Genomic DNA, 57671 nt, shown 5'->3' on the forward strand with positions numbered 1-57671 from the left:
CGGGGGGGCCCCCCCCCAAACCCCCCCCCCCCCCCCCCCCCCCCCCCCCCCCCCCCCCCTCCCCCCCCTCTCCCCCCCCCCCCCCCCCCCCCCCCCCCCCCCCCCCCCCCCCCCCCCCCCCCCCCCCCCCCCCCCCCCCCCCCCGCGTCCGTGAGCACCGCCCCCACGGCCAACCCGCCCGCGGACAGCGCCTCGTGGGCGAGCGCCAGGCAGCGGCGCACCGCCTCCGGCGTCCGCTCCCGCACCTGGGTGAATTCCTGTTCCCCCTCCGTCATCGCCGCATTATCGTGACCGCCATGGAGATCCGCCGGGCCCGCACCGCCGCCGAGCTCGCCGCGGCCGAGCACCTCTTCGACGGGCCCGCCCGCGCGGACTGGTCCGAGCGCTTCCTGGCCGCTCCGGGGCACGTGCTGCTCATCGCCCACGTGGACGGCGTACCCGCCGGGATGGTCTCCGGCGTGGAGATGACCCACCCCGACAAGGGCACCGAGATGTGCCTGTACGAACTTTCCGTGGACGAGGGCCACCGCCGCCGCGGCATCGGCCGCGCACTGACCCTCGCCCTCGCCGAGGAGGCCAGGGCCCGCGGCTGCTACGGCATGTGGGTGGGGGTGGACACGGACAACGAGGCGGCCCTCGCCACCTACGCCGCCGCCGGAGCCCGCGACGAGGGCGTCTTCACGATGCGCGGCTGGCCCTTCACCCCGTAGGAGCCCCAGTCCCCGCCGCCGCGCCCGAGCCCGACACCGCGGGCCCACGCCGGCCCCGCGCCGGCCACCGCCGCCCGTCACCGCCGACCCCCCGCCCGTCACCGCAGGCCGTCGCCGACGCCCCTCGCCCGCGCGGCGGCGTGTCGTGCGGCCAGTCGGCGCACCCTCCGCGCGCCTCCGCCGGCCGTCGCCGAGCATCGGCCACATGACCGCTTTCGCCGCCCTCCTGCCCGCCGCCACCCTCCTCGCGACAGCCACCGCGGCCACCGCCCTGCCACCGCGCTCCGACGCCGCGCCGGCCGGAACCGCCCCCTACGTCGTCGTCCTGAAGGGCGCCCCGCAGGACACCGCCCCCCGCCTGCCCGCCCGCGCCCTGGCCCTGGCCGCCGAAGCGGCCGCCGCCGGCGACGACGTGGGGACCGTCTACGACACCGTGCTGGACGGGTTCGCCGTCCGCACCACCGCCGGCCGCGCGGCCGCCCTCGCCGCCGACCCGCGGGTCGCCTCGGTGGAACCGGACGCGGAGTTCCACACCACCGACACCCAGCCGCGCGCCCCCTGGCCGCTGGACCGGATCGACCAGCGCGAGCTGCCGCTCGACGGCTCGTACACCTACCCGGCCTCGGGCGAGGGCGTCAACGTCTACGTGATCGACACCGGGATCAACACCCGCCACCAGGAGTTCGGCGGCCGTGCGCGGGCCGGTTTCAACGGGCTGCTCCTCCAGCGCTCCGGCGACTGCAACGGCCACGGCACGCACGTCGCGGGCATCGTCGGCGGCAAGACGTACGGGGTCGCGAAGGGGGTCTCCCTCATCTCGGTGAAGGTGGCCGACTGCCGTGGTTCCGCGCGGCTTTCGGCCATGGTCGGCGGCATCGAGTGGATGGTGAAGCACGCCGCCCGGTCCCCCGCCACCCCGGCGGTCGCGAACATGAGCCTGGGCGGAACCCGCAGCCGCGCCCTGGAGAAGGCGGTCGCCCGGGCCGTCGCCTCCGGGGTGACCTTCGTCGTGGCCGCCGGGAACGACGGCCGGGACGCCTGCGCCGGATCCCCGGCCTCCGTACGGCAGGCCGTCACGGTCGCCGCGACCGACGCCGGGGACCGGCGCGCGCGGTTCTCCAACCACGGCCGCTGCGTGGACCTCTCGGCGCCCGGCGTGTCCGTCGTCTCCGCGTGGAAGGGCTCCCCCACCGCCACGGCGCGCTCCTCCGGGACCTCCATGGCCGCGCCGCACGTGGCCGGAGCGGCGGCGCTGATCCGCGCCGCCGACACGGCGAAGACACCTGCGCAGGTGGCCGCGGCGCTGACGGGCGGCGCCGTGCCGGGCCGGATCACCGGGCTCCCGGCAGGCACCCCCGACCTCCTGCTCCACACCCCCATCGCGAACTGACGGGCTCACCGGCCAGTCGGTATCCGCCGGGCCATCAGACCTGCCCTGATGGCACATCGATGTGTGTGTGCTTCGGGGGAAAACAAGTCATTGACTTCTCATCACGGCGACGCGTCAATGTCGGCCACCGCACCGGCTCGGCCTCCCCCACACAGCGGGTGGGGGGAGGGTTCGTCATGACGAAGGAGTCGCGACCCAGTGAGTACGAGAACGCTTCGACGAAGAGTACTGGCCGGGGCCGGAGCCCTCTCCCTGGCCCTGACGGGCGGTGTGGTCGGCCTGACCGGCTCCGCGCAGGCCGCGACCAGGACCACCCCGGTGTACGTGAAGTGCGATGCCCCGGCTCCGCAGCCCGACGCCGAGGGCCTCCAGGACTACACCGTCACACTGCCGGACGGCGCCAAGGCAGGCGACACCGTGCCGATCTCGATCGACCCCGGCCTGACCCCGGTCGTGCCGATGTTCACCATCGAGACCGTCAACACCACCAAGGCCAGACTGCTCGTCGACGGCGTCGCCCAGACCGTCACGAGCCCGCCCGTGCCGAGCAAGCAGACGGCGGGCCAGAAGGCGGACCCGCCCGCGTTCGAGGGCACCGTCACGATCCCGGACGGCACCGAGGGCCGGACCATCGACATCACCATCGACCAGGTGATCACGGACGCCGACCTCGGCGGCACCGTGTACACCACGACCTGCACCCCCGACCCGCGCCCCAGCGGCTCCGTCGGCTCGGTCGCCGTCGCGGCCCTGCCCAAGGACCCGGTCACCACCCGGCTGATCCCCAACAGCGGCAAGGCGGGCACCAAGGTCGCCGTCACCGGCGCCAACTTCGCCCCCGGCGCGGTCACCTGCTCCGCGCTCCTCGCGGGCGCTCCGACCGGGGACACCGGCACGGGCTCGGCGGCCGCGGGCGGCGCCGCCACCTGTGAGGTCACGGTCACCAAGAAGGCCGACCAGATCAGGATCGACGGCTCGGCCGCCCCGTACAAGGACTTCGTCTTCCTCGAGGACCAGCCCGGGGTGAGGAACCCGGTCGACGTCGAGGTGCTGCCCGGTCCGCTGGCCATCGGCCCGCAGGGCGGCAACCCGGCCGTCAGCTTCGGCAAGGTCACCATCAACGGCAAGCCCCAGTCGGTCGCCGGCCAGTTCACGGCGATGACCGTCCAGGACTTCCGCGGCGGCAGCCTCGGCTGGGACGTCACGGCGACCCGTACTCCGTTCCTGAACGAGACGACCGGCCACTCGATGCCGAAGGCGCAGATCGGCATTCAGCCCACCTGCGCCGTCACCAACGCCGACAGCCCGAGCACCTGCACCGCCGGTGCGCCCGGGGCGATCTCCGGGACCCCGATGAAGGTGGCCTCGCAGGCCGCCGGCGGGGAGGAGCTGACGGGGGGCGAGTTCGCCGTCGGCGGCGCGGGGATGATCCAGCTCCCGTCGTTCATGTTCGCCGACACCTACCAGTCGGTGGTCACCTTCTCCATCGCCTGACCCGGCCCGACCGGTCGGGCCGTCGGTCCGGCCGGTCGACCGGCCCTGGGTGGTGCGGTGCTCCGCGCAGGAGGCCGTGCCACCTCCCCCTTCCGCGCCGACTGGAGACGCCGCCATGCGCACCCCTGCCTGCTCCTCCCCGTACGGTCTGCTCGCCGGCCTGCTGCTGCTGGGCGCGGCCCTGCTCCCGGCCGTCCCCGCGACGGCGGCGGACAACGGCACCTGGGGGGTCTTCCCCACGCCGGCGGCGGGTGCGGCCATGACGGACCGCCCGTACTTCTTCCACCAGGGCGCGGCCGGCGCCACCGTGCGGGACAGCGCGACGATCCTGAACTCCTCGGAGCGGGACCTGACGTTCCGGGTCTTCGCCACCGACGCCGTGAACACCCCGGTGGACGGCGCCTTCGCGCTGCTGCCGGTGGAGAGCGAGCCCGCGGACGTCGGCGCGTGGGTCGCGCTGCCGCCGGAGACGGCGACGACGGTGACGGTGCCGGCCAGGGGCCGCAAGGACATCCCGTTCACGGTGACGGTCCCGGCGGACGCGACGCCCGGGGACCACGTCGGCGGGATCGTGGCGCTGAACACGGCCGTGGAGGGGGTGCGCGAGGACGGCAGGGTGCAGGTCGGGGTGAAGCGCTCGGTGGGGGCCCGGCTGTACTTCCGCGTGCCGGGACCGCTGACACCGGGCCTGAGCGTGGAGGACGTGCGGGTCAGCCGCTCGGCGCCGCTGCTGCCCTGGGTCGGTGACGCCCGTGCCACGGTGTCGTACGCCCTGGTCAACCGGGGCAACACGGTCGTCGAGCCGGAGGTGGCGCTGTCCGCCGAGGGCTTGTTCGGGCGCGAGGTGTTCAGCCGCCCGTCCCGGGCGCTGAAGCTCGCGCTCCTGCCCGGTCAGCGCGTCGAGTTGACGCAGCCGTGGCCGGACGCCCCCCAGCTGGACCGGGTGACGGTCACGGTCACGGCCGGCGCCGCCGCCCACCCGGACCTCGCAGCGCGCGCGTCGACGGATTTCGTCGCCGTCCCGTGGCCCGCCGCGGGCGCGGCCCTGGTGCCGGCGGGCTCGGCCCTCGCCGGCTGGGTCCTGCGCCGGCGCCGGGCCGCCGCCGGCGGCCGTCCGCGGCCTGCTCCCGACCTGGCCCGCGCCGGCTGACGCCCGCCGGCACGGCGGAGCCCCCGGCCGGTGAGGGTGGGCCGGGGGCTGCCGCGTTCCGGGGGTGCGGTCAGGCGTCAGTGGTTGCGGGGGAAGCCCAGGTCCACGCCCGCCGGGGCGTCGGCGGGGTCCGGCCAGCGGGTCGTGACGACCTTGCCGCGGGTGTAGAAGTGGATGCCGTCGGTGCCGTAGATGTGGTGGTCGCCGAAGAGCGAGTCCTTCCAGCCGCCGAAGGAGTGGTAGCCCACCGGCACCGGGATCGGGACGTTGACGCCGACCATGCCCGCCTGGATCTCCAACTGGAAGCGGCGGGCCGCCCCGCCGTCGCGGGTGAAGATCGCCGTGCCGTTGCCGAACGGCGAGGCGTTGATGAGCGCCACGCCCTCCTCGTAGGTCTCCGCGCGCAGCACGCAGAGCACCGGTCCGAAGATCTCGTCGCGGTAGGCGTCGGAGTCCGTCTTGACGTTGTCGAGCAGGGACAGGCCGATCCAGTGGCCGTTCTCCTTGCCCTCGACGGTGTAACCGGTACCGTCCAGGACCACGTCCGCGCCCTGGGCGGCCGCGCCCTCGACGTAGGAGGCGACCTTGTCGCGGTGGGCGGCCGTGATCAGCGGTCCCATCTCGGAGTCCGGGTCGTTGCCGGGGCCGATCTTGATCTTCTCGGCGCGCTCGCGGATCTTCTCCACCAGGGTGTCCGCGATGGAGCCGACCGCCACGACGGCGGAGATCGCCATGCAGCGCTCACCGGCCGAACCGTAGGCGGCGGAGACCGCCGCGTCGGCGGCCGCGTCCAGGTCTGCGTCGGGGAGCACCAGCATGTGGTTCTTGGCGCCGCCCAGCGCCTGCACGCGCTTGCCGTGGGCGGAGGCGGTGGTGTGGATGTGGCGGGCGATCGGGGTCGAGCCCACGAAGGAGACGGCCGCGATGTCGGGGTGGGCCAGCAGGGCGTCCACCGCGACCTTGTCGCCGTGCACCACGTTGAGCACGCCCGCCGGCAGGCCGGCCTCGCCCATCAGCTCGGCCAGCTTGTTGGCCGCGGAGGGGTCCTTCTCGCTCGGCTTGAGGATGAAGGTGTTGCCGCAGGCCACGGCCAGCGGGAACATCCACATCGGCACCATCGCCGGGAAGTTGAAGGGGGTGATGCCCGCGACCACGCCCAGCGGCTGGCGGATCGAGGAGACGTCCACCCGGTTCGACACGGACGTGGACAGCTCGCCCTTGAGCTGGGTGGTGATCCCGCAGGCCAGCTCGACGATCTCCAGGCCGCGGGCGACCTCGCCCAGCGCGTCGGAGTGCACCTTGCCGTGCTCGGCGGTGATCAGCTCGGCGATGGCGTCGCGGTGGGCGTCCAGCAGGGCTCGGTAGGCGAACAGGACCTTCGTACGGGCGGCCAGCGAGGACTGGCCCCAGGTCTGGAACGCCTCCTTCGCGACCTGCACCGCCGCGTCGACCTCCTCGGCGGAGGCGAGCGCGACCCGCGTGGTGACCTCACCGGTGGCCGGGTCGGTGACCGGGCCGTAGCTGCCCGACGCGCCCTCGACGGTCTTGCCACCGATCCAGTGGTTGACGGTCTTCATGTGCCTTGCTCCTTCACAGATGGCGACGTCGCTGCGCGGCTTGCCGGTCGTACTCTTCACGGGCCCGGACCGCCGCCTCGCGGGTCGCGGTCTCGGCCACAGGAACATCCCACCACGCCTGTGCGGGGGGTGGGCCCGACACAGTGTCGGGCGTTCGGGTCTGTGTGTAGACACATGTGGGACGGGTCGCGCGGCGGGCCTCGGCGAGGGCTTCGCGCAGGTCACGGACGGTGCGGGCGCGGATCACGGCCATTCCGAGGGAGGCCGCGTTGGCCGCGAGGTCCACCGGGAGGGGCTCCCCGGTGTATGCGCCGTCGGGCCCCCGGAAGCGGTAGCCGGTGGCGAAGCCCTCGCCGCCCACCGCCCCCGACAGGCCGCCGATGGAGGCGTAGCCGTGGTTGTCGAGGATCACGAGCCGGAACGGAACGCCCTCCTGGACGGCCGTGGCGATCTCGGTCGGGTTCATCAGGTACGTGCCGTCCCCGACCAGCGCCCAGACCGGCCGGCCGGGTGCGGCGAGGGCGACGCCGATCGCGGCCGGGATCTCGTAGCCCATGCAGGAGTAGCCGTACTCGACGTGGTACTGGTCGGCCGAGCGGGCCCGCCACAGCTTGTGCAGGTCGCCGGGGAGCGAGCCGGCCGCGTTGATCAGGATGTCGGTGCCGTCCACGAGGGCGTCGAGCAGTCCGAGGACCTGGGCCTGGGTGGGCGGGAGGTCTTCGTCGGTGGTGGCGAAGGCGAGGTCGACGCGGGACTCCCAGTCCGCCTTCCGCTGCCGGTACGCCGTCTCGTAGGCCGGGTCCACCCGGTGGCCGGCGAGGGCCGCCCCGAGGTCGTCGAGCCCTTCGCGGGCGTCGGCGACCAGCGGCCGGGCGGCCAGTTTGTGGGCGTCGTACGGGTCGAGGTTGAGGCCGATGAACCGGACGGTCGGGTTCCGGAAAAGGGTCGCGGAGGCGGTGGTGAAGTCGGTCAGCCGGGTGCCGGCGGCGAGGACCAGGTCGGCCTCCCGGGCCAGCTCGTCGGCGGTCGCCGTCCCGGTGTGCCCGATCCCTCCGACGTCCGCGGGGTGGTCGTACGGAAGCACCCCCTTGCCCGCCTGGGTCGAGGCCACCGGGATCCCGGTGGCCTCGGCGAACCGCGCCAGCGCCTCGGAGGCTTCGCTGTGCCGGATGCCGCCCCCGGCGACGATCAGGGGGCGGGAGGCCGAGCGTACGGCCCGGGCCGCCGCGGCCAGCTCGGCGCGGTCCGGCCGGGGCCGGCGCACGCCCCACACGCGCTCGGCGAAGAACTCCTCGGGCCAGTCGAACGCCTCCGCCTGCACGTCCTGCGGCAGCGCGAGGGTGACGGCCCCCGTCTGGACGGGGTCGGTGAGGACGCGCACGGCCTGGAGGGCGGCGGGGACGAGGGCCTCGGGGCGGGTGATCCGGTCGAAGTGGCGTGAGACGGGCCGCAGCGCGTCGTTGACGGAGAGGTCGCCCGCGTACGGGACCTCCAGCTGCTGCAGGACGGGGTCGGCGGGGCGGGTGGCGAAGGTGTCGCCGGGCAGCAGGAGCACCGGGATCCGGTTGATCGTGGCGAGGGCCGCACCGGTGACGAGGTTGGTGGCGCCGGGGCCGATGGAGGTGGTCACGGCGTGCGCGGAGAGCCGCCCGCTCTGGCGGGCGTAGCCGACGGCGGCGTGCACCATGGCCTGCTCGTTGCGGCCCTGCAGGAAGGGCATGGAGCCGGGACCGGTCTCCAGCAGGGCCTGGCCGATGCCCGCCACGTTGCCGTGGCCGAAGATCCCCCAGGTGGCCGCGATGAGCCGGTGGCGCCGGCCGTCGCGTTCGGTGTACTGGCGGGAGAGGAAGGCGACGAGGGCCTGGGCGACGGTGAGTCTCATCGGGGCGCCTCCGTCTGCGGGTCCTGCGGGACGTGTGGGGGCTTCACAGCCTGCGCGGCCTGCGCGGCCTGTGCCTGCGGGTAGGGCAGCCGGGGGTCGATCGCCTGCCCCGGCCAGGTGTCGCGGATCCAGCCGTGGTCGGGGTGGTCCCGGATCAGCCACGCGCGGGTGGGGTCCGGGCCGGCCATCACGTTCAGGTAGTACATGTCGTGCCCCGGCGCGGCGATGGAGGGGCCGTGCCAGCCGTCCGGGATCAGGACGGCGTCGCCGGTCCGCACCTCGGCGAGGACGTCGGTCCTGCCGGCCGGGGAGGGCGAGACCCGCTGGTAGCCGAGGCCGGGGGTGTCCCCGTGCGGGGCGATCTCGAAGTAGTAGATCTCCTCGAGCCGGGACTCCTCGCCGGGGTGGTGCTCGTCGTGCTTGTGGGGCGGGTAGGAGGACCAGTTCCCGCCGGGGGTGAGCACCTCGACGGCGATGAGCCGGTCGCACGCGAAGCCGGCCGGGCCGGCGGCGGCGAAGTTGTTGACCTGGCGGGAGCACTGCCCGGCGCCGCGGAGCTCGACGGGGACCTCCGCGGCCGGGCCGTACCGGGCCGGCAGGACGGTCTCGCACCGGGCCCCCGCCAGGGCGAAGCGGCCGCCGGCGGCCGAGGTGACCTCGGCCCGGCCGTCGCGCGGCACGTAGGCGAAATCGGTGGCGGAGTCGAACACCCCGCTCCTCCCCCGCAGTTCGAAGACCAGCGGTCCGCCGCCCCCGTCCGGGGCGGAGCCGTCGAGGCGGACCGTACCGGCGCCCGCGAGCGGCAGGACGATCCACTCCGCATCACCGCAGGCGTGCGCGTACACCTCGCCCGGCTCCAGGTCGAGCACGGTCAGCCGCGTCCACTCCATTCCCCACTCAGACACCACCGGCACGCCCGGCCACCTCCTCGACCTCGTCGGCGAACGGCATGGCGGACGCGCACGCGAGGCGCGAGGCCACGATCGCCCCGGCGGCGTTCGCGTACCGCATGACCGCCGCCAGGTCCCACCCGGCGAGCAGCCCGTGGCACAGGGCGCCGCCGAACGCGTCCCCGGCCCCTAGTCCGTTGACCACCCGGACGGGGACCGGCGGGACCTCGGCCACCGTCCCGTCGCGGTGGACCGCCAGCACGCCCTGCGGACCGCGCTTGACCACCGCGAGTTCCACCCCGGCGGCGAGCAGCGCCCGGGCCGCCGCGTAGGGCTCGGACTCGCCGGTGGCGATCTCGCACTCCTCGGCGTTGCCGATGGCCACCGTCGCCAGGGCCAGCGCCCGCTCGTAGGACGGGCCGGGTTCCTCCCGCCACAGCACCGGCCGCCAGTCCAGGTCGAAGACGGTGGTCCCGGCCTTCGCGCGCGCCCGCAGGGCGGCCAGCGTGGCCGTGCGGCTCGGCTCCTCGCTCAGGCCGGTGCCCGTCATCCAGAACACCCGCGCCCGCCGGATCGCGTCCAGGTCCAGCTCGTCCTCGGCGATCTCCAGGTCGGGGGCCTTGGGCAGCCGGTAGAAGTACAGGGGGAAGCGGTCGGGCGGGAACATCTCGCAGAAGGTGACCGGGGTGGGGCGGCCGGCGACCTCGGCCACCCAGCGCTCGTCCACCCCGAACCCCCGCAGCTCCGTGCGGAGATAGCTGCCGAACGGATCCGCGCCGGTGCGGCTGATCAGCGCCGTGCGCCGGCCGAGGCGGGCGGCCGCCACGGCCACGTTCGCGGCGGAGCCGCCCAGGAACCTGCCGAAGGTGTCCGCCTCCGCCAGTGGTACCCCCGTGCGCAGCGGGTAGAGATCCACCCCGAGCCGCCCCATCGTGATCACGTCGAACGCCGGCCCGTCCCCGCTCACCCTCGGTCCTCCCGCTGGTCCCACCGTCTTCACCGTCCCTACGAGCCTCGCACCCTAAGGTGGCCGCCATGACCTCCTCCCCGCCCGCGTTGACCCGTATCCGCGTCGGTTCGGCTCCGGACTCCTGGGGTGTCTGGTTTCCCGACGACCCCGCACAGACCCCCTGGGAGCGGTTCCTCGACGAGGTCGCCGACGCCGGGTACGCCTGGATCGAGCTCGGCCCCTACGGCTACCTGCCCACGGATCCCGCCCGACTCACCGAGGAAACGGCCCGGCGCGGGCTGCGGGTGTCGGCGGGCACCGTCTTCACCGGACTCCATCACGGTCCCGCCGTGTGGGAGGACACCTGGGAGCACGTGTCGCGGATCGCGGCGCTCACCCAGGCGATGGGGGCCGCGCATCTCGTCGTCATCCCGTCCTTCTGGCGGGACGACAAGACCGGCAAGGTCCTGGAGGACCGCACCCTGACGCCCGGGCAATGGCGTGAACTGGCCGCCCAGACCGAGCGGCTGGGCCGGGAGGTGCGCGACCGGTACGGGCTGCGCATCGTGGTCCACCCGCACGCCGACACCCACATCGACACCCCGGAGAACGTGGCGCGGTTCCTGGACGCCACCGACCCCGCCCTCGTCTCGCTCTGCCTGGACACCGGCCACTACGCCTACTGCGGCGGCGACAGCGTGCAGGCGATCGAGACCTTCGCCGAGCGGATCGGCTACCTGCACCTGAAGCAGGTGGACCCGCGGATCCTCGCCGAAGTGGTCGCGGAGCGGCTGCCGTTCGGGCCGGCCGTGGCGCGCGGGGTGATGTGCGAACCGCCGGCGGGGGTGCCGGCCCTGGAGCCGGTGCTGGCGGCGGCCCAGCGCCTGGACGTGGACCTGTTCGCCATCGTGGAACAGGACATGTACCCCTGCGACCCCGACCGTCCGCTCCCGGTCGCCCGGCGCACCCGCGCCTACCTGCGCTCCTGTGGCGCCCGCTGAACTCCTGGAAGGAATCACGACATGAGCCGCACGCTCGGCATCGCGGTCATCGGTACGGGGAAGATGGGCGCCGACCACGTCCGCCGGATCGGACGGACGGTCGGCGGGGCCCGGGTGGTGGCGGTGGCCGACCCGGACGGGGACCGGGTCAAGGAGGTCGCGGGCGGCCTGGAGGGCGCCGTCGCGCACACCGATCCGGCGGCCGCGATAGCCGTGCCCGGGGTGGAGGCCGTGCTCGTCGCCTCCCCCGGGCCGGCCCACGAGGAGGCGATCGGGAAGGCGCTGGAGCGGGGGCTGCCGGTGCTGTGCGAGAAGCCGCTGACCCCTGATCCGGCGGGCGCCCTGCGGATCATGGAGGCCGAGCGGCGGCTGGGCCGGCGCCTGGTGCAGGTGGGTTTCATGCGCCGGTTCGACGCCGAGTACGAACGGCTGAAGGAGCTGCTCGACGCGGGCGGGATCGGCCGGCCGCTCTTCCTGCACTGCCGGCACCGCAACGTCTCCTCGCCGTCCTTCTTCACCAGCGACATGCTGATCAGCGACTCCGTGGTGCACGAGGTGGACGCGGCCCGCTGGCTGCTGGGACAGGAGGTCACGGCGGTGACCGTGCTCTCCCCCACCCCCACCTCGGCGGCTCCAAAGGGGCTGCGTGATCCCCGGCTGGTGCTGCTGGAGACCTCGGGCGGGGCCGTCGTGGACGTGGAGGTCTTCGTCAACTGCGGCTTCGGCTACCAGGTGACGTGCGAGGCGGTCGGGGAGTCCGGCAGCGCCCGGATCGGTGACGGCCAGGCGATGGTGGTGCAGTCGGCGGGCCGGTGGGGCGGTGAGATCGACCAGGACTTCACGGTGCGCTTCGCCGACGCCTACGACCGGCAGCTGCGCCGCTGGGTGGCGGCGGCCGCGCGGGGCGGGGTGGCCGGGCCGGACGCCTGGGACGGCTATGCGGCGGCCGCCGTGTCCGAGGCGGCCCTCACGGCGGCCCGCACCGGCGTGCGCACCCCGGTGACCCTGGCGCCCCGGCCCGCCCTCTACCGCTGACGGACGGCTGGACCGGCCGGACCGGCTGGACCCACCGGACCCGTATGCCCCGACTGTCACAGGGGTCTCCCTGGTGTCACACATGTCCGCGTTACGCGGGTTTTCCGTCACAGGCATTCGACAGCCCCTCCCCCGGCCTCACCCCGCGTCGTTCCCCGGGCACCAACCGAGTGATCGTCGTGTCCACGCGCCGGTTCCCCCGACGGCCTTCCGGCCGGCCCTGCGACGTGGACAAGGAGGTGCGTCATGAGCGACCGGCAGCTGTGGTCCTACAAAGAGATCGCCGCCCACATCCGGGTCCAGCCCGACACGGTGCGCTCCTACCGGAAGCACGGGCTGCTTCCCCCACCGGACCACGTGGAGGGCGGCAAGCCCTACTGGTACGCCGATACGATCCGCGCCTGGGTGGCCCGGCGTCCCGGCAACCGGGGGCGCCGCGAGGACTGACCCGTCGCAGGGCGCCGAACGGGGCAGCCCTCACCCGAGGTCGCCGGGTGCTCCCTATGGGCTGTTTCCGTACGCTTCATCCTGACCGGACATCCCGAACGGACGGGCGCGGACACTCGCTTCCATACCCCCTAGGGGTATAGTCTTCCCGTATCGGGAAGACGGTTCAGTCATGCGCCGCCTTGCCGGTGACCGCACACGCCCCTGAAGAGGAGAACGACATGAGCGCCGAGACGGACACCGCGACCACCACCGTCTACCGGGTGACGGGCATGACCTGCGGGCACTGCGAGGGCGCGGTGACCGCCGAGCTCTCCGCGCTGCCGGGCGTCAGCTCGGTCAAGGCCGTCGCCGCGACCGGCGAGGTCACCGTGGCCTCCGCCGCTCCGCTGGCCGACGAGGACGTACGCGCCGCCGTGGACGAGGCGGGCTACGGGTTCGCCGGCCGGGCCTGAACCCGCCCCTCCCTTCGGCAGCACCCGAGCCGGGGTGTGCCGGCCAGCTCATACTGGTTCCCGTACACCCCGGCCACCCCCCTGGAGCCGGAACATGACCAGCACAGTGCACGACGGACCCGTCACGGCGGTCGAACTCTCGATCGGCGGAATGACCTGCGCCTCCTGCGCGGCCCGCATCGAGAAGAAGCTGAACCGGATGGACGGGGTCAGCGCCACGGTGAACTACGCCACCGAGAAGGCGAAGATCTCCTACGCGGCGGACGTCCGGGTCGCCGATCTCATCGCGACCGTGGTGAAGACCGGCTACACCGCCGAGGAACCCCCGCCGCCGGAGCCGGAACCCCGGCCCGGTGCGGAGCGCGGCGCGGCGGACGACCCGCAGGCGCCGGCGGGAGACCCGGTCCTGGCCGCGCTGCGCCGGCGCCTGCTCGTGTCCGCCGCCCTGGCCCTGCCCGTCGTCCTGCTCTCCATGGTCCCGGCCCTGCAGTTCGACAACTGGCAGTGGCTCTCGCTGACCCTCGCCGCGCCGGTCGCGGTCTGGGGCGCCCTGCCCTTCCACCGGGCCGCCTGGACCAACGCCCGGCACGGCGCCGCCACCATGGACACCCTGGTCTCGGTCGGCACCCTCGCCGCGTTCACCTGGTCCCTGTGGGCCCTGTTCTTCGGCCACGCGGGCATGCCCGGCATGCGGCACGGCTTCGACCTGACCATCTCCCGCACGGACGGCTCCTCCGCCCTCTACCTGGAGGTCGCGGCCGGCGTCGTCACCTTCATCCTGCTCGGCCGCTATCTGGAGGCCCGCTCCAGGCGGAAGGCCGGTGCGGCCCTGAAGGCCCTGCTCGAACTGGGCGCCAAGGACGTGGCCGTGCTGCGCGGGGGCCGGGAGGTCCGCGTGCCGGTGGGCACGCTGGTGGTCGGCGACCGGTTCGTCGTCCGCCCGGGCGAGAAGATCGCCACCGACGGCACGGTCGTCGAGGGCAGCTCCGCGGTCGACGCCTCCCTGCTCACCGGCGAGTCCGCACCCGTCGAGGTCTCCGTCGGCGACAGCGTCACCGGCGCCACCGTCAACGCCGCCGGGCGGCTCGTCGTCGCCGCCACCCGCATCGGCTCCGACACCCAGCTCGCCCGGATGGCCCGCCTGGTCGAGGACGCGCAGAACGGCAAGGCCGAGGTCCAGCGCCTCGCCGACCGGATCTCCGCGGTCTTCGTGCCCGTGGTCCTGCTGCTCGCGCTCGGCACCTGGCTCACCTGGCTGCTGCTCACCGACGACCCCACCGCCGCCTTCACCGCCGCCGTGGCCGTGCTGATCATCGCCTGCCCGTGCGCCCTGGGCCTGGCCACCCCGACCGCCCTGATGGTGGGCACCGGCCGCGGCGCCCAGCTCGGCATCCTGATCAAGGGGCCGGAGGTGCTGGAGTCCACCCGCCGCGTCGACACCGTCGTCCTGGACAAGACCGGGACGGTCACCACCGGGCGGATGACGCTGATCGGCGTGCACGCGGCCGACGGGGTCGACGAAAGGGAACTGCTGCGCCTCGCGGGCTCCCTCGAGCACGCCTCGGAGCACCCGATCGCCCGCGCCATCGCCGCCGGGGCGGCCGCGCGGACGGGTGAGCCGCCCGTTCCCGAGGGGTTCGAGAACCTCGCCGGGCTCGGCGTCCAGGGCGTGGTCGACGGGCACGCCGTCCTGGTCGGCCGCGCGCGGCTGCTGGCCGACCGGTCGATCCCCCTGCCCGAACCGCTGGAGCGGGCCAAGGCCGAGGCCGAGACCGCGGGCAGCACGGCCGTCCTCGTGGCCTGGGACGGCGCCGCCCGCGGGGTGCTGACGGTGGCCGACGCGGTCAAGGAGACCAGCGCCGAGGCGGTCGCCCGGCTGCGGGCGCTCGGTCTCACCCCGGTCCTGCTGACGGGCGACAACAGGGCCGTCGCCGAGACGGTGGCCCGGGAGGTCGGGATCGAGGAGGTCATCGCCGAGGTGCTTCCGCAGGACAAGGTGGACGTCGTACGCCGCCTCCAGGCGCAGGGCCGTACGGTCGCGATGGTGGGCGACGGGGTCAACGACGCGGCCGCGCTCGCCCAGGCCGACCTGGGCCTGGCCATGGGCACGGGGACGGACGCCGCCATCGAAGCGGGCGACCTGACGCTCGTGCGGGGGGACCTGCGGGTCGCGGCGGACGCGATCCGGCTCTCCCGCCGGACCCTGGCCACCATCAAGGGCAACCTGTTCTGGGCGTTCGGCTACAACGTGGCGGCCCTGCCGCTGGCGGCCGCCGGGCTGCTCAACCCGATGATCGCGGGCGCCGCGATGGCCTTCTCTTCGGTCTTCGTGGTGACCAACAGCCTCCGGTTGCGGTCCTTCCGCTAGCGGATCGCCTTCGCATCACTCACACACCTCCTTCACGGGAGACGCAGATCACAGTGATGCCGACGTAACCATCCGGGGTCTGCACGGGTCTAATGGGGCGGTGCCGGGAATGTCTTGGGGGACGTTCCGACGGATGTCTTGGGGGACGTCCATGGGCACCGGCCGGCCGGGACGCGTTCCCGCGGGAGGCTTTGAGCGGCCCTCCCGACCCGAACGGGTCCCGGCAGACACCGACGCCCCGGCTCGGGTCCCGTGGGGGGAATCCGTCCCGGGGAAAGGAAAGCGCCCCGACCGTCGACCCGTGGGGGGATCGACGGCGGGGCGCTTTTCGTACCTGCGGCCACCGCGGGCCCAAGCCGGTGCTGCTGCCGGCCCGGGCCCGCGGGGGTGGCGCGAGGGCCTCGGGTCAGCGGGCCTCGACGGGCACGAAGTCGCGCAGGACCTCGCCCGTGTAGATCTGGCGCGGGCGGCCGATGCGGGAACCCGGCTCCTTGATCATCTCGTGCCACTGGGCGATCCAGCCGGGGAGCCGGCCGAGCGCGAAGAGCACGGTGAACATCTCGGTCGGGAAGCCCATCGCGCGGTAGATGAGACCCGTGTAGAAGTCCACGTTCGGGTAGAGGTTGCGCGAGACGAAGTACTCGTCGGCCAGCGCGTGCTCTTCCAGCTTGAGCGCGATGTCGAGCAGCTCGTCGCTCTTGCCGAGCGCCGAGAGGACGTCGTGCGCCGCCGCCTTGATGATCTTCGCCCGGGGGTCGAAGCTCTTGTAGACGCGGTGTCCGAAGCCCATGAGCCGGACGCCGTCCTCCTTGTTCTTCACCTTGCGGATGAAGGCGTCGACGTCGCCGCCGTCGTTCTTGATGCCCTCGAGCATCTCCAGCACCGACTGGTTGGCGCCGCCGTGCAGCGGACCCCACAGGGCCGAGATGCCGGCGGAGATCGAGGCGAACATGTTCGCCTGCGAGGAGCCGACCAGGCGCACGGTGGAGGTCGAGCAGTTCTGCTCGTGGTCCGCGTGCAGGATCAGCAGCTTGTCGAGCGCCGAGACCACGACCGGGTCCAGGTCGTACTCCTGGGCCGGCACGGAGAAGGTCATGCGCAGGAAGTTCTCGACGTAGCCGAGGTCGTTGCGCGGGTAGACCACCGGGTGGCCGACCGACTTCTTGTACGCGTAGGCCGCGATCGTCGGCAGCTTGGCCAGCAACCGGATCGTGGAGAGGTTGCGCTGCGTCTCGTCGAACGGGTTGTGGCTGTCCTGGTAGAACGTCGACAGCGCGCTGACCACGGAGGACAGCATCGCCATCGGGTGCGCGTCACGCGGGAAGCCGTCGTAGAAGCGCTTCACGTCCTCGTGGAGCAGCGTGTGCTGGGTGATCTCGTTGCGGAACGACGCGAGCTGGTCGACGGTCGGCAGCTCACCGTTGATCAGCAGGTAGGCGACCTCGATGAAGGTCGAGCGCTCCGCCAGCTGCTCGATCGGGTAACCGCGGTAGCGCAGGATGCCCTGCTCGCCGTCGAGGTAGGTAATCGCGGACTTGTAGGCCGCCGTGTTGCCGTAGCCGCTGTCCAGCGTGACGAGCCCGGTCTGGGCCCTCAGCTTCGAGATGTCGAAGCCCTGGTCACCGACGGTGCTCTCGACCACCGGGTAGGTGTATTCACCGTCCGCGTACCGGAGTACTACAGAGTTGTCGCTCACGTCATCCCTCACCGACGTAGTGCCTCTTCTTCGAGGTGCCCTGACTGCCTCTACCTTCCCCCATTTGGCGCAGGAGAGTGCACTCGGGGTCGGCCTTTGGTGCTTTGAACGGCACTGAGTGCCGTCAAGCTGCTCATCCTGCCCCCTTCGCACCGGTCGGGGAACCCCAAATGATCGATCATTTAGGTGATGTTTCCCACCGGTATCCGGCCGGACAGTCGCGCCGCGACCGCTGTGTACCTCCTGCCTGCGGAAACGGTACGCACCGCCTGCCCGAGGGCCTTGCGGGACCCGACGAGGACGACCAGTTTCTTCGCCCGGGTCACCGCCGTGTAGAGCAGATTGCGCTGGAGCATCATCCAAGCACCGGTGGTGACCGGGATCACGACCGCGGGGTATTCGCTCCCCTGGGAGCGGTGGATGGTGACGGCGTAGGCGTGGGCCAGCTCGTCGAGCTCGGAGAACTCGTAGTCGATGTCCTCGTCCTCGTCCGTCCGGACCGTCAGGCGCTGCTCGTCCGGGTCGAGGCCGGTGACCACGCCCACCGTGCCGTTGAAGACGCCGTTGGCCCCCTTGTCGTAGTTGTTGCGGATCTGGGTGACCTTGTCGCCCACCCGGAAGACCCGGCCGCCGAACCTCTTCTCCGGCAGGTCCGGCCGGGCCGGGGTCATGGCCTGCTGGAGCAGGCCGTTGAGGTTCCCGGCGCCGGCCGGGCCGCGGTGCATGGGCGCGAGCACCTGGACGTCGCGCCGCGGGTCGAGCCCGAATCTGGCCGGGATCCGCCGGGCCGCCACGTCCACGGCGAGCACGCCCGCCGCCTCCGTGTCCTCCTCGGGGAACAGGAAGAAGTCCGGCAGCCCGTCGGTGATCGGGGGCACGCCGGTGTTGATCCGGTGGGCGTTGGTGACCACGCCCGACTGCTGGGCCTGCCGGAAGATCCGGGTCAGCCGGACGGCCGGTACCGGGCCGCCTTCGGCCAGGAGGTCGCGCAGCACCTCGCCGGCGCCGACCGACGGCAGCTGGTCCACGTCCCCGACCAGCAGCAGGTGGGCGCCCGGCGCCACCGCCTTGACCAGTTTGTTGGCCAGCAGCAGGTCCAGCATCGAGGCTTCGTCGACCACGACGAGATCCGCGTCCAGCGGGCGTTCCCGGTCGTACGCCGCGTCCCCGCCGGGTTTGAGCTCCAGCAGCCGGTGCACCGTGGACGCCTCGGCCCCGGTGAGCTCGGCCAGCCGCTTCGCCGCCCGGCCGGTGGGGGCGGCGAGGACCACCTTGGCCTTCCTGGCCCGCGCCAGCTCGACGATGGAGCGCACGGTGAAGGACTTGCCGCAACCGGGGCCGCCGGTCATGACGGCCACCTTGCGGGTCAGCGCGAGCCGGACCGCGTCGCGCTGCTCGGGGGCGAGCGTGGCGCCGGTCCGTCCGGCGAGCCAGCCGAGCGCCTTGTCCCAGTCCACGTCCTGGAATCCGGGCATCCGGTCTTCTTCGGCGCGCAGCAACCGGCGCACCTGGCCGACCAGCGACAGCTCCGCGCGGTGGAAGGGCACCAGGTACACGGCCGTCAGGGGATCCGGCCCGCCCTGCGGGTCGGGCACCGGTTCCCGTACGACGCCCTCCGGGTCGGCGGCGAGTTCGGCCAGGCAGTCGATGACGAGCCCGGTGTCCACTTGGAGGAGCTTGACCCCGTCGGCGATGAGCCGGTCCTCGGGCAGGAAGCAGTGCCCCTGGTCGGCGGATTGGGACAGGGCGTACTGGAGCCCGGCCTTGACCCGCTCGGGGCTGTCGTGCGGGATGCCGACGGCCTGGGCGATGCGGTCGGCGGTGAGGAAGCCGATGCCCCACACGTCGGCGGCGAGCCGGTAGGGCTGGTTCCGCACCACCGAGATGGAGGCGTCGGCGTACTTCTTGTAGATGCGCACCGCGATGGAGGTGGAGACGCCCACGCCCTGGAGGAAGACCATGACCTCCTTGATGGCCTTCTGCTCCTCCCAGGCCGCCCCGATCATCCTGGTCCGCTTGGGGCCGAGCCCGGGCACCTCGATCAGCCGCTTCGGCTCGTCCTCGATGACGTCGAGGGTGGCGGTGCCGAAGTGCTCCACGATGCGGTCCGCGATCTTCGGGCCGATGCCCTTGATCAGGCCGGAGCCGAGGTAGCGGCGGATGCCCTGGATGGTGGCGGGGAGCAGGGTGGAGTAGTTCTCGACGGTGAACTGCCTGCCGTACTGGGGGTGGGAGCCCCAGCGGCCCTCCATGCGCAGGGATTCTCCGGGCTGGGCGCCCAGCAGGGAGCCGACGACGGTGAGGAGGTCGCCGGCGCCGCGGCCGGTGTCGACGCGGGCGACCGTGTAGCCGCTCTCCTCGTTGGCATAGGTGATGCGCTCCAGCACGCCCTCGACCACAGCCAGTTGCACGGACTGCGCCTGTGCCCCGTTCGTTGCCATGCCCCGACGCTACCGCCTGGCGCCGACAGCCCGGCCCGCCTGTGGAAAGGCGTCCGGAACACCAGAAGGGGGCCCGGCCTCGCGGCCGGACCCCCTCACGGTTACCCCTCCCTCGCCGGACTTCCCGATCCCCCCAGATCCCCTCCCGGAAGCCCCGACGCACCGTACGACCGCCTGGGGACGCGCAGGGTTGCACCGGGAACCGGAGTTTTATGTTTCCGTTACCCGAAGGTCCATCCGAGGTGCCGTCAAATCCTCCTGAACGTAGCGTTTCCGGCATGAGCGAATCCTCGATCCAAGACGACGTGCTCGGCGAACTCGGCGAAGACCGGCTGACCGAGATCGCCGGAGTGCTCGGCACCGACACCGCCGGTGCCCGGGACACCGTCGCCCAGACGGTGGGTGCGATGACCGGCAGCCTCCGGCAGAAGGCCGACGCCGAGGGCGACGACGAGGTCCGCCGGGCCGTCGCGGAGGTGGCCGAGCCGCCGCTGCAGGGCGTCGCCACGCTCGGCGGCGGGCTGCTGGGCGGCGGGCTGATGGCCGGGGTGCTCGCCAAGGTGAGCCGGCCGGTCGCCGACGCCGTCTCGAAGAAGACCGGCATCCCCGCCCCCGCCGTCGGCCGGGTCATCGAGATGCTGATCCCGGTGCTGCTGACCGTCTTCGCCCGGCGCGCGGCGGCGGGCAAGGGCGCCGGCGCCGCGTCCGGCGCCGGCACCGCGGGCCCGCCCCCGCCCGGCGCGGCCCCCGCCGGGGGCGCCGGCGCCGGCCTCGGCGACCTGCTCGGCCAGATCCTCGGCGGTCGGAAGTAGCGGTTCACCCCGACCGCGGAACGGCCGTACGGCACGTCGGCGCCGCACCGCTCGTGCGCGGCGGAGCCGACGGGGCCGGACCCGCCGGTCCGGCCGTCACCGGTCCGGCCGGAACCGCCGCGGTGGGCGCGCGCCGCGAGGGCGCCCACGAGGTGAGGGCCACGCCGCCGACCAGCAGTACGGCCGCCAGCCAGCGCGGTCCCGGGACCGGCTCCCCGAGGACCAGGGCCGCCGAGGACATCCCGAACACCGGGACCAGCAGGGAGAACGGCGCCACCGAGGAGGCCGGGTAGCGGCGCAGCAGGTAGCCCCAGGCGCCGAAGCCGAAGACGGTGGAGACCCAGGCCACGTAGCCGATGACGGCGGCCCCCGACCAGTCCAGGCCGCGCAGCGCGGCCAGGTCCCGGTCGGGGCCCTCCAGCAGCAGCGAGAGCCCGAACAGGGGAAGCACCGGCACCGCGCACACCCACACCATGAAGTTCAGCGCGTCGGGCGGGGACGCCTTGCGGGTCAGGACGTTGGAGACGCCCCAGCAGGCCGCAGCGGCGACGACCAGGGTGAAACCGAGCACCGGTCCCGACGTCCCGCCGTCCGCCGCGGCCACGGCGATCCCGGCGAGCGCGACGCCCATCCCCAGCAGCCGCAGCCGGCCGGGCCGTTCGCGCAGGACGGCCGCGGCGAGCACGGCGGTGAAGACGGCCTGGACCTGGAGGACGAGGGAGGACAGCCCGGCCGGCATCCCGGCGGCCATGCCGGTGAAGAGCAGGCCGAACTTGGCGATGCCCAGGGCCAGGCCGACCCCCAGGACCCACTTCCAGGCGACCTTGGGGCGCCCGACGAAGAACACGGCGGGCAGGGCCGCCACGAGGAAGCGCAGGGCGGACAGCAGCAGCGGCGGGAAGTGGCCGAGGCCGATCTCGATGACGACGAAGTTGAACCCCCAGACGGCGGCGACGAGCACGGCGAGAGCGGTGTGTACGGGACGCATGCTCCGAGCATCGGCCGCCCGATCGTGTAGCACCAGCGCGGATCCCTTCCGCGATGGATGAAGCGTTGCTTACGGATCGCGCGGAGTGCCACGATGAGGCCATGCTCGATCTCGCCCGGCTGCGCGCCCTGCACGCCGTCTCGGTCCACGGTTCGGTCGCGGGGGCGGCCGCCGCCCTCGGCTACACCCCCTCCGCGGTCTCGCAGCAGATCTCCAAGCTGGAGCGGGAGACCCGCACCACCCTGCTGGAGCGGCGCGGGCGCGGGGTGGCGCTCACCGAGGAGGCCCGGCACCTGGCCGACACGGCCCGGGAGCTGCTGGCCATCGTGGAACGCGCCGAGACCACCCTGGAGGAGCGGCGCGGAGCGCCGAGCGGACGCCTGAGCGTGGCGGCGTTCGCCTCGGCCGCGCGGGGGCTGCTGCCGGGGGTGCTGGCCGATCTGGCCGACCGTCATCCGGCGCTCGACGTACGCCTCACGGAGGTGGACCCGCACCTGTCGGTGGACCTGGTGGCCCGGGGCGTCACCGATCTGGCGGTGGCCCACGACTGGGACATCGCCCCGCTGCCGGCGCCCGAGGGGGTCGAACAGGCGGTGATCGGCGACGACCCGTGCGAGCTGGTGGTCCCGGCCGGGCACCCCTTCACCGCCCGGGAGGTCATCCGGCGGGCGGACCTCGGCGGTCAGCGCTGGGTGTGCCAGCCGCCGGGTCGGGTCTGCCACGACTGGTTGGTGCGGACCCTGCGCACGGCCGGCTTCGAGCCCGACATCGCCCACGTGGCGGAGGAGAACCACACCATCGTCGCCCTGGTGGCGGCCGGGCTCGGGGTGGCCGTGGTGCCCCGGTTGGGCACCGGCGCGCTCCCGGCGGGCGCGGTGGCCGTCCCGCTGGAGCCCGGCCCGGTACGCCGGCTGTACGCGCTGTGGCGGTCCGGGGCGGCCCGCCGGCCCGCGATCACCGAGGCGGTGCGGACCCTGCGGGAGCACTGGACCGCACGAACGGGTCATCCGGCCTGACCTCCGAGTGTCCGCCACCCCTCGCGGGCGCCCTCGCAGTAGGGTCCGGCGGGTGCCGAACCACGCCTCACGCCGGACCCTGCTCGCCGCGGCCGCCCTGGTGGCCGTCGGGGGCGCCGGTCCCGCCTGCGCCGCCCACGACGCCGCGGGCGCCCCCCGCCCCACGGACGACGGGCACGCGCCCGGCCGCGCACCCGGCCGGTCGGTGCGCCGCCTGGTCGACGCGATGAGCCTCGCCGAGAAGGTCGGTCAGCTCTTCGTGTCCCGGGCGTACGGGCACTCCGCGACCGAACCCGACCCGGCGGACGCCGCGAAGAACCTGGAGCTGTTCGGGGTGCGCACGGCGGCCGAGGTCGTCGCCCGCTACCACCTGGGCGGGGTCATCTACTTCGGCTGGGCCCACAACACCCGTACCCCGCACCAGATCGCGGCCCTCTCGGCGGGGCTCCAGCAGGCCGCCCTCGCCTCCCGGCCCGGTGTCCCGCTCCTGCTCTCCACCGACCAGGAGCACGGCGCCGTCGCCCGCGTCGGCCGGCCGGCGACCCTGTTCCCGGGGGCGATGGCGCTGGGCGCGCAGCACCGAGCGACGGGCTCCACCGCCGACGCCCGGCGCGCCGCGCGCATCGCGGGGGACGAGCTGGCCGCCCTGGGGATCCGGCAGAACTACGCGCCGGTCGCGGACGTCAACGTGAATCCGGCCAATCCGGTGATCGGCGTACGGTCCTTCGGCTCCGACCCCGCGGCGGTGGCGGAGCTGGTCGCCGCGCAGGTCCGCGGCTACCAGGCGGCCGGGGTCGCGGCCACCGCGAAGCACTTCCCGGGACACGGGGACACCGAGACCGACAGCCACGTCGGGCTCCCGGTGATGCGGCACAGCCGGGCCGCCTGGGAGGAGCTGGACGAACCGCCGTTCCGGGCCGCGGTGGAGGCGGGCGTGGACGCGGTCATGACGGCGCACATCGTCTTCCCCGCCCTCGACCCCTCCGGAGACCCGGCGACACTGTCCCGGCCGATCGTGACCGGCATCCTGCGCGAACGTCTGGGCTTCGGAGGGGTGGTGGTGACGGACGCGCTCGACATGGCCGGGGTCCGCCAGAAGTACGGGGACGACCGGGTGCCGGTGCTGGCCCTGCTGGCGGGCTGCGACCAGCTGCTGAACCCGCCGGACCTCGCACTCGCCCACCGCAGCGTGCTGGCGGCCGTGGAGAGCGGCGAGCTGACCCGGGAGCGGATCGACGCGTCGGTGCTGCGGATCCTGGAACTGAAGGCGCGCCGGGGCCTGTTCGACGGCGCGGGCACCTCGGCCGGCAGGGTGGACGGGACGGTCGGCACCCCGGAGCACCTCGCGGCGGCCGACGCGATCGCGGAGCGGACGACGACCGTCCTGGCCAATCCCGCCGGGCTGCTGCCGCTCGACGCCCCGTCCGCCCCCCGGCTGCTGGTCACCGGGGCGGACCCGGTCTCCCCCAGCGGCACCACGGGCCCCCCGACGGCGGTCCTCGCGCGGGAGCTGACGGCCCTGGGCTGCCGGGCCACGGCCCTGCCGCCCGCCCGCGCGGCGGCCGCGGCGCCCGGTCACGCGGCGGTGCTGGTGTGCACCTACAACGTGCCCGAGGAGGAGAACGCCCAGCGCACCCTGGTGGCGGACCTGCTGGCCACCGGGGTGCCGGTGGTCGTGGTCGCGATGCGCAACCCCTACGACCCGGCCCGGCTGCCGGCCTGCGCGGCGGAGGTGGCGACGTACTCCTGGACGGACGTGGAGATGCGGGCGGCCGCCCGGGTGCTCACCGGCGCGGCGCGGCCGGCCGGCCGCCTCCCGGTCCCGGTGCCGGGCCGCTACCCGCTGGGCCACGGGCTGGCGTACTAGTGCCGGGGTCACAGCACTGGCTCGTGCCTCTCGCACCGGACGTGCGAGAGGCACCCGAGCCGGCCCGTGGCGGCCGCCGCGTGGTCCGCGGTCCGTGGCCAGGGCCTAGGGCCGCAGCTGCGGCTCGCGCTCCAGGTCGCGCCGGTCGAGCTGGGCGTCCGGCGCGGCCAGCGGCGCCGCCTTCGCCTCGTCGGCGATCACGGCGGCCGGGGCGACCCCGGCCCACTGCAGGATCTTCGCGGTCGCCAGGGCGCGCTCCCCGTCGAGCAGTTGGGCGACGTTCGCTCCGTGGTTGGCGCCCGGCGCGATCATCACGTGGCTGTCGCGGGCCCCGTAGCCGATGCGGAACGGCTCGGCGCCCCACGGGTCGTTCTGCCCGTACACGAACAGCATCTGGTTCGCGTGCTCGCGCACCCAGCCGTCGATGTCCTTCATGGCTCCCGGCTGGAAGGTCATGGGGATCTCGCGGGGCACGAAGTTGCGCGGCGGCTGGTAGCCGTAGCGGCTCAGGTTGCCCAGGTGGGGCTGCTTGATGTCGGGCGATCCGAGCTGCGTGCCGGCCTGGTAGTAGTACGGCGTGTACGTGCTCAGACCCTGGTCGGCGTAGGCGGAGAAGCCGGAGATCGCGTCGATCGAGTCCCAGATCTCCTGGTCGCTCGCGGTGGCGGCGGTCGGGATCGACGCGCAGTCGGCGAGCAGGCTGTACTGCCAGAAGGCCCACACGTAGTCGAGTACGACGGCCTCGTAGGCCTTGTCGAGGTTGCCGACGGTGGTGAAGGTCCAGCCGTTCGCGGCGGCGGCGGCCGCGTACTTGGCCTCCAGCGGCTCGCGGCGCACCAGCGCCTCGCGCTGCACCGCGTTCAGCCTGTCGCGGCACTCCTTGGTGCCGACCTTGGCGAAGAACCGGTCGTAGGCCGAGTCCTCCTTGTTGACGACGTCGTTGGGCGCGACGTAGGCGACGACACCGTCCATGTCGCGCGGGTAGAAGCGCTCGTAGTACGTCGCCGTCATGCCGCCCTTGCTGCCGCCGGTGGACAGCCAGTTCCTGGGGTAGATCTTCTTCAGGGCGCCGAAGATGCGGTGCTGGTCGCTGGCGGCCTGCCAGATGTCCAGGTTCTGCCAGTCGGCCGGGGTGGGCCGGGAGGGCGTGAAGAACCGGTACTCCATGGACACCTGGTTGCCGTCGATGATGGTCGTCGGCTCGCTGCGGCGCGGATTGGTGTTGACGTTGTAGCCGGAGGTGAAGAACACCGTCGGGCGGGAGACGTCCTTGTGCAGCAGGGTCAGGCGCTGCTTGAACGTGCCCTTGGACGGGTTGCGGTGGTCGACCGGCTGCTCGTAGTTCAGTACGAAGAAGCGGTAGCCGGGGTACGGCTTCTCCTCTATCAGGCTCATCCCGGGAATGCCGAGGATCTGGTCCTTGATGTCCGTGGCGGCCGCGGGCTGCGCGGCGGTGGCCGCTTGTGCCGTGGAGCCGGCCGCGCCCATGGTGCCGATGAGCACCACGAGCGACAGCAGCCATCCGAGCGTCTTGCGCATGCACACTCCCCTTGAGTTCACTTCGGTCGCGGTGAACCTAGCGGGGCGAACGCACGTCTGAACAGACCTAGTTGGGCCCCTCCGCCGGCACGGGATCCGGCCGGGTGCGGCGGGGGCCGTCGCCCGTAGGGGTGCATGCGCCACGTTCCGGGGGGAGGAGGGGAGTTCACGACGGGAGGCGATTACGCTGGGTTGCCCATCCCTCGTGTTGCGTAGCCGTGAAGGGCACAACCCCGTGACGAACGACCGGGACGGCAAGGTCACGCCCGAGGAGTACAAGGTGGGCATGACATGGCTGTACGCGCAGGGCGGTCCCGCCTACGACCGCTCGTTCCGGCCGATGGTGCGGGCGGTCCTCACGGTGGTCGACACCGACGGCGACGGGCGCATCAGCCCGGAGGAGTTCCACCTGGCCCAGGAGGCCTTCGGCACGGAACTGGGCCCCGGTGACGCCGAGGCGCTGTTCCGGCGGATCGACGCCGACGGGGACGGCACCCTCACCGTGGACGAACTCCTCGACGCCCCGCGGGAGTACTACACCGGCACTGATGAGGACGCCCCCGGCAACCTGTTCTTCGGCGAGCTCTGACCCGCCCGGCGGCGGTCAGGCCGCGGCCTTCTCGTCCTCCCCGACGAAGGTGCGCCACAGCCGCGCGTACCGGCCGCCGCGCGCCAGGAGTTCGGCGTGGGTGCCGTCCTCGACGACGCGGCCGCGGTCCATGACCACGACCCGGTCGGCGCGCGCGGCCGTGGTCAGCCGGTGCGCCACCACAAGCGTGGTGCGCTTGCCCGCGAGCCGGTCGGTGGCCTGGTTGACCTGCGCCTCGGTCGCGAGGTCCAGGGCGGCGGTGGCCTCGTCGAGCAGCAGCACGTCCGGGTCGACGAGCTCGGCCCGGGCCAGCGCGATCAGCTGGCGCTGCCCGGCGGACAGGTTGCGGCCCCGCTCGGCCACGGTGTGCAGGTAGCCGCCGTCGAGCGTGGCGATCATGTCGTGGGCGCCGACCGCGCGGGCGGCGGCCTCCACCTCGGCGTCCTCGGCGTCGGGCCGTCCGTAGGCGATGGCGTCGCGGACGGTGCCGGGGAAGAGGTAGGGCTCCTGGGGGACGACACCGAGCCGGTGGCGGTAGGCCGTCAGGTCCAGCTCCCGCAGATCGGCGCCGTCGGCGGTGATCCGGCCCGAGGTCGGGTCGTAGAACCGGGCCACCATCTTGACCAGCGTGGACTTGCCGGCTCCGGTCTCCCCGACGAACGCGACGGTCTGCCCGGCGGGGATGCTCAGGCTGATTCCGGCCAGCGCTTCGCCCTTCTCCCCCCGCTCCTCGGCGGTGCCGTAGGCGAAGTGGACGTCCTCGAAGGCGATCTCGCCGCGCAGCTCGGGCACCGCGAGCGGCCGCTCGGCGCGCGGGGTGGTGGTCGGCTCGCGCAGCAGCCCCTGGATGCGGCCGAGGGAGACGGTGGCCTGCTGGTAGCCGTCGAAGACCTGGGACAGCTGCTGGACGGGGGCGAAGAAGAGGTCGATGTAGAGCAGGTAGGCGACCAGGGCGCCGGTGGTGAGCGTGCCCGCCTCGACCCGGCCCGCGCCCACGATCAGCACGGCGGCCGCGGCCCCGGAGGACAGCAGCTGCACGAACGGGAAGTAGACGGAGATCAGCCACTGGCCGCGCACCCGGGCCTCGCGGTAGGAGTCGCTGTGCTCCGCGAAGCGGCGGGCGCCCGAGCCCTCGCGGCGGAAGGCCTGGACGATGCGCAGCCCCGCGACGGACTCCTGGAGGTCGGCGTTGACCAGGCTGACCCGGTCCCGGGCGAGCTCGTACGCGGCGACCGACCTGCGGCGGAACACGATCGTGCCGACCACCAGCACCGGCAGGGTGGCGAAGACGATCAGGGCGAGCTCGACGTCGAGGACGAGCAGCGCGGCGAGGATGCCGAAGAAGGTGAAGACGGAGACGACGGCGGTGACGAGCCCGGTCTGCAGGAAGCTGGACAGGGCGTCCACGTCGGTGGTCATCCTGGTCATGATCTTGCCGGTCAGCTCGCGCTCGTAGTAGTCGAGGCCGAGGCGCTGGAGCTGGGCGAAGATCTTCACGCGCAGCGCGTACAGCACGCGCTCACCGGTCCGGCCCGTCATCCGGGTCTCGGCGAACTGCGCCGCCCACTGCCCGGCCACGACGGCGAGCGCCAGGGCGGCGGCCGCCCACACGGCGCCCAGGGCGGCCTTCTCCACGCCCTGGTCGATGCCGTGCCGAATCATGATCGGCAGGAGCAGCCCGGAGCCCGCGTCGACGGCGACGAGAGCGAGGCTGAGCGCCAGCGGCGCCCAGAACCCGCGCAGCAGGCGGCGCAGGCCGTAGCTCTCCTCGGCGGCCGCGGCGCGGGTCTCGTCCACGTCGGGCCGGTCGTCGGCGGGCGGCAGGGCGGCGAGCTGGGCGAGCAGCTCGGGGGTGGCCGGCGGTCCGCCCGGCGGGAGCTGGGCGGACGTGCCGGGGGCGGAGGAGGAGCCGGCGCCGTCGGACTCCTCCTGCCGCCTCCAGAGCTCGGGGGTGATCCCGTCGGCGACCCGGCGCTTGGCGCTGACCGGCTCGGAGTCGATCTCCGCTTCGAGTTCGATGTCCCGCTCGATGTCCCGCTCGAACTCGGCCATCGGCAGGGCCTCGCGGGTCCGCGGCGAGCCCGCGCCGAGCGCGTCGGGGTCGGTCAGCAGCCTGCGGTAGAGGGCGGAGCGGTGCTCCAGCTCCTCGTGGGTGCCGAGGTCGGAGAGCCGGCCGTGGTCGAGTACGGCGATCCGGTCGGCCAGGGCGAGCGTGGAGCGGCGGTGGGCGATCAGCAGGGTGGTCCGGCCGGCCATGACCGAGCGCAGGGCCTCGTGGATCTCGTGCTCGACGCGGGCGTCCACGGCCGAGGTGGCGTCGTCGAGGAGGAGCAGCCGGGGGTCGGTGAGGATGGCCCGGGCGAGGGCGATGCGCTGGCGCTGGCCACCGGAGAGGGTGAGCCCCTGCTCGCCGACCTTGGTGTCGTAGCCGGCGGGCAGCGCGCGGACGAACCCGTCGGCCTGGGCGGCGCGGGCGGCGGCCTCGATCTGCTCGTCGGTGGCCCCGGGGTGCCCGAAGGCGATGTTGGCGCGGATGGTGTCGGAGAAGAGGAAGGAGTCCTCGGGCACCAGGCCGATGGCGGCGCGCAGGGAGGCGTAGGTCAGCTCGCGCACGTCGTGTCCGCCGACGCGGACGCTTCCGGCGTCGGCGTCGTAGAAGCGCGGCAGGAGCAGCGAGACGGTGGACTTGCCGCTGCCGGAGGCGCCGACGACGGCGATGGTCTCCCCCTCGGCGACGGAGAGCGAGAACCCGTCGAGGACGGGCCGCTCGGGGTCGTAGCCGAAGCGGACGTCCTCGAAGGCGATGGTGGCGGGCGCGTCGGCGGGCAGTTCCCGCGTGCCCTCCCGGATCACGGGCTCGGTGTCGATGAGCTCGAAGACGCGCTCCACGCCGGCCCGTGCCTGCTGCCCCACCGTCAGCACCATGGCCAGCATCCGGACGGGGCCGACGAGCTGGGCGAGGTAGGTGGAGAAGGCCACGAAGGTGCCGAGGGTGACCTGGCCGCGGGTGGCCATCCAGCCGCCGAGCGCCAGCATGGCGACCTGGGCGAGGGCGGGGACCGCCTGGAGGGCCGGCGTGTAGCGGGAGTTCAGCCGGATGGTCCGCATCCGCGCGGCGAACAGCCCCCGTCCGGCGGTGCGCAGCTTGGCGGTCTCCTGCTCCTCCTGGCCGAAGCCCTTGACCACGCGGACACCGGTCACGGCGCCGTCGACGACGCCCGCGACGGCGGCGGCCTGGCCCTGGGCGTACCAGGTGGCGGGGAAGAGCTTCTTGCGACTGCGCTTGGCGATGAACCACAGGGCGGGGGCCATCAGCAGCGCGACGAGCGTCAGCAGCGGGGACAGCGCCAGCATGATGCCGAGGGATATTCCGAAGAGCAGGAAGTTCCCGATGGTCATCGGGAGCATGAAGAGCAGACCCTGGATCAGCTGGAGGTCGCTCGTGGCCCGCCCGACGACCTGGCCGGTGGACAGCTCGTCCTGCCGCCGCCCGTCGAGGCGGGCGATGGAGTCGTACATGTCGGTGCGCAGGTCGTGCTGGACGTCGAGGGCGAGCCGCCCGCCGTAGTACCTGCGGACATAGGTCAGCGCGTAGACGAGGAGGGCGGCGGCTATGAGCATGCCCGCCCAGGGCCCCATGGGCTTGGACCGGTCCCCGATGACGTCGTCGATGATCACCTTGGTGACCAGCGGCACGAGCGCCATGACGGCCATGCCGCCGAGCGAGGAGCCGAGCGCGAGGAGCACGTTGGCCTTGTACCGCCAGGTGTAGGCGGTCAGCCTCTTGGCCCAGCCCTGTTTCCCGCCAGCCGCCGTCACGTGGTGCCTCCCCGCTCGTCCTGTCCCTGCCGCATGCGCCAACGCCCGGACCGGCGGAATTCATCCCGCCGCAATCATTCGAACGGGTTTGCGCGGTGCCGCGCCACCGGGGGCGCCTATACGTGCGTCGGGGCGAACATGCGCAGGTCGACCGGAAGCACCACCACCGAGGGGCCCGGCGCGGCGAGGGCCTTCGCGAGGTCCGTGCGGAGGTTCTCCGGGGAGGTCCGGCAGGCGGGGACGCCGAAGGATTCCGCCAGCGCGGCGAAGTCGGGGCGGGTGAGTTCGGTGGCGGTGGTGCGGCCGAAGGAGTCCTCCATGTACGAGCGCAGGATGCCGTAGCCGCCGTCGTCCACGATCAGCCAGGTGACGTCCAGGTCGTGCTGACGGGCCGTGGCCAGCTCCGCGAGCGAGTACATGGCGCCGCCGTCGCCGGAGACCGCGAGGACCGGCGTGCCCGGCTCGGCGACCGCCGCCCCGAGGGCCGCGGGGAAGGCGTATCCGAGGCCGCCCGCGCCCTGCGCCGAGTGCATGGTGTTGGGGTGGCCGGGGTCGAAGGCCGACCACGCCCAGTACGAGAGGACGGTCATGTCCCAGAAGGACGGGGAGCGCGGCGGCAGGGCGGCCCGGATCGAGGCCAGGAGCTCCTGCTCCAGGGCGACGTCCTGGGTGGACAGGCGGTCCGCGATGGCCGAGAGGACCATCCGCACGCGGTCGGGGGCGTACGGGTCCGGGCGCTCGTCCACGGTCTCCAGCAGGGCCTGGAGGGCCAGGCGGGCGTCCGCGTGGATGCCGAGGGCCGGGTGGTTGGACTCCAGCTTCCCGAGGTCCGCCTCGATCTGGACGATCCGGCCGGCGGGGAGGAACGTGTGGTAGTTCGAGGACAGTTCGCCCAGTCCCGAGCCGACGACGAGGAGGACGTCCGCGTCCTCCAGGAAGTCGGTCATGTGGCGGTCCTCCAGCCAGGACTGGAGGGACAGCGGATGGGTCCAGGGGAAGGCGCCCTTGCCGCCGAAGGTGGTGACCACGGGGGCGTTCAGGCGTTCCGCCAGCTGCCGGAGCTTGCCGGCCGCGTCGGAGCGGACGACCCCGCCGCCCGCGACGATCACCGGGCGGGCGGCCCCGGACAGCCAGTGCGCGGCGAGGGCGGTCAGCTCCGGGCGCGGGGCGAGCTCGTGCGGGGTCGCGTCCATGGCGGTGACCTGCGGGAGCAGCGTCTCGGCGGTCAGCACGTCCGCCGGGATCTCCACCCAGACCGGGCCGTGCGGTGCGGTCAGCGCCGATTCCCATGCCTCCGCGACCGCGGAGGGGATCTGGGAGGCGGTGCGGGCGACGTGGACGGACTTGACCACGTCCCGGAAGGACGCCGACTGGTCGCGCAGCTCGTGCAGGTACCCCCGGCGCCCGCCGCCCAGGCCCGCCGCCGGCACCTGGGAGGACAGGGCGAGCACGGGCGCGGAGGCGGCGGCCGCCTCGGCGAGGGCGGGCAGCGCCATCAGCGCACCGGGCCCCGTCGACAACATCAGCGGCACGGCCTCGCCGGTGAGGCGTCCGTACGCGTCCGCCGCGAAGCCGGCGTTGTTCTCCGTGCGGAGCGTGACCAGGCGCAGGTCCGAGCGGCCGACCGCGTCGAAGACGGCCAGCGCGTGCTGGCCGGGCAGCCCGAAGACGGTGGTCGCGCCCAGCGAACGCAGCGTCTCCACGACCAGGTCCCCGCCCGTGCGGCCCGGCGGCGGAGCCAGCGCGGCGGCCGTCTGGGCCTCGGTGGGACGGAGAACCAGGTCGTGGTCGTGCGTCACGTGACTTACTTGCCCTTCGACTGCGCGATCTGTCGGCTCATGATCGTGGTGAGCTCGTACGCGGTGTGCGAGGCCGCGACCGAGGTGATCTCCGCGTGATCGTACGCCGGGGCCACCTCGACCACGTCGGCGGAAACGAGGTTGCAGGAGGACAGACCGCGGATGATCTCCAGCAGCTCGCGGGAGGTCATGCCGCCCGCCTCCGGGGTGCCGGTGCCGGGCGCGTGGGCCGGGTCCAGCACGTCGATGTCGATGGAGATGTAGAGGGGCCGGTCGCCGATGCGCTGGCGCAGCTGGTCGGCGACCTCGTCGGCGCCGCGGCGGTAGACGTCGGCCGAGGTGACGATGCCGAAGCCCATCTTGGCGTCGTCGTCCAGGTCCTGCTTGCCGTACAGCGGGCCGCGGGTGCCGACGTGCGAGAGCGCCTCGGTGTCGAGGATGCCCTCCTCGACGGCGCGGCGGAACGGGGTGCCGTGGGTGTACTCGGCGCCGAAGTAGGTGTCCCAGGTGTCCAGGTGCGCGTCGAAGTGCAGCAGCGCCACCGGGCCGTGCTTCTTGGCGACCGAACGCAGCAGCGGCAGGGCGATGGTGTGGTCGCCGCCGAGGGTCATCAGGCGGGAGCCGGCGCCGAGCAGCTCGTCGGCCGCGGCCTCGACCGTCTCGACGGCCTCGTTGATGTTGAAGGGGTTCACGGCGATGTCGCCGGCGTCCGCGACCTGCGCGAGGGCGAAGGGGGAGGCGTCCTGGGCGGGGTTGTACGGGCGCAGCAGGCGCGAGGCCTCGCGGATCGCGTTGCCGCCGAAGCGGGCGCCGGGACGGTAGGACACACCGGAGTCGAAGGGCACGCCGACGACGGCGACGTCGGCGGAGCCGACCTCGTCGAGGCGGGGCAGCCGGGCGAAGGTCGCGGGACCCGCGTAGCGCGGGATGCGGGAGGAGTCGACGGGGCCGCGCGGCTGCGTGCTCATGGCTGTGCCTCTTTCTCTGGCCTGACGGGTGCGGTCCTTCGAGCGTAAGCCGGTGCCCGGGGGCCGCGAAGTGTACGTTTCATCCATCAGCACCCCCCGATGTGTACGGAGTATCCATGGAGGCGCCTCCCACCCCGCCGGTCGCCCTCGCACGCCTGCTCGCCGACGGCGAGCTGGGCCTGCGCCGGCTGGCGGGGCCCGCCGAGGCCGAGGTGCACGGGGTGCACGCCTCGGAGATGGCGGACCCGTCCCCCTACCTGCTGGGCGGGGAGCTGCTGCTGACGGCGGGCGCGGGCCTGGCGGGGGCGGAGGCGGAGGCGGGCGCCGGTGGCGGCCCTCCGGGCGGCGGGGCGGACGCCGGGCCGTACGTCGAGCGGCTGGTGCGGGCCGGGGCGGCCGCCGTCGGCTTCGGCGTCACCCCGGTGCACGAGACGGTGCCGCGCGCCCTGGTCGAGGCCTGCGCCCGGCACGGGCTGCCGCTGGTCGAGGTGCCGCCCGCGACGCCGTTCACCGCCGTGGGCCGGGCGGTGTGGCGGCTGATGGAGGAGGCCCGTACGCGGGAGCTGCGCCGCGTCACGGAGGCGCAGCAGTCCCTCGCGGCGGCGGCCGCCCGCCCCGACCCGGTCCCCGCGGTCCTCGCCCGCCTGGCGGCGGGCCTGGGCGGCTGGGCGGGCCTTCTCGCACCGGACCCGGCGCCCGCACCGCGGTCCGAGTCCGGGTGGAGCGTGGTGCGGAGTGCGGGGGGCGCGCCCGGGGCGGAGGTGCGGGCCGCCGTGGGGGCGCTCGGACTCCGGGTGGCTCCCGGTGCCGCGGCGACCGCCACCGACACCCTGGCCGGGACGCACCTGGCGGCCTACGCGGTGGGCGGCGGCCGGGTGCTGGCCCTCGCCACCCCGGGCCGGGCGCCGGGCGACCACACCATCGCCTCCGTCGCCGCCGTCCTGCTGACCCTGCTCACGGCGAACCGCCCGGCCCGGGACGAGGCCTCCGCCCTGACCCGGCTCCTGCTCGGCGGCGACCCCGCCCGCGCGCTGGCACCCGGACCCTGGCACGTGGTCCACGCCCGTGGAACCGGCGACCCGCAGGCCCTGGGGGACGCGCTCGGCACGGTACTGCTCGATCCGTACGAGGGCGGCGTGCGGTTGCTGACCGACCGGGAGCCGACGCCGCAGCCGGGGTGGCGGCTGGGGGTCAGCGCCCCGGCCGCGCCCGGCGCCCTGGCCGCCGCCGACGCGCAGGCCGCGCGCGCCCTGGACCGCGCGGAGGCGGCCCGCACCCCGCTGGCCCGGCACTCCGACCCCGGTTTCGCGGGCCTGGTCGGCGAGGCGGAGGCCCGCGCCCACGCCGAGGCCCTGCTCGCACCGCTGCCGCCCGCCCTGCGCGACACCCTGCGCGGTTGGCTGGCCCACCACGGCGGCTGGGACCGCACGGCCGCGGACCTGGGTGTGCACCGCAACACCGTGCGCCAGCGCGTGGCCCGCTGCGCGGAGCTGCTGGAGCGGGACCTGGACGATCCGGACGTCCGGATGGAGCTGTGGTTCGCCCTGCGCTGGGCCGGAGGCCGGGGGACGGGCAGCGGTCCGGCTCCCGTCCGGTCCCCGCAGCCGGGCGACTGACGCGGGCCCGCCCCGCCTTCCCGTGCGGACGGTTCGCACTGAGGGTCGATCCCGCTCTGGACACGGACGACGACCCGCCGGTAACTTAATCTGAGCAAGCGCTTAGGTATAAGCGGCGTCGCGCCGCCACCGAGAGGAGTCGGCCGTGCGCCGTACCGTATTCAACGAGGACCACGAGGCGTTCCGCGAGACCATCCGCGCCTTCATCGAGGCCGAGGTCGTCCCGGTCTACGACGAGTGGTTCGCCGCGGGTCAGGCGCCGCGCGACTTCTACTACAAGCTCGGCGAGCTGGGTGTCTTCGGCATCAACGTGCCCGAGGAGTTCGGCGGCGCCGGCCTGGACACCCACAAGTTCGAGGCCGTGCTCTACGAGGAGACCTCGCGCGCGGGCGTGAACTTCGGCGGCTCCGGCGTGCACGTGCTGCTCGCCCTGCCCTACATCAAGATGCTCGCCAACGACGAGCAGAAGAAGCGCTACCTCGAGAAGTTCGTCACCGGCGAGGAGATGTGGGCGCTCGCCATGACCGAGCCGGGCACCGGCTCCGACGTCGCGGGCATGAAGACCACCGCGAAGCTCTCCGAGGACGGCACCCACTACGTCCTCAACGGTGCCAAGACCTTCATCACCGGCGGCGTGCACGCCGACCGCGTCATCGTCTGCGCCCGCACCTCCGCTCCGAGCGAGCAGGACCGCCGCTTCGGCATCTCGCTCTTCGCCGTGGACACCAAGTCGGAGGGCTACTCCGTCGGCCGCAAGCTGGACAAGCTGGGCCTGCGCACCTCCGACACCGCCGAGCTGGCGTTCGTCGACGTCAAGGTCCCGGTCGAGGACCTGCTCGGCGAGGAGAACAAGGGCTTCTACTACCTCGGCGCCAACCTGCCCTCCGAGCGCTGGGGCATCGCCTTCGGCGCCTACGCGCAGGCCAAGGCCGCCGTCCGGTTCGCCCAGCAGTACGTGACGGAGCGCACCGTCTTCGGCAAGCCCGTCGCGCACTTCCAGAACACCAAGTTCGAACTGGCCTCCTGCCAGGCCGAGGTGGACGCCGCCGAGGCCGTCGCCGACCGCGCGCTGGAGGCCCTGGACGCCGGCGAGCTGACGGCCGCCGAGGCCGCCTCCGCGAAGCTGTTCTGCACCGAGGTCGCCCACCGCGTCATCGACAAGTGCCTCCAGCTGCACGGCGGCTACGGCTACATGAACGAGTACCCGATCGCCCGCCTGTACGCCGACAACCGCGTGAACCGCATCTACGGCGGCACCAGCGAGGTCATGAAGTCCATCATCGCCAAGTCCATGGGCCTGTAAGGCGGTCGGGGCACCTACCCTTCCCCCCATGAACGAGGCTCTGACGACGCTCCTCGATCTGCTCGACCTCGAGCAGATCGAGGAGGACATCTTCCGCGGCACCAGCCGTTCGGCGGTGGTACCGCGCGTCTTCGGCGGTCAGGTCGCGGCCCAGGCACTGGTCGCGGCCGGCCGCACCGTGCCCGGGGACCGCACGGCGCACTCGCTGCACTCGTACTTCCTGCGTGCCGGGGACCCGGGCGCGCCCATCGTCTACTCGGTGGACCGGATCCGCGACGGCCGCTCCTTCACCACGCGCCGGGTGGTCGCCGTCCAGCACGGCAAGCCGATCTTCCACCTGTCCGCGTCCTTCCAGACCTACGAGGACGGCCTGGACCACCAGGCCCGGATGCCCGCCGCGCCGGATCCGGAGACCCTGCCGACCGCCGCCGAGTCGCTGCCCGCGTACCGGGAGACCTTCCGCGACCCCGACACGGTGGAGCGGCTGATCGAGGCCCGCGGCGCGGTCGACCTCCGGTACGCGACGACTCCGCCGTGGGGCAGCGTCGGCGAACCGCGGGAGCCGCACTCGCAGGTGTGGTTCCGCACGGCCGGCAAGCTGGACGGCGACGACCCGCTGCTGCACACCTGCCTGGCGACCTACGTCTCCGACATGACCCTGCTGGACTCGGTGCTGCTCGCGCACGGGCGCGGCGGCTGGGCGGTCGGCGACGTGGTCGGCGCCTCCCTGGACCACGCGATGTGGTTCCACCGGCCCTTCCGGGCGGACGAGTGGCTGCTGTACGACCAGGAGTCGCCGTCGGCGGCCGCCGGGCGCGGCCTGGGCCAGGCCCGCATCTGGACCCAGGACGGGCGCCTGGCCGTCACCGTCATCCAGGAGGGCGTGGTCCGCGTACCGCGCACCTGACGCCCGCGGCCGCCGCGCGGGCCGGTACGCCTACTCCTCCAGGAGCCCGGCCGTGGACAGCAGGTAGGCCACCAGCGGGTCGTAGAAGCGCGGGTCGCGGACGTGGTCGTCGAGCGGGACCGCCACCTCGAGGGTGCCCTCGGCCTCGCCGAGGAAGAGCGCCGGGTCGTTGCAGTCCGCGTACCCGACGGCGTCCAGCCCCCGCTGCGCCGCACAGCCCGCCCAGCCGTGGTCGGCGACGACCAGGTCCGGCTGCGGCCGGCCGGCCGCGGCGAGCCCGTCCAGGATCGCGGCCATCGGCTCCGGCGAGTGGGTGTGCCACAGAGTCGCGCCCCGCTCCAGCACCGCGACGTCCGCGAACTGCCACACCGAGCCCTCGTCGGCGGTGAGCCCGGCCGGGATCACCACGATCTCGCAGCCCGCCGCCCGCAGGGCGGCCGCCGTGGCCCGGTGGACGTCCAGCAGCCCGCCGGGGTGCCCGGTGGCGAGCAGGACGCTCTGCCGGTCCAGCGCGGCCTTGCGCAGCCGGGCCGCGAGCCGGTCCAGGCCGGCCACCGTCAGCTCCGGGTCGATGGTGTCCTGGCCGAAGCGGTGCGCGGGGTCGTCCACGACGCCGCAGCGCTCCGCCATCACGGCGAGCACGTCCTGCTCGTCGGTCCAGCGGTCGCCCAGCTCCAGTCCGAGCCAGTAGTGCCGGTCTCCGTTGGCGAGCTTGCGGTAGTGGGAGAGGTTGTTCTCGCGCGGGGTGGCGACCTGTCCCGCGATGCGCGTGCGGACCAGGTGGTCGACGAGCTCGGCGCGGCTGGGGACGGGCGTCTCTATCGGCTTCGGCATGCGCCCCATTCTGCCGCCGCCGCGGCGCAGGCGGCGCGCCCATCCCGACGGCTGGACGCGCCGGTTCACACCGTCAGCGCCCCGAACGCCCCGTGCGCGAGCCGCCGCAGGAGGGATTCGGTCGCCTCGCGCCCCAGGGCGGCCAGGTGCGGGGTGGAGTTCAGCAGGCCGAAGACGGCGTGCACGCAGACGCGCACCTCCGCCTCGCCGACCTCGGGGTGCAGTTCCCGTACGACCTCCACCCACAGCTCCACGTACTGGCGCTGCAGCTGGCGCACGAGCTTGCGGTCGGCGTCGCGCAGCCGGTCGAGCTCCCGGTCGTGCACCGTGATCAGCGCGCGGTCGTCGAGCGCGAAGTCGATGTGCCCGTCGATGAGGGAGGACAGGACCAGCGCGGGGTCGCCCGCCGCCTCCTCCACCCGGCGCCGGCCGCCGGTCAGCAGCCGTTCGCTGATGCCGACCAGCAGCTCGGCCAGCATGGCGTCCTTGCCCGCGAAATGCCGGTAGAGGCCGGGGCCGCTGATGCCGACCGCGGCCCCTATCTCGTCGACTCCGACGCCGTGGAACCCGCGCGCCGCGAAGAGGCGGGCGGCCTCGCTGAGGATCTGCTCGCGACGGGTCGGGGCGGGCGCACTGGTGCTCATGGGACACCATTCTAGACAGGGCCGTTAGCGGTCGTTAACCTAGGCGGTACATGCGTTAACGCTCATTAACAGCGTGCACCGAGCAAGGGAGCTCGACCGATGCAGCAGGCACCAGTGCTGACGAGCGCCGCGGACCCGGCGTCCGAGGCCTGGCGGACCAACGAGGCCGCCCACCGCGAGCTGACCGAGGGCCTGCGCGCCCGGCTCGACGCGGCCCGGCTCGGCGGCGGCGAGAAGGCGCGCGCCCGCCACACCGCCCGCGGGAAGCTCCTCCCCCGCGACCGGGTGGACACCCTCCTGGACCCGGGGTCCCCCTTCCTGGAGCTGGCTCCGCTGGCCGCCGAGGGGATGTACGGGGGCGCCGCGCCCGCCGCCGGCGTGATCGCCGGGATCGGGCGGGTCAGCGGCCGCGAGTGCGTGATCGTCGCGAACGACGCCACCGTCAAGGGCGGCACGTACTACCCGATGACCGTCAAGAAGCACCTGCGCGCCCAGGAGGTGGCGCTGGAGAACCGTCTCCCCTGCCTCTACCTGGTCGACTCGGGCGGCGCCTTCCTGCCCATGCAGGACGAGGTCTTCCCCGACCGGGAGCACTTCGGCCGCATCTTCTACAACCAGGCGCGCATGTCGGGGGCCGGCATCCCGCAGATCGCCGCGGTCCTGGGCTCGTGCACGGCGGGCGGCGCCTACGTACCGGCGATGAGCGACGAGGCCGTCATCGTCCGCGGCCAGGGCACGATCTTCCTCGGCGGCCCGCCGCTGGTGAAGGCCGCCACCGGCGAGGTGGTCACGGCGGAGGAGCTGGGCGGCGGCGAGGTCCACTCCCGGACCTCCGGGGTCACCGACCACCTCGCCGAGGACGACGCGCACGCGCTGCGGATCGTACGGAACATCGTGGCGACCCTGCCCGGCCGCGGGGCCCTGCCCTGGTCGGTGGAGGCCCCCGAGGAGCCCAAGGTGGACCCGTACGGGCTGTACGGCGCGGTCCCGGTCGACTCCCGCACCCCGTACGACGCCCGCGAGATCATCGCGCGGGTCGTGGACGGCTCCCGCTTCCAGGAGTTCAAGGCGGAGTTCGGGCAGACCCTGGTCACCGGCTTCGCCCGGATCCACGGCCACCCGGTGGGGATCGTCGCCAACAACGGCATCCTGTTCTCCGAATCCGCCCAGAAGGGCGCCCACTTCATCGAGCTGTGCGATCAGCGCGGCATCCCGCTGCTGTTCCTCCAGAACATCTCCGGGTTCATGGTCGGCCGCGACTACGAGGCGGGCGGCATCGCCAAGCACGGCGCCAAGATGGTCACCGCGGTGGCCTGCACCCGGGTGCCGAAGCTGACGGTGGTGGTCGGCGGTTCGTACGGGGCCGGCAACTACTCGATGTGCGGCCGGGCGTACTCGCCGCGCTTCCTGTGGATGTGGCCCAACGCCAAGATCTCCGTGATGGGCGGTGAGCAGGCCGCCTCGGTGCTGGCCACGGTCAAGCGGGACCAGATCGAGGGCGCGGGCCAGGAGTGGCCGGCCGAGGACGAGGAGGCGTTCAAGGCCCCGGTCCGGGCGCAGTACGAGGAGCAGGGCAGCGCCTACTACGCCACCGCCCGGCTGTGGGACGACGGGGTCATCGACCCGCTGGAGACCCGGCGGGTGCTGGGACTGGCCCTGACCGCGTGCGCGAACGCCCCGCTGGGCGATCGCGGCTTCGGCATCTTCCGTATGTGACGTGAGGACCTCACTGATGTTCAGCACTGTTCTGGTCGCCAACCGCGGCGAGATCGCGGTACGCGTCATCCGCACCCTGCGCGAGCTGGGCGTGCGGTCGGTGGCCGTCTTCAGCGACGCGGACGCCGACGCCCGCCACGTCCGGGAGGCCGACACGGCCGTCCGGATCGGCCCGGCGGCCGCCGCCGAGAGCTACCTGTCGGTGGAGCGGCTGCTGGACGCCGCCCGGCGCACGGGCGCCCAGGCGGTCCACCCGGGATACGGCTTCCTCGCCGAGAACGCGGCCTTCGCCCAGGCATGCGCGGACGCCGGGTTGGCCTTCATCGGACCGCCCGCCTCCGCCATCTCCCTCATGGGCGACAAGATCCGCGCCAAGGAGACGGTGAAGGCGGCGGGCGTGCCCGTGGTCCCCGGCTCCTCCGGCAGCGGCCTGTCCGACGCCGAACTGGCCGCCGCGGCCGCGGAGATCGGCATGCCGGTACTGCTCAAGCCCTCGGCGGGCGGCGGCGGCAAGGGCATGCGGCTGGTGCGCGACGAGGCGGTCCTGGCCGAGGAGATCGCGGCGGCCCGCCGTGAGGCCCGCTCGTCCTTCGGCGACGACACCCTGCTGGTCGAGCGGTGGGTGGACCGGCCCCGCCACATCGAGATCCAGGTGCTGGCCGACTCCCACGGGAACGTGGTCCACCTGGGCGAGCGCGAGTGCTCGCTCCAGCGGCGCCACCAGAAGGTCATCGAGGAGGCCCCCTCGGTCCTGCTCGACGACAAGACCCGGGCGGCGATGGGGGCGGCGGCCGTGGACGCGGCCCGCTCGTGCGGGTACGTGGGCGCGGGCACGGTGGAGTTCATCGTCCCCGGCGGGGACCCGTCCTCCTACTACTTCATGGAGATGAACACCCGCCTCCAGGTCGAGCACCCGGTGACGGAGCTGGTCACCGGCCTGGACCTGGTGGAGCAGCAGCTGCGGGTGGCCTGCGGCGGCACCCTGTCCCTCAGCCAGGACGACGTCCGGCTGACGGGACACGCGATCGAGGCCCGGGTGTGCGCCGAGGACCCGGCGCGGGGTTTCCTGCCGTCGGGCGGCACCGTCCTCGCGCTGTCGGAGCCCTCGGGCGGGCCGGTGCGCACGGACTCGGGCCTGACGGCGGGCGTGCCGGTGGGCTCCACGTACGACCCGATGCTGTCGAAGGTGATCGCCTACGGGCCGGACCGCGCCAGTGCCCTGCGGGTGCTGCGCGGGGCGCTGGCGGACACGGTGATCCTGGGCGTGCAGACCAACGCCGGCTTCCTGCGCAGGCTGCTCGCCCACCCTGACGTGGTCTCGGGCGACCTGGACACGGGATTGGTGGAGCGGGACCTGCCCGGCCTCCTCCCCGAGGGGGTCCCGCCGGAGGTGTACGCGGCGGCCGCGCTGCTGGCGCAGGGGTCCGCCGTGCCGGCCGGTCCGGGGGCCTGGGCCGACCCGTTCGACGCCGCCGACGGCTGGCGCCTGGGCGGCGTCCCCGCCTGGACGGCGCACCACTTCCGCCTCCCGGGCCAGGAGCCGGTACGCATCGACACCCGGCCGGTCGGGCCGGATTCCGCCTCGCCGGCGATCGAGGTGCGGGGGCCGGGACAGAGCCCCGGCGCGCCGTCGCGGGCCCGGATCGTGACCCGCACCCCCGACCGGGTCACCGTGGAACTCGACGGCGTGACGCACGCGTTCAGCCACGCCGCCTCCCCCGAGGGGACCTGGCTCGGCCGGGACGGCGACTCCTGGCACGTCCAGGCCCACGACCCGGTGGCGGCGCACCTCGGCGGCGCCGGCCGGTCGGGGGCCAACACCCTCGCCGCCCCCATGCCCGGCACCGTCACCGTCGTCAAGGTGGCCGTCGGGGACGTGGTCACGGCCGGCCAGAGCCTGCTGGTCGTCGAGGCGATGAAGATGGAGCACGTCATCTCCGCCCCGCACTCCGGCACGGTCACCGAGCTGGACGTCTCGCCCGGCACCACCGTCGCCATGGACCAGGTCCTGGCCGTCGTCACCCCGGACGAGGAGGAGGGCGCGTGAACGGCCTGCCCATGAGCGTCCCGGCGCCCGGCCTGCCGGCCCGGGTCCGGATCCACGAGGTCGGGGCCCGCGACGGGCTGCAGAACGAGAAGGGCGCCGTCCCGACGGCGGTCAAGGCGGAGTTCATCCACCGCCTGGCCGCCGCCGGACTGACCACCATCGAGGCGACCAGCTTCGTGCACCCGGCATGGGTGCCGCAGCTGGCCGACGCGGAGGAGCTCTTCCCGCTCCTCGGCGACCTGGACGCCGACCTCCCCGTGCTCGTCCCCAACGAGCGCGGCCTGGACCGCGCGCTCGCCCTGGGCGCCACCCGGATCGCCGTCTTCGGCTCCGCCACCGAGACCTTCGCCTCGCGCAACCTCAACCGCACGGTCGCGGAGTCCCTGGCCATGTTCGAGCCCGTCGTGGCCCGGGCCAAGGAGGGCGGGGCGCACGTCCGCGGCTACCTGTCGATGTGCTTCGGCGACCCCTGGGAGGGGCCGGTCCCCGTCGAGCAGGTGGTCCGCGTCGCCAAGGCCCTGCTCGACCTCGGCTGCGACGAGCTGAGCCTCGGCGACACCATCGGCGTCGCCACGCCCGGCCACGTCCAGGCCCTGCTGGCCGGGTTGGGTGGGGAGGGCGTGCCGGCCGACCGGATCGGCGTGCACTTCCACGACACCTACGGCCAAGCCCTGTCCAACACCCTCGCCGCGCTCCAGCACGGCGTGACCACGGTCGACGCCTCCGCCGGCGGCCTCGGCGGATGCCCGTACGCGAAGAGCGCCACCGGCAACCTCGCCACCGAGGACCTGGTGTGGATGCTCGACGGCCTCGGCATCGAGACCGGTGTCGACCTGGCCGCCCTCACCGCCACGAGCGTGTGGATGGCCGAGCAGTTGGGGCGGCCCAGCCCCTCCCGTACCGTCCGCGCCCTCTCCCACAAGGAGTAACGAAGACATGCCCCTCGACCACCGGCTCACCCCCGAGCACGAGGAACTCCGCCGTACCGTCGAGGAGTTCGCGCACGACGTCGTCGCGCCGAAGATCGGCGACCTGTACGAGCGCCACGAGTTCCCGTACGAGATCGTCCGCGAGATGGGCCGCATGGGCCTGTTCGGCCTGCCCTTCCCCGAGGAGTACGGCGGCATGGGCGGCGACTACCTCGCCCTCGGCATCGCCCTGGAGGAGCTGGCCCGCGTCGACTCCTCGGTCGCCATCACCCTGGAGGCCGGCGTCTCGCTCGGCGCCATGCCCCTCTACCTGTTCGGGACCGAGGAGCAGAAGCGGGAGTGGCTGCCGAAGATGTGCTCGGGCGAGGTGCTGGGTGCCTTCGGCCTGACCGAGCCCGGCGCCGGCAGCGACGCCGGCGGCACCCGCACCACCGCCGTCCGCGACGGCGGCGAGTGGGTTATCAACGGCTCCAAGTGCTTCATCACCAACTCCGGTACCGACATCACCGGCCTGGTCACCGTCACCGCCGTGACGGGCCGCAAGGCCGACGGCCGCCCGGAGATCTCCTCGATCATCGTCCCGTCCGGGACGCCGGGCTTCACCGTCGCCGCCCCCTACTCCAAGGTCGGCTGGAACGCCTCGGACACCCGCGAGCTGTCCTTCGACGGCGTACGCGTACCGCTCGCCAACCTGGTGGGCGAAGAGGGCCGCGGCTACGCCCAGTTCCTGCGGATCCTCGACGAGGGCCGGATCGCCATTTCCGCGCTCGCCACGGGCCTGGCCCAGGGCTGTGTGGACGAGTCGGTGAAGTACGCGAGGGAGCGGCACGCCTTCGGCAAGGCCATCGGCGACAACCAGGCCATCCAGTTCAAGCTGGCGGACATGGAGATGCGCGCCCACATGGCCCGGATCGGCTGGCGCGACGCGGCCTCCCGACTGGTGGCCGGTGAGCCGTTCAAGAAGGAGGCGGCGATCGCGAAGCTGTACTCCTCCACGGTGGCCGTGGACAACGCCCGGGACGCCACGCAGATCCACGGGGGCTACGGCTTCATGAACGAGTACCCGGTGGCGCGCATGTGGCGGGACTCGAAGATCCTGGAGATCGGCGAGGGCACCAGCGAGGTCCAGCGCATGCTCATCGCGCGCGAACTGGGCTTCGCCTCCTAGCCCCTGCGGCGGCGCGGTGCGCGCGTGTGACGGGGGCCCTAAAAAAACTTAGGGCCCCCTTACTGTTTTCGGCCAAGGTTAGGCTAACCTTCCCAGCGAACGGCTCAGGCGCCGCCCGGCACGCACGAAAACGGAAACCGACATGCCCAAGTCCCGAACCTCCTCCCTCACCCGCCGCGGATTCATCGCGGCAGGCGGCGCCCTCGGCCTCGTCGCGGCCCTGGCCGCGTGCGGCGGCACCGACTCGGCGAAGGGCGATGGCGGCAAGGACAAGGGCGCGGCGGCTTCGGGCCCCTGGACGTTCAAGGACGACCTCGGCAAGGAGGTCAGCACCAAGGCCAAGCCGAAGAACATCGTCGCCTTCACCGGCACCGCCGCCGCGCTGTACGACTACGGCGTCCCGGTCAAGGGCGTCTTCGGCCCGACCAGGACGGCGGACGGCAAGGCCGACGTCCAGGCCGGCTCGATGGACATCTCCAAGGTCGAGATCATCGGCAACGTCTACGACGACTTCAACGTGGAGAAGTACGCCTCCCTCCAGCCCGACCTGCTCGTCACCAACACCTGGGACGGCAGCTACTGGTACGTCCCCGAGGCGTCCAAGGACAAGATCCTGCAGCTGGCCCCGGCCGCCGCGATCTCCGTCGGCGGCGACGCCACCCTGGACAAGGCCCTGGAGCGCACCGCCGAGCTCGCCAAGTCCCTCGGCGCCGACCTGAACGACAAGAAGGCCGTCGACGCCAAGGCGCGCTTCGACGCGGCCGCCGCGAAGGTCCGCGAGGCCACGAAGGCCAACCCGGGCATCAAGGTCCTCGTCGGCTCCGGCTCCGCCGAGCTGTTCTACGTCTCCACTCCGGACACCTCGGCGGACCTGAAGTACTTCAAGTCCCTCGGCGTCGAGTTCGTCACCCCGGAGAAGCTGGACGAGGGCGGCTTCTTCGAGAGCCTCAGCTGGGAGAACGCCGGCAAGTACAAGGCCGACCTGGTCTTCCTCGACAACCGCACCGGCACCCTGCAGCCGGAGGACCTGAAGGCGAAGGCCACCTGGGCCGAGCTGCCGTCGGTCAAGGCGGGCCAGATCACCCCGCGCGTCACCGAGCCGATCTACTCGTACGACAAGTGCGCCGTGATCCTCGAGAACCTCGCGAAGGCCATCCAGAACGCCAAGAAGGTCAGCTGACCCGCATTCCGGCCTGACCGATCCCAGGGGGGACCCTCCGCATGACCGCCACCGCGTCCGACGTCCCGGCCGCCCTGCACTTCCGGTTCTTCGCACTGGAGGTGCTCCGCACGCGCCGCCTCGGGCACTCCTTCCTGCGCGTGACGTTCGGCGGGGAGTCCCTGGCGGAGTTCCGCTCGGGCGGCTTCGACCAGAGCCTGTCGCTCTTCCTGCCCCCGGCCGGCCGGGAGCACACCGAGCTCCCCTCCACCGACGCGGACACCTGGTTCGCCGCCTGGCGGGCGATGCCCGACGAGGAGCGGCCCGTGATGCGCTCCTACACGGTGCGCGAGCAGCGCCGGACGACCGGGGGCGTGGACGAGGTCGACATCGACTTCGTCCTGCACGGGGATTCCAGCCCCGCCTCGCACTGGGCGGGCCGGGCGGTGACCGGCCGCCGGATCCTGGCGATCGGCCCGGCCGTCGCGCAGAACAAGTCGGTCCGGTTCCAGCCGCCCGCGTCGGCCGACGCGGTCTGGATGTACGCGGACGAGACCGCCCTGCCGGCCGCCGCCGCGATCCTGGAACGGCTGCCGGCCGGGGTCCGGGTGCGGGCCTGGTTCGAGGTCCCGCACGAGGACGACCGGCTCACGCTGTCCGCCCCGGCGGGGGCGGACCTCACCTGGATCGTGCGCGAGGGCGACGGTCGCGACCGCACGGAGCAGGTGGTGGGCGCGCTGCGCGCGGCCGGACCGCTCGCCGCCGAAGCCCCGTACGTGTGGCTGGCGGGCGAGGCGGGCACGGTGCGCGCCACGCGCCGCCACTTCGTGCAGGAACGATCCGTCGACCGCCGCTCGGTGTGCTTCACCGGCTACTGGCGGCTGGGCGCGAGCGAGGAGCAGCTCCTCGCGGAGGCGTACGCGGGCAAGGCCCCGAGCGAGGACCCCGCTTCCGACCTGTAGTCACGTCCGCCCGGCCATACGGGCGTTGAGATGGGCCCCGGCACCACCGGGGCCCATCTCCATTTGGCCTAAAACTAAGGTTAGGCTAACCTAACGACAACACACCCCCCTTCTGCCCCTGCCCGGAGGAAAGTTGATGCGTTCGCATCTGCTGAACGAGACGACCGCGGACCTCTACCGGCGTTCCGTCACCGAGGGCGTCGCACGCGTCGCCGCCAAGCTCGCGACCACGGAGCGACCCCACACCGGTATCTCCGTCGACGAACTCGCCCCGGTCATCAACGGGATCGACCTGGACCGGCCGCTCGGCGACGCGGCGGCCGTCCTGGACGAGCTGGAGGACGTGTACCTGCGCGACGCGGTGTACTTCCATCACCCGCGCTACCTCGGCCACCTCAACTGCCCCGTCGTCATTCCGGCAGTGCTCGGCGAAGCGGTCCTCGCGGCCGTCAACTCCAGCCTCGACACCTGGGACCAGTCCATCGGCGGCACGCTCATCGAGCGCCGGCTCATCGACTGGACCGCCCAGCGCATCGGTCTCGGCCCCGCCGCGGACGGCGTCTTCACCTCCGGCGGCAGCCAGTCCAACTTCCACGCGCTGCTGCTCGCCCGGGACGAGGCCTGCCGCATCGTCCTGCAGAAGGAGCTCGACGCGGGCCGCGCGCTCACCAAGGCCGAACTCCTGCCGAAGCTGCGCATCTTCACCTCCGAGGCCAGCCACTTCAGCGTGAAGAAATCGGCCGCCATGCTCGGGCTCGGCTACGAGGCCGTCATCGCGGTCCCGGTCGACCGCAACCGCCGGATGGACACCTCGGTGCTCGCCCTGGAGCTCGAGGAGTGCGCCGCCGAGGGCCTGTTCCCCATGGCCGTCGTCGCCACCGCCGGCACCACCGACTTCGGGTCCATCGACCCGCTCCCCGAGATCGCCCGCCTGGCCGACCAGCACTCCGCGTGGATGCACGTGGACGCCGCCTACGGCTGCGGACTGCTGGCCTCCCCCACCCGCCGGCACCTCCTCGACGGCATCGAGCACGCCGACTCCGTCACCGTCGACTACCACAAGTCGTTCTTCCAGCCCGTCAGCTCCAGCGCCATGCTGGTGCGGGACCGCGACACCCTCCAGCACGCCACCTACTACGCGGACTACCTCAACCCGCGCCGCATGGCCGAGGAGCGCATCCCCAACCAGGTCGACAAGTCCATCCAGACCACGCGCCGCTTCGACGCCCTCAAGCTCTGGATGACCCTGCGCGTCATGGGCGCCGACGGCATCGGCTCGCTCTTCGACGAGGTCATCGACCTGGCCGCGGCCGGCTGGGACCTCATCGACGCCGACCCCCGCTTCGAGGTCGTCGTCAAGCCCCAGATCTCCACCCTGGTCTTCCGCTACGTCCCGCAGGGCGACCTGCCCCGGGACCTCGTCGACGAGGCCAACCTGCACGCCCGCAAGGCCCTGTTCGCCTCGGGCGAGGCCGTCGTCGCCGGCACCAAGGTGGACGGGGACCAGTACCTGAAGTTCACCCTCCTCAACCCGCAGACCACGACGGCCGACATCACGGCCGTACTCGACCTTCTCGCCGCACACGCCGAGCAGTTCCTGGGAGAATCCCTTGCCGTCCACCGCTGAGCCCCGTGACTTCATCGGCATCGGCCTCGGTCCCTTCAACCTGGGACTCGCCTGCCTGACCGCACCGATCGACGAGCTCGACGGCCTGTTCATCGAGTCGAAGCCGCACTTCGAGTGGCACGCCGGGATGTTCCTGGACGGCGCGCACCTGCAGACGCCCTTCATGTCGGACCTGGTCACCCTCGCCGACCCGACCTCGCCGTTCTCCTTCCTGAACTACCTGAAGGACCAGGACCGGCTGTACTCCTTCTACATCCGGGAGAACTTCTATCCGCTGCGGGCCGAGTACAACGACTACTGCCGCTGGGCCGCCGACCGGCTCGACAACGTCCTGTACTCCACCTCCGTCACCGAGGTCACCTACGACGAGCGGGCCGGCCTCTACGAGGTCCACACCGACCGGGGCGAGACCCACCGGGCCCGCCGCCTGGTCCTGGGCACCGGCACCCCGCCCTTCGTCCCGGGGGCATGCGCCGGCCTCGGCGGCGACTTCCTGCACAACTCCGCCTACATGCAGAACAAGGCGGAGCTGCAGAAGAAGAAGTCGATCACCCTGGTCGGCTCCGGGCAGAGCGCCGCGGAGATCTACTACGACCTCCTCGCCGAGATCGACGTGCACGGCTACCAGCTCAACTGGGTCACGCGCTCCCCGCGCTTCTTCCCGCTGGAGTACACGAAGCTGACGCTGGAGATGACCTCCCCCGAGTACGTGGACTACTTCCACGCCCTCCCCGAGGACACCCGCTACCGGCTCGAGACCCAGCAGAAGAACCTCTTCAAGGGCATCGACGGCGATCTGATCAACGCCATCTTCGACCTGCTCTACCAGAAGAAGGTCACCATGCCGGGCGCGGTGCCGACCACCCTGCTGACCAACACCTCGCTGAACAGCACGGCCTACGACACCACCACGGGCACCTACACCCTGGGACTGCGCCAGGAGGAGCAGGAGCGGGACTTCACCCTCTCCTGCGAGGGCCTGGTCCTGGCCACCGGCTACAAGTACACCGTCCCCGAGTTCCTCGCCCCGGTGCGCGAGCGGCTGAACTTCGACGGCCGGGGCCGCCTCGACGCCGCCCGCAACTACAGCGTCGACGCCGCGGGCCGCGAGGTGTACCTGCAGAACGGCACCACCCACAACCACTCCCTGACCTCCCCCGACCTGGGCATGGCCGCGTACCGCAACGCCTACATCGTCGGTGAGCTGCTCGGCCGCTCCTACTACAAGGTCGAGAAGTCCATCGCGTTCCAGCAGTTCGCAGCCCCGGAAGGCACGCACGCATGAGCACCACCGGCTCCATCTCCGAGATCCTGTACGCGCGTACCGACGCGTCCCTCGGCACCTTCGCCGTCCGCCCGCTGGACCCCCTCTCCGACGCGGAGCTCCTGCACGGCTGGGTCACCCACCCCAAGGCCGCGTTCTGGATGATGCAGGACGCCTCGCTGCCGGACGTGGAACGCGAGTACATGCGGATCGCCGCACACGAGCACCACCAGGCCTTCATCGGCCTGCACGAGGGCCGGCCCGCCTTCCTGATGGAGACCTACGACCCGTCCCGCCTGGAGCTCGTCGGCCTGTACGACGCCCTGCCAGGCGACGTCGGCATGCACTTCCTCGTCGCGCCGAGCGAGCAGCCGCTGCACGGGTTCACCCGCGCCGTCATCACCACCGTCATGGCGGCCGTGTTCGCCGACCCCGCCACCGAGCGCGTCGTGGTCGAACCCGACGTGCGCAACACCGCCGTGCACGCCCTGAACGAGGCCGTCGGCTTCGTGCCCGAGCGCCCGGTCCGCAAGCCGGAGAAGGAGGCCCTCCTCAGCTTCTGCACCCGCGCCCAGTTCGAGGCGGCCACCGGTCTCACCACCCAGGAGCCCTCGATATGAGCCTCGCCGACGCCGTCTCCCACCTCTCCCCCGAACTGTGGGACCGGGCCAACCGCGCCCTGGTCCGCAAGGCCCTGGCGGAGTTCTCCCACGAGCGCCTGCTGACCCCCGAGCCCCTGGACGGCGGCCGCTACTCGGTCCTGAGCGACGACTCCTCGGTGGAGTACCGCTTCGCGGCCACGCGGCACGCCCTGGACCACTGGTCGGTGGACGAGGCGTCCATCACCCGCCACCACGGCGGCGCCGAGCTCCCGCTGGACGCCCTCGACTTCCACATCGAGTTCCAGCGGTCCCTGGGACTCAGCGCCGAGGTCCTGCCCGTCTACCTGGAGGAGCTCTCCTCCACCCTGGCCGGCTCGGGCTACAAGTACACCAAGCCGCAGGTGTCCTCCGCCGTCCTCGCGAAGTCCTCCTTCCAGGACATCGAGACGGGCATGACCGAGGGCCACCCCTGCTTCGTGGCGAACAACGGCCGCCTCGGCTTCGGCGTCCACGAGTACCTCTCCTACGCCCCCGAGACGGCGAACCCGGTCCACCTCGTGTGGGTGGCCGCCCGCAAGGACGTCTCCACCTTCACGGCGGGCGCGGGCCTGGACCACGACTCGTTCATGCGCGCCGAGCTGGGCGACGACACGATCGCGGCCTTCTCCGCCCGGATGGCCGACCTCGGCCTGGACCTGGCGGACTACCACCTGTTCCCGGTGCACCCCTGGCAGTGGTGGAACAAGACCACGATCACCTTCGCCGCCGAGATCGCGAACCGCCGCCTGGTCCTGCTGGGCGAGGGCACCGACGCCTACCTGGCGCAGCAGTCGATCCGTACCTTCTTCAACACCAGCGCCCCCGGCAAGCACTACGTCAAGACGGCGATCTCGGTGCTGAACATGGGCTTCATGCGGGGCCTGTCCGCCGCGTACATGGAGGCCACCCCGGCCATCAACGACTGGCTCCACCAGCTCATCGGGGCCGACCCCGTGCTGCGGTCCGTCGACTTCTCGATCATCCGCGAGCGCGCGGCGATCGGCTACCACCACCGCCAGTACGAGCGGGCCACCGACCGGTACTCCCCCTACCGCAAGATGCTGGCCGCGCTCTGGCGCGAGTCCCCTGTGGACTCCCTCCGCGGAGAGGAGCGCCTGGCCACGATGGCCTCACTCCTCCACGTCGACTCCGAGGGCAGGTCCTTCGTCGGCGCCCTGATCGAGGAGTCGGGCCTCGACCCGGCCGCCTGGCTGCGCTCGTACCTGCGGGCCTACCTGGTCCCGCTCCTGCACTGCTTCTACCAGTACGACCTCGCCTACATGCCGCACGGCGAGAACACCATCCTCGTCATCGAGGGCGGCGTGGTGAAGCGGGCGATCTTCAAGGACATCGCCGAGGAGATCGTGGTCATGGACCCGGACGCGGTGCTGCCGCCCGCGGTCGAGCGGGTCCGGGCCGACATCCCGGAGGACATGAAGCTGCTGTCGATCTTCACCGACGTCTTCGACTGCTTCTTCCGCTTCCTCGGCCCGATCCTCGCGACGGAGGGCATCTGCGAGGAGGAGACCTTCTGGCGGGCGGTCGCGGACTGCGCCCACGAGTACCAGGACTCCGTGCCGGCCCTGGCGGAGCGTTTCGAGCGCTACGACCTGTTCGCCGAGGAGTTCCAGCTCTCCTGCCTCAACCGCCTCCAGCTGCGCAACAACAAGCAGATGGTCGACCTCTCCGACCCCTCCGCCGCGCTCCAGCTGATCGGCACCCTCGACAACCCCCTCGCGCCCTTCGCGCGGCGCTGACCGGGCCCGGGCGGGCAGCCGGCACGGTCCCCCGGCTGCCCGCCCACCCCTTCCCGACGGCGCACCGCCAGGACCGTCAGGACCACGGCACCCCGGGCGCCCGGTGGTAGTGGACGCCCGCGGCCTCCAGGCGGGGCCCCTGCGCCGCCAGGCGCCTGCCGTACGTCGCCCAGTCGAGGGCGGCGGCGGGCGACCAGCCCAGCTCCGCCAGCCCCAGCACCCGCGGGAACGCCATCAGCTCCCAGTCGGCCCGGGTGGCGATCGTCTCCGTCCACAGCGGCGCCTCCACCCCCAGGACCGCCGACTCCGGGACCCCGGCCAGATAGGCCCCCGGGTTCCAGGAGTAGGCGCGCTCCACGGGGACGAACCCGGCCCACGCCAGCCCCGGCTTCGTCGAGGCGTCGTACTTCATGTCCAGGTACAGCCGGTCCGAGGGCGACAGGATCAGCCGGTGCCCCGCCTCCGCGGCCGCCGCGACCCGCGCCTTCTCCGCCGCCGGGGTCCGGTCGTGCCCCCAGTACTGCAGCACCGCCCCCCGCGCCGGCCGCGCCGCCGCCAGCTGGTGCCAGGCGACCACCGTCTTGCCGTGGCGGGCCACCACCGCCTGCGCCCGGTCCATGAAGGCCGCGTAGTCCGCCGCCGGCGTGGCGTGGGCCTCGTCGCCGCCGATGTGCAGGTACCGGCCGGGCGTCAGCGCCGCCAGCTCGCCGAGCACCTGGTCGATGAACTCGTACGTCCGCTCCTTGGCCACGCAGAGTGAGCTGAAGCCGACCTTGGTCCCGGTGTACCGCTCCGGCGCCTTCCCGTCGCAGTTCAGCTCCGCGTAGGAGGCGAGCGCCGCGTGCGTGTGCCCCGGCATGTCGATCTCCGGGACCACGTCCACGTACCGCTCCGCCGCGTAGGCGACCAGTTCCCGGTACTCGTCCTTCGTCCAGTGCCCGCCCGGCCCGCCGCCGACCTCGCTCGCGCCGCCGTACTCCGCCAGCCGCGGCCAGGAGTCGACCGCCAGCCGCCAGCCCTGGTCGTCGGTGAGGTGCACGTGCAGGGTGTTGACCTTGTAGGGGACGAGCTGGTCGATGTACCTCTTCACCTGGTCCACCGTGAAGAAGTGCCGTGCGATGTCGACCATCGCGCCCCGGTAGGCGAAGCGCGGCCGGTCCAGGACCGTCCCCCCGGGCACCGTCCCCGGCCCCGTCACCGGTACGAGCTGGCGCAGTGTCTGACCGGCGTGGAAGAGCCCGGCCGGCGTGCGCGCGGTGAGGGTGATCCCGTCCGGTCCGGATTCCAGCCGGTACCCCTCCTCCCCGACCCCCTCGGCCGCGTCGTCGATCCGCAGCCGGATCCCGTCCCCCCAGGTTCCGTCGACCACCGGCAGCGGCAGCCCGCTGGGGCCGCGCAGCTGCTCGGCGAGGAGCTCGCCGACCCGCCGGACCTCCTCACCGGACCGGCCGGTACGGATGACCGTGCCCGGCCCGAAGGAGTAGCCGGGGCCTTCGGCGCGGGCGGAGACGGGAGCCGGCAGGAGCCGCTCGAAGGGGGCCAGGGCGGCGGGCGGGTCGTCGCCCGGTCTGGCGTCGTCCCCCCGGGCGGCGGCGCAGGACACCACCGAGCCGAGGGCGGACAGGACGAGGAGGGTGCCGAGCGTGCGTCGCAGGACTCTCATGGGTCAGGTATAGGGCCCCTGGGGGCCCGGCGGCCGGTGCGAGAATCGGCGGATGGCGGAAATCATCCAGAAGGACGGCACGTGGACCTTCGACGGCGACACGGTGCGCATCGTGCCGGGCCGCGACAAGGGGGTGGGCCTGCTGCGCCAGACGCTCGGTGAAGTCGCCGTACCGCTGCGCGCGCTGGCCGGGGTCAGCTTCGAACCGGGTCGCAAGGCGGGCCGGCTGCGGCTGCGCCTGCGCGACGGCGCGGACCCGCTGCTCCAGGTGACGGGCGGGCGGCTGCCGGAGTCCTCCGATCCCTACCGGTTGAGCGTGGAGGCGGACCGCACCGGGGTGGCGGAGTACTTCGTGGACGAGGTGCGCAACGCCCTCCTGCTGGACCAGGTGGAGACCGGGCCCACCGGTGCCTACCTGCTGCCGGGCCCCCCGGTGCCGATCACGGCGGCGGCGGGCGACGGGACCGCGGCCTTCGACGGGGACCGGGTGTCCCTGGAGTGGAACTGGACGGCCGAGGAGGCCAAGCGCTCCGGCGGGACGCGGGAGTTCCGGGTGGCGGACCTGCGGTCGGTCGAGTGGTCCCCCTCGAAGGGGCTGGGCAGCGGCTGGCTGCGGTTCGTCCCCGCGGGCGTCACCGCGCCCGCCTCGCCGAAGTACGACCCCTTCACGGTGGAGCTCTTCGGTTTCAAGAACGACCCGCTGATGGCCCTGGTCGCGGCGGCGGTGGCGGCCCGGATGCCCCACCCGTCGGCGGCCGCGGCCGAGCCGCCGGCGCCCGGCGGAGCCCTGGCCGGCCCGGCGGCCGCGCAGTCGGCCTCCTCGGCGGCCGCGTTCTCCGCGGCGGCGTCCCCGGCGGTGAACGGATCCGGCGCGGCGGGGGAGAGCGCGGCCGACCACGACGCGCTGCTGCGCCGGCTGCGGGAGCTCGGGGAGCTGCACCAGGCCGGGGTGCTCACCGCGGAGGAGTTCACGGCGGCCAAGCAGGCCGTTCTGCGGAGCTTTTGACCGGATTCTCCCATTCCACTGGTCCAGACCAGAAAGATCCTGCCCGATTCCGGGCAGGATCTTTGCGTTCACCGCTTCAACCCGCCAGTATCTACGGGTGCTCGATCGCCGCCCGTCGCATGACGACCTCGTCGACCACCTGGTGCGCAGCACCTCGCTGCAGCGGGGTGAAGCCACCCGGGTGGTGCTCGACGTGCTCGCGTACTTCGACGAGACGACCGAGGAGTTCGTCCGCCGCCGCCACCGGGAACTGCAGTCCGGCGGAGCGGTCAACGCGGAGATCTTCGAGCGGATCGCGGCCGAGCTGCCGCACCGCGCCGTGGCGCCTCCGGAGCTCTCCCTCCGGCAGCTGCGCCGCATCGTCTACGGCTGACACGCGTCGACCACGGCCGGGACCCGGCCACCCGAGCACACACCGAACTTCAGGAGGGGCAGAACCGTATGTGCGGAATCGTCGGTTACATCGGCAAGCGTGACGTTGCACCACTGCTGCTGGAAGGTCTGCAGCGCCTCGAGTACCGCGGCTACGACTCGGCGGGCATCGTCGTCAACAGCCCGAAGGCGGCGGCGCTGAAGGTCGTCAAGGCCAAGGGCCGGGTGCGCGAGCTGGAGTCCCGCGTGCCCAAGCGCTTCGCCGGCACCACCGGCATCGCCCACACCCGCTGGGCCACGCACGGCGCCCCGAGCGACATCAACTCCCACCCGCACCTGGACGCCGAGAACAAGGTCGCCGTCGTCCACAACGGCATCGTGGACAACGCCTCCGAGCTGCGCGCCAAGCTCGAGGCCGACGGCGTCGTCTTCGTCTCGGAGACCGACACCGAGGTGATCGTCCACCTGATCGCCCGCTCGCTGGCCGACTCCCTGGAGGAGAAGGTCCGCGAGGCGGTCAAGGCGATCGAGGGCACCTACGGCATCGCGGTCATGCACGCCGACTTCGCCGACCGCATCGTCGTCGCCCGCAACGGCTCCCCCGTGGTCCTCGGCATCGGCGAGAAGGAGATGTTCGTCGCCTCGGACGTCGCCGCCCTGGTCGCCCACACCCGCCAGGTCGTCACCCTCGACGACGGCGAGATGGCCACCCTGAAGGCCGACGACTTCCGCACCTACACCACCAGCGGCGCCACCACCACCGCCACCCCCGAGACCGTCGAGTGGGAGGCCGCCTCCTACGACATGGGCGGCCACGACACCTACATGCACAAGGAGATCTCCGAGCAGCCCGACGCGGTCGACCGCGTGCTGCGCGGCCGGATCGACGACCGCTTCAACACCGTCCACCTGGGCGGCCTGAACCTCGACCCGCGCGAGGCGCGCGGCATCCGCCGGGTCAAGATCCTGGGCTGCGGCACCTCCTACCACGCGGGCCTGATCGGCGCCGGCCTCATCGAGGGCATGGCCCGCATCCCCGCGGACGCCGAGCCGGCCTCCGAGTTCCGCTACCGCAACCCGGTCGTGGACCCCGACACCCTCTACATCGCGGTCTCCCAGTCCGGTGAGACCTACGACGTGCTCGCGGCCGTGCAGGAGCTCAAGCGCAAGGGCGCCCGCGTCCTCGGCGTCGTCAACGTGGTCGGCTCCGCCATCGCCCGCGAGGCCGACGGCGGCGTGTACGTGCACGCCGGGCCCGAGGTCTGCGTCGTGTCCACCAAGTGCTTCACCAACACCGTCGTGGCCTTCGCGCTGCTCGCCGTGCACCTCGGCCGCATCCGGGACCTGTCGGTCACCGACGGCAAGCGGATCATCGAGGGCCTGCGCCGGCTGCCCGCGCAGATCCAGGAGATCCTCGACGGCGAGGCGGAGATCAAGAAGCTGGCGGCCGAGTTCGCCGAGGCCAAGTCGATGATGTTCATCGGCCGGGTGCGCGGCTACCCGGTCGCGCTGGAGGCCTCCCTCAAGCTGAAGGAGATCTCCTACATCCACGCCGAGGCCTATCCGGCCTCCGAGCTCAAGCACGGCCCCCTCGCACTGATCGAGCCCTCCCTGCCGACCGTCGCGATCGTCCCGGACGACGACCTGCTGGAGAAGAACCGCGCGGCGCTGGAGGAGATCAAGGCACGCAGCGGCCGGATCCTGGCCGTCGCGCACCGCGAGCAGGAGAAGGCGGACCACACCATCGTGGTCCCCAAGAACGAGGACGAGCTGGACCCGATCCTGATGGGCATCCCGCTCCAGCTGCTGGCCTACCACACGGCCCTCGCCATGGGCCGGGACATCGACAAGCCGCGCAACCTGGCGAAGTCGGTCACCGTCGAGTAGCCGACGGCCCGTCCGCCGAGAGGCATACCAAGACCCCCGTGCGCGGTGCGCACGGGGGTCTTGGCAACGGATGCTCAGCCCGCGGCGACCGCACCGCGGCGCGAGGACCTGCCGAGGGCCATCGGCCAGTGCGCCACGGCCGCGGTGGCTCCGTACCAGGCCAGCAGCCCGGTCACGGCGGCGACCCAGCCGCCGGCCTTGGCGAGCACGTCGCTCCCGGCGAACGCGGCGATGGCCAGCAGGAGGAGGGACAACGTCAGCAGGGCGTAGACGACCTGGCCGAACAGACCGCTCGCGGCGGCGACCGTGAGGGTCAGCGCGAGCAGGGCGAAGAGGACCAGGAACGATCCGGCGGCCTCCCCGGAGACCGACGCCCCCGCACCCTTGGCCCAGGTGAACCAGAAGACGCCGAGGCCCGCGAACGCGGTGCCGTGGAACCCGTCGCCGCCGCGGTACTCCAGGAGCCCGAGGAGGAAGAGGGCCGCGCCGCCGACGTACATCGCGAGCGACACGGAGCTGGCGGCGGACACTCCGTCGATGACACCGGTGTGTCCGACACCGAACGCGAGAAGGGTGAGTCCGAGGGCTGTGTTGCCCAGGGTCGAGGTCGAGGCCGTGTTTCCCGCAGAGACACCGTTGTCCACGGCGGGCTCCCTTCGATCTGCAGTTGTTTGCTGCGTCCCAGCAGCATTTATCTACCCTTTACAGGGGTGCACAACCGCACAAGCCACTTAACAGAGGGTCACGGAATGACAACGACGGGTCTCTGCGCGCGCTTGGCCAGCCGGCCCGCGACCGACCCGAAGAGCCGGCCCACGATCCCGTGCGTGGAGCCCACGACGATGGCGTCGGCCGAATACTCCCGGCCGACCTCCTCCAGCTCATGGCAGATGTCACCGCCCCGCTCGACCAGGATCCATGGCACTTCGGCCAAGTAGTCCGCGCACGCGAGCTCCAGCCCGAGCACCTCGGTGCGGTGGTCCGGAACGTCCACGAAGACGGGGGGCTCGCAGCCGGCCCAGACGGTGGTGGGCAGCCGGTTGGCCACATGGACGATGATCAGGCCGGAACCGGAGCGACGGGCCATGCCGATCGCGTACGCGAGCGCGCGCTCACTGGAGGTGGAACCGTCGAATCCCACGACCACCCCGTGCCGGAAGGCCGGATCACACGGGTGGCGCGTCTGTTCCACCGCGCGCAGATCGGCGGCCGACGCGGGATCGGCGACCCGTTTGCGCTTGCGGTCCGCGGGTTCGGAGAATTCGTGACCGGCCATGGGTGTCTCGG

At 72.9% G+C, this 57671-nt stretch carries 45 protein-coding genes; 29 read left to right on the forward strand and 16 right to left on the reverse strand.

What is annotated here, in order from left to right; genetic code table 11:
* The first annotated feature begins 296 nt into the window (after window positions 1-296).
* The 4 genes from AC07FY_RS29035 (at window position 297) to AC07FY_RS29050 (ending at window position 4744) form a co-directional block, all read left to right on the forward strand.
* Window positions 297-710, forward strand: a complete 414-nt coding sequence (locus AC07FY_RS29035) for a GNAT family N-acetyltransferase (protein ID WP_479012062.1) — start codon at window positions 297-299, stop codon at window positions 708-710.
* 205 nt (window positions 711-915) lie between these two features.
* Entirely contained in the window at window positions 916-2100 is a 1185-nt protein-coding gene (locus tag AC07FY_RS29040) for a S8 family peptidase (RefSeq protein WP_479012065.1), read from the forward strand.
* A gap of 270 nt (window positions 2101-2370) precedes the next feature.
* Entirely contained in the window at window positions 2371-3594 is a 1224-nt protein-coding gene (locus tag AC07FY_RS29045) for a hypothetical protein (protein ID WP_479012067.1), read from the forward strand.
* A gap of 115 nt (window positions 3595-3709) precedes the next feature.
* Window positions 3710-4744, forward strand: coding sequence for a WxL protein peptidoglycan domain-containing protein (locus tag AC07FY_RS29050; protein WP_479012070.1), 1035 nt, complete (start codon window positions 3710-3712; stop codon window positions 4742-4744).
* Window positions 4745-4821: 77 nt separating this feature from the next.
* Here AC07FY_RS29050 and AC07FY_RS29055 read toward each other — a convergent pair whose 3' ends face one another.
* Genes AC07FY_RS29055 through iolC form a run of 4 tightly spaced genes read right to left on the reverse strand, consistent with a single transcriptional unit; the run spans window position 4822 to window position 10024 of the window.
* Window positions 4822-6321: a CoA-acylating methylmalonate-semialdehyde dehydrogenase gene (locus tag AC07FY_RS29055; RefSeq protein ID WP_479012073.1), complete on the reverse strand. Its 1500-nt coding sequence runs from the start codon at window positions 6319-6321 to the stop codon at window positions 4822-4824.
* Between the two features lie 13 nt (window positions 6322-6334).
* On the reverse strand, window positions 6335-8203 hold the full coding sequence (iolD, locus tag AC07FY_RS29060) for a 3D-(3,5/4)-trihydroxycyclohexane-1,2-dione acylhydrolase (decyclizing) (protein WP_479012076.1): 1869 nt from the start codon (window positions 8201-8203) through the stop codon (window positions 6335-6337).
* Window positions 8200-9093, reverse strand: coding sequence for a 5-deoxy-glucuronate isomerase (gene iolB / locus AC07FY_RS29065; RefSeq protein WP_479012273.1), 894 nt, complete (start codon window positions 9091-9093; stop codon window positions 8200-8202). The genes iolD and iolB overlap by 4 nt, the downstream gene beginning before the upstream one ends.
* A 7-nt stretch (window positions 9094-9100) precedes the next feature.
* Window positions 9101-10024: a 5-dehydro-2-deoxygluconokinase gene (iolC, locus tag AC07FY_RS29070; protein ID WP_479012275.1), complete on the reverse strand. Its 924-nt coding sequence runs from the start codon at window positions 10022-10024 to the stop codon at window positions 9101-9103.
* 104 nt (window positions 10025-10128) lie between these two features.
* Between iolC and AC07FY_RS29075 the strand changes: the two genes are divergently transcribed.
* From AC07FY_RS29075 to AC07FY_RS29095, 5 genes are all read left to right on the forward strand, one after another.
* Window positions 10129-11043, forward strand: coding sequence for a sugar phosphate isomerase/epimerase family protein (locus AC07FY_RS29075; RefSeq protein ID WP_479012079.1), 915 nt, complete (start codon window positions 10129-10131; stop codon window positions 11041-11043).
* 21 nt (window positions 11044-11064) lie between these two features.
* The gene (locus tag AC07FY_RS29080) at window positions 11065-12078 is read left to right on the forward strand and encodes a Gfo/Idh/MocA family protein (protein WP_479012081.1); all 1014 of its coding nucleotides are present in this window, start codon (window positions 11065-11067) and stop codon (window positions 12076-12078) included.
* A gap of 246 nt (window positions 12079-12324) precedes the next feature.
* Window positions 12325-12525, forward strand: a complete 201-nt coding sequence (locus AC07FY_RS29085) for a helix-turn-helix transcriptional regulator (RefSeq protein WP_479012083.1) — start codon at window positions 12325-12327, stop codon at window positions 12523-12525.
* A gap of 221 nt (window positions 12526-12746) precedes the next feature.
* The gene (locus AC07FY_RS29090; RefSeq protein WP_479012086.1) at window positions 12747-12980 is read left to right on the forward strand and encodes a heavy-metal-associated domain-containing protein; all 234 of its coding nucleotides are present in this window, start codon (window positions 12747-12749) and stop codon (window positions 12978-12980) included.
* Window positions 12981-13074: 94 nt separating this feature from the next.
* Window positions 13075-15348 carry a heavy metal translocating P-type ATPase gene (locus AC07FY_RS29095; RefSeq protein ID WP_479012089.1) on the forward strand — a complete coding sequence of 758 codons (2274 nt, stop codon included), beginning with the start codon at window positions 13075-13077 and terminating at the stop codon, window positions 15346-15348.
* A gap of 406 nt (window positions 15349-15754) precedes the next feature.
* Here the strand turns inward: AC07FY_RS29095 and AC07FY_RS29100 are convergent, their stop codons facing one another.
* Together AC07FY_RS29100 and recD2 are read right to left on the reverse strand one after the other, a co-directional pair.
* The gene (locus AC07FY_RS29100; RefSeq protein WP_030029946.1) at window positions 15755-17044 is read right to left on the reverse strand and encodes a citrate synthase; all 1290 of its coding nucleotides are present in this window, start codon (window positions 17042-17044) and stop codon (window positions 15755-15757) included.
* A gap of 182 nt (window positions 17045-17226) precedes the next feature.
* Entirely contained in the window at window positions 17227-19485 is a 2259-nt protein-coding gene (gene recD2, locus AC07FY_RS29105) for an SF1B family DNA helicase RecD2 (RefSeq protein ID WP_479012092.1), read from the reverse strand.
* 278 nt (window positions 19486-19763) lie between these two features.
* On the opposite strand from recD2, the gene AC07FY_RS29110 reads away from it, so the two are divergent.
* Window positions 19764-20297, forward strand: coding sequence for a DUF937 domain-containing protein (locus tag AC07FY_RS29110; RefSeq protein WP_479012095.1), 534 nt, complete (start codon window positions 19764-19766; stop codon window positions 20295-20297).
* A gap of 4 nt (window positions 20298-20301) precedes the next feature.
* Here the strand turns inward: AC07FY_RS29110 and AC07FY_RS29115 are convergent, their stop codons facing one another.
* Window positions 20302-21285, reverse strand: a complete 984-nt coding sequence (locus tag AC07FY_RS29115; protein ID WP_479012096.1) for an EamA family transporter — start codon at window positions 21283-21285, stop codon at window positions 20302-20304.
* Window positions 21286-21386: 101 nt separating this feature from the next.
* On the opposite strand from AC07FY_RS29115, the gene AC07FY_RS29120 reads away from it, so the two are divergent.
* Together AC07FY_RS29120 and AC07FY_RS29125 are read left to right on the forward strand one after the other, a co-directional pair.
* The gene (locus AC07FY_RS29120; protein WP_479012099.1) at window positions 21387-22301 is read left to right on the forward strand and encodes a LysR substrate-binding domain-containing protein; all 915 of its coding nucleotides are present in this window, start codon (window positions 21387-21389) and stop codon (window positions 22299-22301) included.
* A 52-nt stretch (window positions 22302-22353) separates the two neighbouring features.
* Complete coding sequence (locus AC07FY_RS29125) at window positions 22354-24168, forward strand: glycoside hydrolase family 3 protein (RefSeq protein WP_479012102.1); 1815 nt, start codon at window positions 22354-22356, stop codon at window positions 24166-24168.
* 105 nt (window positions 24169-24273) lie between these two features.
* Here AC07FY_RS29125 and AC07FY_RS29130 read toward each other — a convergent pair whose 3' ends face one another.
* Complete coding sequence (locus tag AC07FY_RS29130; protein ID WP_479012104.1) at window positions 24274-25707, reverse strand: aminopeptidase; 1434 nt, start codon at window positions 25705-25707, stop codon at window positions 24274-24276.
* Between the two features lie 235 nt (window positions 25708-25942).
* On the opposite strand from AC07FY_RS29130, the gene AC07FY_RS29135 reads away from it, so the two are divergent.
* Entirely contained in the window at window positions 25943-26296 is a 354-nt protein-coding gene (locus tag AC07FY_RS29135) for an EF-hand domain-containing protein (RefSeq protein ID WP_479012107.1), read from the forward strand.
* 15 nt (window positions 26297-26311) lie between these two features.
* Here AC07FY_RS29135 and AC07FY_RS29140 read toward each other — a convergent pair whose 3' ends face one another.
* The 3 genes from AC07FY_RS29140 to speB form a co-directional block, all read right to left on the reverse strand.
* Window positions 26312-30115, reverse strand: a complete 3804-nt coding sequence (locus AC07FY_RS29140; RefSeq protein WP_479012110.1) for an ABC transporter ATP-binding protein — start codon at window positions 30113-30115, stop codon at window positions 26312-26314.
* Between the two features lie 116 nt (window positions 30116-30231).
* A complete protein-coding gene (locus tag AC07FY_RS29145; protein ID WP_479012113.1) occupies window positions 30232-31914 on the reverse strand; it encodes a thiamine pyrophosphate-binding protein in 1683 nt (560 codons plus the stop codon).
* A 5-nt stretch (window positions 31915-31919) separates the two neighbouring features.
* Window positions 31920-32882 carry an agmatinase gene (gene speB / locus AC07FY_RS29150; protein ID WP_361713502.1) on the reverse strand — a complete coding sequence of 321 codons (963 nt, stop codon included), beginning with the start codon at window positions 32880-32882 and terminating at the stop codon, window positions 31920-31922.
* A gap of 116 nt (window positions 32883-32998) precedes the next feature.
* Here speB and AC07FY_RS29155 point away from each other — a divergent pair, with 116 nt between their 5' ends.
* The 3 genes from AC07FY_RS29155 to AC07FY_RS29165 all read left to right on the forward strand — a co-directional run bounded on the left by AC07FY_RS29155 (window position 32999) and on the right by AC07FY_RS29165 (window position 36708).
* Window positions 32999-34498: a PucR family transcriptional regulator gene (locus AC07FY_RS29155; protein ID WP_479012116.1), complete on the forward strand. Its 1500-nt coding sequence runs from the start codon at window positions 32999-33001 to the stop codon at window positions 34496-34498.
* Between the two features lie 145 nt (window positions 34499-34643).
* Complete coding sequence (locus tag AC07FY_RS29160; RefSeq protein WP_479012119.1) at window positions 34644-35801, forward strand: acyl-CoA dehydrogenase family protein; 1158 nt, start codon at window positions 34644-34646, stop codon at window positions 35799-35801.
* Window positions 35802-35829: 28 nt separating this feature from the next.
* Window positions 35830-36708, forward strand: coding sequence for an acyl-CoA thioesterase (locus tag AC07FY_RS29165; RefSeq protein ID WP_479012122.1), 879 nt, complete (start codon window positions 35830-35832; stop codon window positions 36706-36708).
* A 30-nt stretch (window positions 36709-36738) separates the two neighbouring features.
* On the opposite strand, the gene AC07FY_RS29170 is transcribed toward AC07FY_RS29165, so the two are convergent.
* Both AC07FY_RS29170 and AC07FY_RS29175 read right to left on the reverse strand, forming a co-directional pair.
* Window positions 36739-37551: a phosphatase gene (locus AC07FY_RS29170; RefSeq protein ID WP_479012124.1), complete on the reverse strand. Its 813-nt coding sequence runs from the start codon at window positions 37549-37551 to the stop codon at window positions 36739-36741.
* Window positions 37552-37607: 56 nt separating this feature from the next.
* Window positions 37608-38186 (reverse strand): SACE_7040 family transcriptional regulator, encoded by a 579-nt coding sequence (locus AC07FY_RS29175; protein WP_479012127.1) that lies wholly within the window; start codon window positions 38184-38186, stop codon window positions 37608-37610.
* A 99-nt stretch (window positions 38187-38285) separates the two neighbouring features.
* On the opposite strand from AC07FY_RS29175, the gene AC07FY_RS29180 reads away from it, so the two are divergent.
* From AC07FY_RS29180 to AC07FY_RS29225, 10 genes are all read left to right on the forward strand, one after another.
* Window positions 38286-39902, forward strand: a complete 1617-nt coding sequence (locus AC07FY_RS29180; RefSeq protein ID WP_479012130.1) for a carboxyl transferase domain-containing protein — start codon at window positions 38286-38288, stop codon at window positions 39900-39902.
* A gap of 16 nt (window positions 39903-39918) precedes the next feature.
* The gene (locus AC07FY_RS29185) at window positions 39919-41949 is read left to right on the forward strand and encodes an acetyl/propionyl/methylcrotonyl-CoA carboxylase subunit alpha (protein WP_479012133.1); all 2031 of its coding nucleotides are present in this window, start codon (window positions 39919-39921) and stop codon (window positions 41947-41949) included.
* Between the two features lie 11 nt (window positions 41950-41960).
* Complete coding sequence (locus AC07FY_RS29190) at window positions 41961-42878, forward strand: hydroxymethylglutaryl-CoA lyase (RefSeq protein ID WP_479012276.1); 918 nt, start codon at window positions 41961-41963, stop codon at window positions 42876-42878.
* Window positions 42879-42885: 7 nt separating this feature from the next.
* The gene (locus AC07FY_RS29195) at window positions 42886-44046 is read left to right on the forward strand and encodes an acyl-CoA dehydrogenase family protein (protein ID WP_479012135.1); all 1161 of its coding nucleotides are present in this window, start codon (window positions 42886-42888) and stop codon (window positions 44044-44046) included.
* A gap of 142 nt (window positions 44047-44188) precedes the next feature.
* On the forward strand, window positions 44189-45226 hold the full coding sequence (locus tag AC07FY_RS29200) for an ABC transporter substrate-binding protein (RefSeq protein ID WP_479012138.1): 1038 nt from the start codon (window positions 44189-44191) through the stop codon (window positions 45224-45226).
* Window positions 45227-45267: 41 nt separating this feature from the next.
* Window positions 45268-46167: a siderophore-interacting protein gene (locus AC07FY_RS29205; RefSeq protein WP_479012141.1), complete on the forward strand. Its 900-nt coding sequence runs from the start codon at window positions 45268-45270 to the stop codon at window positions 46165-46167.
* Window positions 46168-46303: 136 nt separating this feature from the next.
* Entirely contained in the window at window positions 46304-47794 is a 1491-nt protein-coding gene (locus AC07FY_RS29210; RefSeq protein WP_479012144.1) for a pyridoxal phosphate-dependent decarboxylase family protein, read from the forward strand.
* On the forward strand, window positions 47778-49079 hold the full coding sequence (locus AC07FY_RS29215; RefSeq protein WP_479012147.1) for a lysine N(6)-hydroxylase/L-ornithine N(5)-oxygenase family protein: 1302 nt from the start codon (window positions 47778-47780) through the stop codon (window positions 49077-49079). The genes AC07FY_RS29210 and AC07FY_RS29215 overlap by 17 nt, the downstream gene beginning before the upstream one ends.
* The gene (locus AC07FY_RS29220; RefSeq protein ID WP_479012150.1) at window positions 49076-49678 is read left to right on the forward strand and encodes a GNAT family N-acetyltransferase; all 603 of its coding nucleotides are present in this window, start codon (window positions 49076-49078) and stop codon (window positions 49676-49678) included. Before AC07FY_RS29215 ends, AC07FY_RS29220 begins: the two co-directional genes overlap by 4 nt.
* Entirely contained in the window at window positions 49675-51456 is a 1782-nt protein-coding gene (locus tag AC07FY_RS29225; RefSeq protein WP_479012153.1) for an IucA/IucC family protein, read from the forward strand. Before AC07FY_RS29220 ends, AC07FY_RS29225 begins: the two co-directional genes overlap by 4 nt.
* Before the next feature lie 76 nt (window positions 51457-51532).
* Here the strand turns inward: AC07FY_RS29225 and AC07FY_RS29230 are convergent, their stop codons facing one another.
* Window positions 51533-53119: a beta-N-acetylhexosaminidase gene (locus AC07FY_RS29230; protein ID WP_479012155.1), complete on the reverse strand. Its 1587-nt coding sequence runs from the start codon at window positions 53117-53119 to the stop codon at window positions 51533-51535.
* Between the two features lie 52 nt (window positions 53120-53171).
* Between AC07FY_RS29230 and AC07FY_RS29235 the strand changes: the two genes are divergently transcribed.
* The 3 genes from AC07FY_RS29235 (at window position 53172) to glmS (ending at window position 56384) form a co-directional block, all read left to right on the forward strand.
* On the forward strand, window positions 53172-54125 hold the full coding sequence (locus AC07FY_RS29235) for a DUF4429 domain-containing protein (protein ID WP_479012158.1): 954 nt from the start codon (window positions 53172-53174) through the stop codon (window positions 54123-54125).
* A 97-nt stretch (window positions 54126-54222) separates the two neighbouring features.
* On the forward strand, window positions 54223-54498 hold the full coding sequence (locus AC07FY_RS29240) for a hypothetical protein (protein ID WP_479012161.1): 276 nt from the start codon (window positions 54223-54225) through the stop codon (window positions 54496-54498).
* A gap of 68 nt (window positions 54499-54566) precedes the next feature.
* Complete coding sequence (gene glmS, locus AC07FY_RS29245; protein ID WP_479012164.1) at window positions 54567-56384, forward strand: glutamine--fructose-6-phosphate transaminase (isomerizing); 1818 nt, start codon at window positions 54567-54569, stop codon at window positions 56382-56384.
* 74 nt (window positions 56385-56458) lie between these two features.
* On the opposite strand, the gene AC07FY_RS29250 is transcribed toward glmS, so the two are convergent.
* Window positions 56459-57028 carry an acetate uptake transporter gene (locus tag AC07FY_RS29250; protein WP_479012166.1) on the reverse strand — a complete coding sequence of 190 codons (570 nt, stop codon included), beginning with the start codon at window positions 57026-57028 and terminating at the stop codon, window positions 56459-56461.
* Window positions 57029-57126: 98 nt separating this feature from the next.
* On the reverse strand, window positions 57127-57660 hold the full coding sequence (locus AC07FY_RS29255) for a universal stress protein (protein ID WP_479012169.1): 534 nt from the start codon (window positions 57658-57660) through the stop codon (window positions 57127-57129).
* Window positions 57661-57671 lie beyond the last annotated feature (11 nt).

This window comes from Streptomyces sp. NPDC045967 (assembly GCF_056430495.1).

What these genes read in the sequence shown, in the direction of transcription:
- AC07FY_RS29205 (WP_479012141.1), top strand. Translation starts at nt 45,268, where the DNA reads ATGACCGCCACCGCGTCCGACGTCCCGGCCGCCCTGCACTTCCGGTTC.
- AC07FY_RS29090 (WP_479012086.1), top strand. Translation starts at nt 12,747, where the DNA reads ATGAGCGCCGAGACGGACACCGCGACCACCACCGTCTACCGGGTGACG.
- AC07FY_RS29255 (WP_479012169.1), bottom strand. Translation starts at nt 57,660, where the DNA reads ATGGCCGGTCACGAATTCTCCGAACCCGCGGACCGCAAGCGCAAACGG.
- AC07FY_RS29235 (WP_479012158.1), top strand. Translation starts at nt 53,172, where the DNA reads ATGGCGGAAATCATCCAGAAGGACGGCACGTGGACCTTCGACGGCGAC.
- AC07FY_RS29095 (WP_479012089.1), top strand. Translation starts at nt 13,075, where the DNA reads ATGACCAGCACAGTGCACGACGGACCCGTCACGGCGGTCGAACTCTCG.
- iolD (WP_479012076.1), bottom strand. Translation starts at nt 8,203, where the DNA reads ATGAGACTCACCGTCGCCCAGGCCCTCGTCGCCTTCCTCTCCCGCCAG.
- AC07FY_RS29055 (WP_479012073.1), bottom strand. Translation starts at nt 6,321, where the DNA reads ATGAAGACCGTCAACCACTGGATCGGTGGCAAGACCGTCGAGGGCGCG.
- AC07FY_RS29155 (WP_479012116.1), top strand. Translation starts at nt 32,999, where the DNA reads ATGGAGGCGCCTCCCACCCCGCCGGTCGCCCTCGCACGCCTGCTCGCC.
- AC07FY_RS29230 (WP_479012155.1), bottom strand. Translation starts at nt 53,119, where the DNA reads ATGAGAGTCCTGCGACGCACGCTCGGCACCCTCCTCGTCCTGTCCGCC.
- iolC (WP_479012275.1), bottom strand. Translation starts at nt 10,024, where the DNA reads ATGGGGCGGCTCGGGGTGGATCTCTACCCGCTGCGCACGGGGGTACCA.
- AC07FY_RS29130 (WP_479012104.1), bottom strand. Translation starts at nt 25,707, where the DNA reads ATGCGCAAGACGCTCGGATGGCTGCTGTCGCTCGTGGTGCTCATCGGC.
- AC07FY_RS29165 (WP_479012122.1), top strand. Translation starts at nt 35,830, where the DNA reads ATGAACGAGGCTCTGACGACGCTCCTCGATCTGCTCGACCTCGAGCAG.
- speB (WP_361713502.1), bottom strand. Translation starts at nt 32,882, where the DNA reads ATGAGCACGCAGCCGCGCGGCCCCGTCGACTCCTCCCGCATCCCGCGC.
- AC07FY_RS29120 (WP_479012099.1), top strand. Translation starts at nt 21,387, where the DNA reads ATGCTCGATCTCGCCCGGCTGCGCGCCCTGCACGCCGTCTCGGTCCAC.
- AC07FY_RS29210 (WP_479012144.1), top strand. Translation starts at nt 46,304, where the DNA reads ATGCGTTCGCATCTGCTGAACGAGACGACCGCGGACCTCTACCGGCGT.
- AC07FY_RS29220 (WP_479012150.1), top strand. Translation starts at nt 49,076, where the DNA reads ATGAGCACCACCGGCTCCATCTCCGAGATCCTGTACGCGCGTACCGAC.
- AC07FY_RS29075 (WP_479012079.1), top strand. Translation starts at nt 10,129, where the DNA reads ATGACCTCCTCCCCGCCCGCGTTGACCCGTATCCGCGTCGGTTCGGCT.
- AC07FY_RS29040 (WP_479012065.1), top strand. Translation starts at nt 916, where the DNA reads ATGACCGCTTTCGCCGCCCTCCTGCCCGCCGCCACCCTCCTCGCGACA.
- AC07FY_RS29225 (WP_479012153.1), top strand. Translation starts at nt 49,675, where the DNA reads ATGAGCCTCGCCGACGCCGTCTCCCACCTCTCCCCCGAACTGTGGGAC.
- AC07FY_RS29170 (WP_479012124.1), bottom strand. Translation starts at nt 37,551, where the DNA reads ATGGGGCGCATGCCGAAGCCGATAGAGACGCCCGTCCCCAGCCGCGCC.
- glmS (WP_479012164.1), top strand. Translation starts at nt 54,567, where the DNA reads ATGTGCGGAATCGTCGGTTACATCGGCAAGCGTGACGTTGCACCACTG.
- AC07FY_RS29085 (WP_479012083.1), top strand. Translation starts at nt 12,325, where the DNA reads ATGAGCGACCGGCAGCTGTGGTCCTACAAAGAGATCGCCGCCCACATC.
- AC07FY_RS29195 (WP_479012135.1), top strand. Translation starts at nt 42,886, where the DNA reads ATGCCCCTCGACCACCGGCTCACCCCCGAGCACGAGGAACTCCGCCGT.
- AC07FY_RS29115 (WP_479012096.1), bottom strand. Translation starts at nt 21,285, where the DNA reads ATGCGTCCCGTACACACCGCTCTCGCCGTGCTCGTCGCCGCCGTCTGG.
- AC07FY_RS29080 (WP_479012081.1), top strand. Translation starts at nt 11,065, where the DNA reads ATGAGCCGCACGCTCGGCATCGCGGTCATCGGTACGGGGAAGATGGGC.
- AC07FY_RS29050 (WP_479012070.1), top strand. Translation starts at nt 3,710, where the DNA reads ATGCGCACCCCTGCCTGCTCCTCCCCGTACGGTCTGCTCGCCGGCCTG.
- AC07FY_RS29175 (WP_479012127.1), bottom strand. Translation starts at nt 38,186, where the DNA reads ATGAGCACCAGTGCGCCCGCCCCGACCCGTCGCGAGCAGATCCTCAGC.
- AC07FY_RS29200 (WP_479012138.1), top strand. Translation starts at nt 44,189, where the DNA reads ATGCCCAAGTCCCGAACCTCCTCCCTCACCCGCCGCGGATTCATCGCG.
- iolB (WP_479012273.1), bottom strand. Translation starts at nt 9,093, where the DNA reads ATGGAGTGGACGCGGCTGACCGTGCTCGACCTGGAGCCGGGCGAGGTG.
- AC07FY_RS29035 (WP_479012062.1), top strand. Translation starts at nt 297, where the DNA reads ATGGAGATCCGCCGGGCCCGCACCGCCGCCGAGCTCGCCGCGGCCGAG.
- AC07FY_RS29180 (WP_479012130.1), top strand. Translation starts at nt 38,286, where the DNA reads ATGCAGCAGGCACCAGTGCTGACGAGCGCCGCGGACCCGGCGTCCGAG.
- AC07FY_RS29190 (WP_479012276.1), top strand. Translation starts at nt 41,961, where the DNA reads ATGAGCGTCCCGGCGCCCGGCCTGCCGGCCCGGGTCCGGATCCACGAG.
- AC07FY_RS29110 (WP_479012095.1), top strand. Translation starts at nt 19,764, where the DNA reads ATGAGCGAATCCTCGATCCAAGACGACGTGCTCGGCGAACTCGGCGAA.
- AC07FY_RS29185 (WP_479012133.1), top strand. Translation starts at nt 39,919, where the DNA reads ATGTTCAGCACTGTTCTGGTCGCCAACCGCGGCGAGATCGCGGTACGC.
- recD2 (WP_479012092.1), bottom strand. Translation starts at nt 19,485, where the DNA reads ATGGCAACGAACGGGGCACAGGCGCAGTCCGTGCAACTGGCTGTGGTC.